The sequence below is a fragment of the Xanthomonas cassavae CFBP 4642 genome, assembly GCF_000454545.1.
In the GTDB taxonomy this organism is placed as follows: Bacteria; Pseudomonadota; Gammaproteobacteria; order Xanthomonadales; family Xanthomonadaceae; genus Xanthomonas; species Xanthomonas cassavae.
This window is the reverse complement of record NZ_CM002139.1, coordinates 1851888-1908724: the sequence shown is the minus strand read 5'-3', so window position 1 is coordinate 1908724 and position 56837 is coordinate 1851888. Positions and strand designations below refer to the sequence as shown.

The window sequence follows — 56837 nt, the reverse complement described above, 5'->3', positions numbered from 1 at the left end:
ATCTTCACGCCCAGGTACTTCGGGTTGGAATCGCGACCGTTGCGCGAGGAACCTACGCCCTTTTTATGTGCCATGACTGGTTCTCCTTACTTCTTGTCGCCACCGGCAATGCCGGTGATCTCGATTTCGGTGTAGTGCTGACGGTGTCCCTGACGCTTCATGTGGTGCTTGCGGCGACGGAACTTGATGATGCGCACCTTGTCGGCGCGGCCATGGGCCACAACCTTGGCGGTGACCGAGGCGCCCTTCAGCACATCGCCCAGCTTGATGCCATCGCTATCGCCCAGCATCAGGATGGTGTCGAACTTGATCTCGTTGCCTGCTTCGACTTCGAGCTTTTCCACGCGGAGCGTTTCGCCCTGCGCGACGCGGTATTGCTTACCGCCGGTTACCAGAACTGCGTACATGACCAGGTGTTCCTCTGTAGTTATTATGGTCGCCTGACTTGCCCATGGGGCAGACAGGAGCGGGATTTTACTGGCTCGGCGGGATTCGGGTCAACCCGCACGTCACCGGGTCTGGGCATGCCCGAATCGGGCCGTGGAACGCATCATCCGGCCGCCACAACAGCCGCTGCAGACTGGCATTTGGGGCAATTGCCCTCACCTAGGTCGGCGGGTAGGCTGATCGACTGCCACTCATTCCTGCTGAGCACGCTCGCACCACCGCCGGTTCGCCGGCCCGACATCGGATCCCCCATGGCGATGGATTTCATCCGCATCCGCGGCGCGCGGACGCACAACCTCAAGAACATCGACCTCGACCTGCCTCGCGACAAACTGATCGTGATCACCGGCCTGTCCGGCTCGGGCAAGTCGTCGCTGGCGTTCGACACCATTTATGCGGAAGGCCAGCGCCGCTACGTCGAGTCGCTGTCGGCGTATGCGCGCCAGTTCCTCAGCGTGATGGAAAAGCCGGACCTGGACCATATCGAAGGCCTGTCCCCGGCCATCTCGATCGAACAGAAATCCACCTCGCACAACCCGCGCTCCACCGTGGGCACGATCACCGAGATCTACGACTACCTGCGCCTGCTCTATGCACGCGTGGGCCAGCCGCGTTGCCCGGACCATGGCTTCCCGCTGGAGGCGCAGACCGTCAGCCAGATGGTCGACCACATGCTCACCCAGGACCAGGAGCAGCGCTACATGCTGCTGGCCCCGGTGATCCGCGACCGCAAGGGCGAGCATGCGCAGGTGTTCGAACAACTGCGTGCGCAGGGCTTCGTGCGCGTGCGCGTGGACGGCGAGCTGTATGAAATCGATGCGGTGCCGCCGCTGGCACTGCGCCAGAAGCACACCATCGAAGCGGTGATCGACCGCTTCCGTCCGCGCGAAGACATCAAGCAGCGGCTGGCGGAAAGTTTCGAAACCGCGCTCAAGCTGGGCGAAGGCATGGTGGCGGTGCAGTCGCTGGACGACCCGGCCGCAGCCCCACATCTGTTCTCGTCCAAGTACAGCTGCCCGGTGTGCGATTACTCGCTGCCGGAGCTGGAACCGCGGCTGTTTTCGTTCAACGCACCGGTGGGCGCCTGCCCGAGTTGCGATGGCCTGGGCGTTGCCGAATTCTTCGACCCGGACCGGGTGGTGGTGCATCCGGAGCTGTCGTTGTCGGCCGGCGCAGTGCGCGGCTGGGACCGGCGCAATGCCTACTACTTCCAGCTGATCGCCTCGTTGGCCAAGCACTACAAGTTCGATGTGGATGCGGTATGGAACAGCTTGCCGGCCAAGGTGCGCCAGGCAGTGCTGTTCGGCAGCGGCGATGAAGTCATCAGCTTCACCTACTTCACCGATGCGGGCGGGCGCACCACGCGCAAGCACCGCTTCGAAGGCATCCTGCCGAACCTGGAACGCCGCTACCGCGAAACCGAATCGCCGGCCGTGCGCGAGGAGCTGACCAAGTACGTCAGCCAGCAACCCTGCCCGGCCTGCAACGGCACGCGCCTGAATCGTGCCGCACGCAATGTGTTCGTGGCCGATCGCCCACTGCCGGAACTGGTGGTACTGCCGGTCAATGAAGCGCTGCGCTTTTTCCGCGGCTTGTCGCTGCCGGGCTGGCGCGGCGAGATTGCGGCCAAGATCGTCAAGGAGATCGGCGAGCGGCTGGGCTTCCTGGTCGACGTGGGTCTGGATTATCTCACCCTGGAACGCAAGGCCGACACCTTGTCCGGCGGTGAGGCGCAGCGCATTCGCCTGGCCAGCCAGATCGGCGCCGGCCTGGTCGGGGTGATGTACGTGCTGGACGAGCCGTCGATCGGCCTGCACCAGCGCGACAACGAGCGCCTGCTCGGCACGCTGACGCGGCTGCGCGACCTGGGTAACACCGTGATCGTGGTCGAGCACGACGAAGATGCGATCCGGCTGGCCGACCACGTGCTGGACATCGGCCCCGGTGCCGGCGTGCATGGCGGCGAAATCTGCGCGCAAGGCGCACTGGACGACATCCTGAAATCGCCACGCTCGTTGACCGGCCAATACCTGTCGGGCAAGCGCCGTATCGAGATTCCCAAGCAGCGCCACAAGCCCAACCCGAAGATGATGCTGCATCTGCGCGGGGCGACCGGCAACAACCTCAAGAACGTCGACCTGGATATTCCGGCCGGGCTGCTGACCTGCATCACCGGCGTGTCTGGTTCGGGCAAGTCGACATTGATCAACGATACCTTGTTCACGCTGGCGGCCAACGAGATCAACGGCGCCTCGCACACGGTGGCAGCGCATCGCGACGTCGAAAATCTGGATCTGTTCGACAAGGTGGTGGATATCGATCAGTCGCCGATCGGCCGCACGCCTCGCTCCAACCCGGCCACCTACACCGGCATGTTCACGCCGCTACGCGAGCTGTTCGCACAGGTGCCCGAAGCGCGCGCGCGCGGGTACTCGCCCGGGCGTTTCAGCTTCAACGTGCGTGGCGGCCGCTGCGAGGCCTGCCAGGGCGACGGCATGATCAAGGTGGAGATGCATTTCCTGCCCGACGTCTACGTGCCTTGCGATGTCTGCCATGGCAAGCGCTATAACCGCGAAACGCTGGAGATCCGCTACAAGGGGTTCAACATCAGCGACGTGCTGCAGATGACTGTGGAAGATGCGCTGCGCCTGTTCGAGCCGGTGCCGTCGATCGCGCGCAAGCTGGAAACGCTGGTCGATGTGGGCCTGAGCTACATCAAGCTGGGCCAGAGCGCGACCACGCTCTCCGGCGGTGAAGCGCAGCGCGTCAAGCTGTCCAAGGAACTGTCGCGTCGCGATACCGGGCGCACCCTGTACATCCTGGACGAGCCGACCACCGGCCTGCATTTCCACGATATCGAAGCCTTGCTCGGCGTGCTGCACAAGCTGCGCGACGAGGGCAACACGGTGGTGGTGATCGAACACAATCTGGATGTGATCAAGACCGCCGACTGGATCGTGGACCTGGGCCCGGAAGGTGGTCACCGTGGCGGCACCATCCTGGTGTGCGGCACCCCGGAAGAGGTGGCCGCCGAACCGACGTCCTACACCGGGCAGTTCCTGGCCAAGATGCTGCCGTCGGTGAAGGCGCGCGAGACGCGCCCTGCCGCGACGGCCAACAAGCCCGACGCGCGCCCGCCGCGCAAGGTCAAACCGGAGAAGGTGGCCAAGGCCGCCAAATCCGCCACCAAGAAGACTGCGAAGAAGAAGGCAAGCTGATGAGCGAACACAAGGTTCTGGCACGCATCCCGATCAGTGTGCGCTGGCGCGACATGGACAGCATGGGCCACGTCAACAACGCCAAGTACATTTCCTACCTGGAAGAGGCGCGCGTGCGCTGGATGCTGGGCGTGCAAGGCGTGGCGATGACCGACCGCATCGCCCCGGTGGTGGCCGCCACCAACGTCAACTACAAGCAACCGCTGATCTGGCCAAACGACATCACCGTGGAGCTGTTCGTCGAACGCCTGGGCACCAGCAGCGTGACCATCGGCCACCGCATCTTCGACCAGAAGGACCACAGCAAGCTGTATTCGGACGGCAACGTGGTGGTGGTGTGGATCGATACGCAGACCGGCAAGAGCGCTGCGCTCCCGGACGCGGTACGGATTGCCAGCAGCTGAGCGAACGCGGCGCGGCCAACCTGCTGGATCGTGACAACGACGGCGGCTCTCCCGGGAGCCGCCGTTTTTTATGCCTTCAGTGGCGTTGCCATCGGCAATGCACGTCGCGCCATGCCCAGCCGCATCGTCTTGGGTCGCCCGTCCATTGCAGTGCTGGCCAAGCGCGCAGACACCGCGATCACCCACTGCACGCGGACGGCACGCAGCGCCGACGCTGCGACCTTACGATCCCGGTACGCGCGTGCGGGCCTGAAGCGTAGCCTTGATCTGGCGACCATCCTGCAAGGTGAACGTCACCGGCACCTGTGCGCCTTCCTGCAATGGCGCGCGGGCCTCCATCAGCATCAGGTGCAGGCCACCCGGCGCCAATGGCACCGCCCCACCGGCCGGCAACGCCAGCTCGGGCACCGCGCGCATGCGGCTGACGCCATTGCTTTGCGTGGTTTCGTGCAGGGACACATCGGCAAACGCACTGCTGCTGACCGCGGCGACCTTCAGCGGCTGCGCGCAGCCGTTGTGGAACTGCCCGAAGCCGGCCGCCATCCCCATGCCACCGGGCGGCGGAATGCGGATCCAGCCCCGGTTGAACTCCGGCAGACACTGCGCGGCGACGCCTGCACTGCCCACCATTACCACCGCACCGAGCAGCACGCGCGCACGCAGCTGCCACCTGCTTCGACTGCCGTCTATCATGACCCGACCTCCAGGAGCCCCGAATGAGCATCCAGATCTTAGACCATGGCCGAGTTCGCGAAATCCGTCTGGCGCGCCCGCCGGTCAACGCGCTGGACAGTGCCCTGTGCCAGGCCCTGAGCGCAGCGGTGCAACAGGCCGGCGACGCCGCCGACGGCATTGTGCTGTCGGGCAGCGAGCGGATCTTCTCCGGTGGCATGGATGTGCCGCAGCTGCTGACGCACGGTACCGACCGCGCTGCGTTGCTGGCCAGCTGGACCGCATTCTTCGAGGCTGCGCAGGCGCTTGCCAACAGCCGGATTCCGGTGGTCGCGGCGATCGGCGGGCATGCGCCGGCCGGCGGCTGCGTGCTGGCGCTTTGCTGCGATTACCGCGTGATGGCACGCAGCGCCGATACCGCCAAGCCGTACACGATCGGCTTGAACGAAGTGCAGGTCGGCCTGGCCGCACCGGAAGGCATCCAGCGGCTGTTGCGCCGCGTGGTCGGCGCGCACCGCGCCGAGCGCCTGCTGATCGCCGGGCAGCTATTGCCAGCCGAACAGGCGGTGCAGATCAGCCTGGTGGATGAGTTGGTCGATGGCGAGCTGGTCACCGCGCGCGCAGTGGCCTGGCTGCACGAACTGCAGCAGCTGCCGCGTCAACCGATGCTGGCCACGCGTGCGGTGGCACGCGCAGACCTGCGCGCGGCCCTGGCCCCGGAACTGATCCAGCTGGAGCGCTTTGTCGATGGCTGGTACGCGCCCGACGCCCAGGCTGCACTGCAGGGCCTGGTGGCACGCCTGCAGAAGGCCTGAGCCGGCCGCGGCACGGTGCCCCTCGGGCGGCCCGGTATAATCGCCATCCTCCGCACGCCCAGGCCAGCCTCTTGTCCGCCAATGCCGAACCCGTGGTCTCCGAACTGATCAGCCTGCTGTCGCTGGAGCGCCTGGAAGACAACCTGTTCCGCGGCCAGAGCCGCGATATCGGCACCAAGTACGTGTTCGGCGGCCAGGTATTGGGTCAGGCGCTGTCGGCGGCGCAGGCCACGGTCGAAAACGGCCGCCAGGCGCATTCGCTGCATGCCTATTTCCTGCGTGCCGGCAATATCGATCACCCCATCGTCTACGACGTCGATCGCACCCGTGATGGCGGCAGTTTCTCGGTACGGCGCGTCACTGCGATCCAGCACGGCAAGGTGATCTTCTTCTGCGCGGCCTCGTTCCAGGAGCGCGAAGACGGCGCCGAACATCAATCGGCAATGCCGGTGGTGCCGCCGCCGGAAGACATCGAACCGGCCGCCCCACTGGCACCGGAGGTGTTGGCGAGCCTGCCGGCCAAGGTGCAACGCTGGCTCTCGCGCGGCGGGCCGTTCGAGTTCCGTCATGTGTTTCCGCGCGACGAACTCAAGCCGCCCAAGCGGCCACCATTCCAGCAGATGTGGCTGCGCCTGACCGACCCCATCGGCCATGACGTCGGCCTGCACCAGGCACTGCTGGCCTATGCCTCGGACTTCCAGTTACTGGGCACCTCGACGTTTCCGCACGGCATCAGTTATTACACGCCGAACGTGCAGATGGCCTCGCTGGATCACGCGCTGTGGTTCCATCGCCCGTTCCGCACCGACGACTGGCTGCTGTACTCGCTGGACAGCCCCACCGCGCAAGGCTCACGCGGACTGGCGCGCGGGCAGTTCTTCACCCGCGACGGCGTATTGGTCGCCAGCACCACCCAGGAAGGCTTGATCCGTGTGGTACCCGACGGCAGCGCGAGCGCGGTGCCGGCCAAGGAATAGAGCGCAACGGCGTGGCCATGGTGCGCCGGTCGATCGCCCCAGTGCACTGCGGCCCCTGGTTGAACGCGCCGCAGCACATTCCCTCGCACGCTGCAGAGGCCGCAAACTGGCATGCTCCCGTGCCGTGCGATGTGGCCACCGGACTGCAGCAACCGCATCCCGATATTTCATCTTGAACCGGCGCCTCAACGGCGCCATCTGTTCCGGACCTAACGGCGTTTTCCACCATGCGCAAGATCTTCAGCAGTCAACGTATCGAAACCGCCGAGGGCGTGGCCAATCTGCTGCGCGATGCAGGGATCGAGATCCGCATCAGCAATGGCCGCTCCTATCAGAGCAAGCGCGGCGGCCAGTTCAGCTATCTGGAGCAAAGCAGCGCGCAGGCACAGCCCACCGTGTGGATCGTGCATGCCAACGACCAGCCGCGTGCGCGCGATCTGCTGCGCGACGCGCGCCTGCTCGACACCACCCGCCGCGACCTGCCGAACGTGGAGTACACCTTCCGCGACGGCGAGAACGGCTCCAGTGCCAGCGCGCGCAGCTGGGCCTGGCGGATCCGCCTGGTCCTGTTGCTGGTAATCGGCGCGGTGGCCATGGTGGTGGTGATGCGTCATCGCAGTGCGCCCATGCCAGCGGCACCCGCTGCATCGCAGCCCTCGCCGGATGCAACGCCGCCGGCAGAAGACGACGCGGTGCGCGTGCGGATCCAGCCGGCGCGCTGAGCCAGGCCAGGGAGGCTATCCACAGCCGTTGTACCGAAACGGCTCGCCTGGAACGCGGTTGCACGGCAAAGGCGCCAGGCCTCGAACCGTCGCCTCGCCATGGCTGTCGAGGCGCAGAGCCTGCTCCGGGTTATCGCATCGACCTGTCACGCCGCATCCGGCTGTCAGCAGGCATACGGACGGATCGTGATGGCCTGCCAGAACACGGTCGCCGCCAGCGCACTGGCCATCACGCGCGATATCGCCGCCAGCGAAGACATCGCGCAGGAAGCCTTCCTGCGCGCCTGGCAGCGTCTGGCGCAGCTGCATCAGCCCGCCAGCTTCCTGCCGTGGCTACGCCAGATCACCCGCAATCTGGCGCGAAACTGGTTGCGCGCCAACCGCCACCGCGCGCTCAGCGGCGAAGCCGCCGAGCTGGCGATCGCCATGGCCGCCGATCCGGCACCCTCGCCCACCGACCATCTGTTGCAGGCCGGGGAAGAGATCGCCGCATTCGACATCACTCCGCGCTACCGGAAGAAAGTCGCGAGACGCTGCTGTTGTATTACCGCGAAGGCCAGAGCTCGCAACAGATTGCGTCGCTGCTGGGCCTGAGCGACGCGGCGGTGCGCAAGCAACTCGCTGCGCAGATTCGGCGACTTCGTGCGCAGCAGTGCGCCCAGCGTTGCGTCTGCCACGGCGGTGACCTCGGTGACGATGCTTGCGGCTCCGGGCACCGCAAGCGCGGCGATCGTGCTCGGCGGCCTCGCTGGCGCAGGCAGGTTGGGTGCCGGTGGATTGACCGGCTCGGCGCTCGGCGGAGGTGGGGCCGCTGGCGCGCTCAGCCTCTGGCTCGACATGCCGGCGCTGTTCGCCGCCGGTGCCGTGCTGGTTGCCGGATTCGGCACGTACTGGTCCTGCTGGTATCTGTTGCGCTTTACGCAGAACGCCGCTGAGGCAGCCTCGGTTCGTCGCGTCATGCACATCACCACACTGACCTCGGTGCTGGTGGTCGGCAGCACGCTCCTGCTGAAACAGCTGGATGCCGGCGCGTGGGCATCGCTGCTGATGCTCTGCGCCGGTATGGCGGTGCTCGGCCACCAGTCCATCCGGGTGCTACCGCGCGTCATGCGCCCTATGCTGGAACGCGATGCGCGCAGACGCGGCGCCACGCAGGCACCGCTGTTGTACCGCTGCATGTCCAGTCCGGGCGCAGTGCTGGCAAGCGTGGCAGCGGTCATGTTGCCCATCGTGCGTCACTCCATGCACCTGGGAATGCTTCAAGGCCGGCGTGACGTCACTGCTGCACCATCAATGACAGCCCCTTGCGAGCAACAAAAACGGCCCCCTGCTTGCGCAGGAGGCCGTGGGTCGATCGGCGCCTTGTTACGTGTTGCTGACTACCACTAGCATTGCATTGAACGTAGTACACGGCGAGTGCATGCCCTCGCCGTGTCCCTGGGACGGGGCATGCGCGCCCCTCGATCAGTTGCCGGCAGCCGGCCTGGGCGGCATCGGATGCTTGCCATGGTCGCCGGGCTCGCCCGGACCACGCGGGCCGTGCTCGCCGCGCATCTTTGACGCCGCATCGAACTCGGCCTTGCTCAGCTTGCCGTCCTTGTCGGTATCGGCCTTGGCAAACCACGCATCGCGATGCTGCTGCATGCGCAGCTCACGGTCGGCACGATCAATAAAGCCATCCTTGTTGACGTCCATCTGGTCGAAGCGTGCAGCGAATTTCGGGTCGGCCTTGGCCTCCTCGCGGCTGATGCGCCCATCCTTGTTGGTGTCGAACTTGGCCAGCCACTGCCCGCGACCATCGTGCCCCGGGCCACGATGGCGCGGACGCTCATCGCGCGAGAGCTTGCCGTCCTTGTTGGTGTCCAGCGTATCGAACTGCGCGGCCAGCTCCGGGTTGGCGGCCGCTTCGCTGCGGTCGATCACGCCATCGCCGTTGGTGTCGAGCTTGGCAGGACGCGGCGCATCGCCGGATGCCGGCGGGGTGGCGGCGGCGACTGCGCCGACGGACAGCGCGGCCAGCATGGCCAGGGCAAGAAAGGGTTTGCGGGACGTCATGAGAAACTCCTGATCTGTGGGAACCACACGCGGCACCTGCATGGGCCGCATCGCGTGGGTGGCGCATCCGGATCCACCGTGCGCTGCCACCAACATCCACATCAACGAACCGCCGGCGCATGCGTTGACGCGCGCACGGGCCGTATTCATCCGGCGGACAGTCGCCGCTGTTGCGACGCGCAGGCGCTATCCTGAGCGCATGGCCATCCACGCCGACACCCACGACGACCTGCGCCTGTTCCAGACCGGCGAGCATCCCTGTGGCTACTGGTCGGACCGCCAGGCGCGCGACCTTGTGCTGGACCCACACGATCCGCGCCTGGGAACGATCTACCCGCAGGCCCTGGCATGGGGATTCCGCCGCTCCGGCGATCTGGTCTACCGCCCGCATTGCGAACGCTGCCGCGCCTGCGTGCCGGTGCGCATCGCGGTGGACGCGTTCCATCCCGATCGCAGCCAACGCCGTTGCCTGGCGCGCAACCAGGACCTGGTGGTGCGTGTGGTCGCCGCCGAACGTACCGACGAGCAACTTGCGCTGTACCGTCGCTATCTCAAGCACCGGCATTCCGGCGGCGGCATGGACGAGCATGGCGCTACCGAGTTCGACCAGTTCCTGATCGGCGGCTGGTCGCACGGGCGCTTTCTGGAAATCCGCCAGGCGCCCGTCGCGCACGGCCCGGGGGACTTGCTCGCCGTGGCGGTCACCGATGTCACCGAGCATGCATTGTCGGCGGTGTACACGTTCTACGCGCCCGAGGCGGCTGCACGCAGCCTGGGGACGTTCGCGATCCTGCAGCAGATCCAGTGGGCACAGCGCGAGCGACGCGCGCATGTCTATCTGGGCTACTGGATCGATGGCCACGCCAAGATGAACTACAAGCGCCGCTTCAATGCGCTGGAGGCCTACGATGGCCGCCACTGGCGTGGACTGCCCGCCGGCGCGCCAGCCCCGTGAGCTGCCAAACGGCGACATCGGCCTGTCGCATCGGCCATGCGAGAATTCCGCGATGATCAAATCTCTCCTGCTGCTCGCGCTCACCGCGCTGTGCGCCGCCTGCACCCATCGCATGCCATCCACCACCACCGCATCCGACCCCTCGCCTGCCAAGCCGGTTGCGGCGCCACTGCGCATCGCCACCTACAACACCTCGCTGTATTCCGACGAAGCGGGCGGCTTGATTGCCGACCTGCAGGGCGACAGCGCACATGCGCGCAAGATCGCCGCAGTGCTGCAGCGCGTGCGCCCGGATCTGGTGCTGCTCAACGAATTCGATTTCGATCCGGACCACCGCGCCGCCGATCTGTTCCAGCAGCGCTACCTGCAGGTGGCACAGCCGGGCGGCGGCGAGCCGCTGCGTTATCCGTATCGGTATCTGGCGCCGGTCAACACTGGCGTTCCGAGCGGTCTGGATCTGGACAACAGCGGCAGTGTCGGCGGCAATGGCCGCAACCGCGGCAACGATGCCTGGGGCTTCGGCCTGCATCCAGGCCAGTACGGCATGCTGGTCCTGTCGCGGTATCCGATCGATGCACAGGCCGTGCGCAGTTTCCAGCTGCTGAAGTGGAGCACGCTGCCGGGCGCACTGCGGCCGATCGATCCGACCACGCGGGCCTCGTTTTATCGCGACGCGGTCTGGGCGCAGCTGCGGCTGTCGTCCAAATCGCACTGGGACGTGCCGGTGCGCACGCCGCTGGGCGTGGTGCACGCACTGGTATCGCACCCCACCCCACCGGTGTTCGATGGCGCGGAAAAACGCAACGCCGCACGTAACCACGATGAGCTCGCGCTGTGGCGTGCGTACCTGGACAACGCAGCCGACAGCCGGCGCTGGCTATGCGACGACAAAGGCGCCTGTGGCGGCCTGCCCGCCGATGCGCGCTTCGTCATTCTGGGCGATCTGAACAACGACCCGATCGATGGCGCCGGCCGCCATGAAGCGATCCGTGCGCTGATCGATCACCCGCGCGTTCTCCAGTACCCCACACCACGCAGCGCCGGCGGCCCGGAAAAGACCGCCGAATATGCCGCGCAAGGCATCGCGCATGTCGGCGACCCGCACCAGGTCACCGGCGACTTCGGCCCGCAGGCCGGCACCATGCGTCTGGATTACGTGCTGCCGTCGCGCCAGTTCACCCTGGCTGGAAGCGGCATTTTCTGGCCAGCCAGCAGCGCCCCGGAGGCGGCGATTGCCGATGGCAGCGACCATCATGCGGTGTGGGTGGATGTTGTTTGGTAGCCGGGAGTGGGGAGTGGGGATTTGGGATTCGGAAGGGCGAGTTCCTGGTCCATCTGCGGCGCGCTTGCCTGGTAGGCCGACGCAGGCACGTGCGGTGAGTCGCGCTTGGAGGCGCAGCGTTGCGGGCAGTGAACAGATCATGTCGCTTCACTACCAGTGATCTGAGTCGAGCGGCACTCGCGTGTTTGCTTCCCCCGCCGGGACATTGTCCTCCTTTATGGGGGAGAAGGTGCCCCGAAGGGGCGGATGAGGGTGCAGACGAAGCTCATGCGGTGTGCATGGGCCAACGATGCCGGTCATGGTGACGAATCAAAGCCTGCGGCATTTGGCGGCTTGCAGAAGTGCAGCGGTGCGCTGCACTTCTCGGAACGTGCGGCGATCAGCCCTGCAGCTGGATCGTCAGCGCCGCAGCCGCAACACGCGCTTTCTCGCGTGCAGCATCGATGCTCTCCGCGCGTGCAAGAGTGACGCCGACACGGCGGTGGCCATTCACGCGTGGTTTGCCGAACAGGCGCAGCGCGGTATCCGGGTCGCGCAGCGCGTCGGCCACGGCGTCGAACACCGGCACGCCATTGCCGTGCGCCAGTAACGCGCACGATGCGGAGGGGCCACTCTGACCGATCACACCGCCGTCTTCTGCGCCCACCGGCAAGCCGAGAATGGCGCGGGCATGCAACGCGAATTCGCTCAGGTCCTGCGAAACCAGCGTGACCAGACCGGTGTCGTGCGGGCGCGGCGACACTTCGCTGAACCATACCTCGTCGCCCTTGACGAACAGCTCCACGCCAAACAGGCCCCAGCCGCCGAGGTCGTCGGTGATGGCTTTTGCGATCTGCTGCGAGCGACGCAATGCGGCTTCCGACATCGGCTGCGGCTGCCAGCTTTCGCGGTAATCGCCGTCCTGCTGCCAGTGGCCGATGGGGTCGCAGTACGAGGTGCCGCCGGCATGCCGCACGGTAAGCAAGGTGATTTCGTAATCGAAATCGATGAAGCCTTCGACGATGCAGCGGCCGGCACCGGCACGCCCACCGGTCTGCGCGTACTCCCACGCGGCATCGATATCGGCCTCGCTGCGCAGCGTGCTCTGACCCTTGCCGGAGGAGGACATCACCGGCTTGACCACGCAGGGCAGGCCAACGGCGGCGATCGCCTCGCGGTATTGCGCGGCGGTGTCGACGAAGCGGTATGGCGAAGTCGGCAGGCCCAGCGTTTCGGCAGCCAGCCGGCGGATGCCTTCGCGGTCCATGGTCAGGCGTGCGGCGCGCGCGGTGGGGATCACCTTCTGGCCCTGCTCGCGTTCCAGCGCCACCAGGGTTTCGGTGTGGATGGCCTCGATCTCCGGCACGATCAGGTGCGGCCGCTCGCTGGCGATCAGCGCGCGCAGCGCGGCGGGGTCGAGCATGTCCAGCACGTGCGAGCGATGCGCCACCTGCATCGCCGGCGCATTCGCGTAGCGGTCCGCCGCGATCACCTCCACGCCGAAGCGCTGCAGCTCGATTGCCACTTCCTTGCCCAGTTCGCCCGAGCCCAGCAGCAAAACGCGGGTGGCGGAAGGCGACAGCGGAGTGCCGAGGGTGGTCATGAGGCGTCATCCAGATCGAAGGGGGCAGCCATTTTAGCGGGCCGATGCCACGACCGCCGGTCGGAAATCCGCCCATACTTGATATCAATTTGATATCTTTTTTCCAAATCACAAGGACGCCCCAGCCATGAAAGAAAAGTCGCTCGGTTCTTTGCCCGGCATTCCAGTGATCGCTGCGAGTGTCGTCGTCCTGCTGTTGGCTGCCACCGTGCTGATCGCTGCAGGCATGGGCTACCTGCCGGTCCTGTCCATGCTGCCGGCCATCCTGGTGGCTGCCGGTAATGTGTTCGTCCTGGTCGGCCTGTACACGCTGGAGCCGAACCAGGCAGCTGTCCTGAGCCTGTTCGGCAAATACGTCGGCACGGTCAAGGACCAGGGGATGCGCTGGAACAGCCCCTTCTACTCCAAGCGCCGGGTTAGCCAGCGCGTGCGCAATTTCGAAAGCGGGCGGCTCAAGGTCAATGAACTGGACGGCAGCCCGATCGAGATCGCCGCGGTGATCGTGTGGCAGGTACTGGATGCCTCCGAGGCCGTGTACAACGTGGACGATTACGAAAGCTTCGTGCATATCCAATCGGAAGCGGCATTACGCGCAATGGCCACCAGCTACCCTTACGACCAGCACGAAGAAGGCCAGATTTCGCTGCGCAGCCACCCGGCTGAAATCAGCGAACAGCTCAAGCGGCACCTGGACGAACGGCTCACCCAGGCCGGGGTGGACGTGATCGAAGCACGCATCAGCCATCTGGCCTATGCGCCGGAAATCGCCCAGGCCATGCTGCAGCGCCAGCAGGCCAACGCGGTGATTGCCGCGCGCACACGCATCGTGGCGGGCGCGGTGGGCATGGTCGAAATGGCGCTGGCCGAGCTGCAGAAGAACGGCGTGGTGCAGCTGGACGAAGAGCGCAAGGCGCATATGGTCAGCAACCTGCTCACCGTGTTGTGTGCTGATCGCGGGACCCAACCGGTGGTCAACGCCGGCTCGCTGTACTGAGGTGATGCAATGAATGTGATGGTGCCGCTGGTGGTCGCGCTTTCGGGGCTGCCCGCGTTGGCGATCGCCGCCTCGATCGGGGCGGACGACGATGACCGCGCGCGCGGTCTGGGCCTGCGCTGGGCGTTGATCAGCCTGGTGATCCTGGTCGGCGCTGCGTGCCTGTATTGGGTGGGCGACAACCGCGCCGGCATCTATGCGGTGGTGATCGGCATGATCATCGGCGTCAATACGCTGATCGTGTCGATGGTCATGCACCTGCGCCGCCACGGCAGTCGCAGGAACGGCGAATGAGCGAAAAGAAGGCCTATCCGCTGCGCATCAACGCCGATGTCCTGGCGGCCGCGCAACGCTGGGCCGACGACGAACTGCGCAGTCTCAACGCGCAGATCGAATACGTGCTGCGCGACGCGCTGCGCAAGGCCGGGCGGCTACCGAAGCCGCGCGACGAGCCGGAACGGGATGCGTGAGCGCTTGCCACTCCATCGGCGTGCGGGAGCGGTAACCCTGCCCATGGCCCTGGCTACCGGCTCGCCGGCCGCCGTNCCCCCCCCCCCCCCCCGCGTGATGCGCCCCCCCCGCCCACGACCGGGCGAGCCCGCCGGATCTGCGACGTCTGGCCGCGCAGGACCGTTCGCCCTACTCTGTCGCGATGCGCCCTGCCCTGACCCTGCTACTCAACACCACCGCCATCGAACTGCTGCCTGCCGCGTTGCTGCACGCGCGTAGCAACGCCGACGCCCGCGTGCTGGCGCAGGCCGACTGGCTGCTGCGGCGCAAGCGCGACGGGCGTTATCTGGCCGCGCAGCTGGCGCAGGGCCTCATGCCACTGATGCCGCGGCTGGCACGCGAGCCCGGGCTGGACGAGGCGCTGGACCGGCTACAGGTCGCCGCTGCCCGCACGCAACAGCCGCACGGCATGACGCTCATGGTCGACGACCTGCAGCGCCGCCTGAGCCAACTCGGGCTGGATGCAGACGGCTATGTGCAACGGACCGGCCTGCAGCTGATTGCCGAGCCGGCGACCTTGCACTTTTCAGGGCGCGATCGCTTCGGCCGGCCACTATGGCTCAGCGCCGGCGCAGCGCGTGCATGGCGCCTGATGCGTGCGGCAGCGCTGCGCGCGGACATCGTGCTGGATGCCATCTCCGGCTATCGCAGCCACGATTACCAGTTGGGCATTTTCGAACGCAAGTTCGGGCGCGGGCTCACCCTGGAACAGATCCTGGCAGTCAACGCCGCCCCCGGTTTCAGTGAGCACCACAGCGGAAACGCGCTGGATCTCGGCACCCCGGGCGAACCGCCGGCCGGAGAATCGTTCGAGTCCACCGCTGCGTTTGCCTGGCTAAGCCACCATGCGCCGCATTTCGGCTATCGCCTGAGCTACCCCCGCGACAACCCGCACGGTATCGTCTACGAGCCGTGGCATTGGCGCTGGCATGCGGCTTGACGCGCGCTGTGGTCGCGTCGCGCTCCGCGTTTGATCATTCCTGCGAACGCGGTGTCGGCACCTTGGCGCCCACGCTGAAGTCGGCGATCTTCCACAGGTAGAACGCGGCGTAGGTGCGGTACGGGCCCCAGCGTTCGCCGCGTTCGGCCAATGCCTTGGGGGCGAGCATCTGTTCGTGCTTGTCCACGCGCTGGGCACCCTTGCGCACGCCCAGGTCGTCGATGGGCAGCAGGTCCGGGCGGCCCAGGCGGAACATCAGCATCATCTCCACCGTCCAGCGACCGATGCCGCGGACCGGTACCAGCGCTTCGACAATGGCTTGGTCAGGCATGAAGGCCAATCTGCGCAGCGAAGGAATCTCACCGGCCAGTTCGCGCTGCGCCAGATCGCGTAGCGCCAATGCCTTATTGCCGGACACACCGCAGGCGCGCAGCGCGGCATCGTTCACGCGCGCAAGCGTGTCGGCATGCAACCGGCTCGCGCCGATTGCCATCTCCACCCGTGCCACGATGGTGGACGCGGCCTTGCCACTGAGCTGCTGGAACAGGATCGCGCGCGCCAACGCATCCACCGGGTCGAACGGTTTGTGCCAGCCCGGCTGCGGCGCGATGGGGCCGATACGCTTCATCCACGCACCCAGCGCGCGATCGCGTCGGGCCAGATGCGCAAAGGCGGCCTCTACATCGAACCCGCGAGCATGGCGCGGCATCTCAGCGCCTCAACGCGCCGACGGCCAGCACCACCCAGCCCAGCATCAGGCTGACGCCGCCCACCGGTGCCAGGCTGGTCGGCCAGTGCAGCAACGCGCCGCCGACCAGGCTGCCGGCAAACAGCAGCGTGCCGAGCAGCAACAGGTACAAGCCAACCCGACCGAGGGCGCGCGTTTCAGTAGCGCCCAGCACGGTCAGTACCGCACCATGGCCGAACGCATACAGCGACGCCAACTGCAGCCGCGACTGCACCAGCGCATCGGCCACGCCGTGCGAGGCGTAAGCAGACAACCCGACGGCCATGGCGGCCAGCAGGCCGCCGCAGAGCGCCAGCAACGAGGGGTGTTTCTTACGACGGTCGAGCAAGGACATGCAGGCAACTTCCCTGGCAGCGCCGTGGCGCAAAAAAAGCGCGCCGCAGGACTGCGGCGCGCTTTGGTCTGGATCAGGTCATCGCGGTGAGACGATTACTTGATGGCCCAGTAGACATCGTAGGTACCGTCCTGGGTGAACGACTTGTCCACGCCACCCTTCCAGGCTTCGTAAGGACGCTCGCTCACATCCATGCCGCTGGTGGCAGCCCAGGCGCGCAGCGAGTTACGCACGGCATCCAGGCCGGCCATGTGACCTGCATAGGTCGCAAACGCCGAACGGTGCGCCGGAGTGCGCTGGTACTTCACCGGTGCCTCGGACGGGATGTTGAGCTTCAGCTCTTCGCCGGCGGCGGCGACCGGAGTCGCATCCACTGGTGCGCCAGCCGAAGCGTCATCCTTCTTCGCATCGGCCTTGGCGGCGTCGGTCTTGGCATCGGCCTTCGGCGCGCCACCGGCACGCTTGCGAATCGGCTGCACGACGTCGAACGCGTACTTGTCGCTGGCGAAGTCGGTGGTGACGATACGGACCGGACCAGCAGGTTCCAGACCATTGGCGTCCATCACGCGCTTGATCCACTCCTGGTTGTCCTTGATCGACTTCTTGATCGTCTCGTTGTCGCGGTCGATGTTGCCTGCGGTGACGACCAGCAGGTCTTCGGCCGGCACATCGACGATCTTGAGATCGCTCAACACCGGCTTGCCATCCAGCTGCGCGCGGTAGTCGAAGTTCGGCACGGTGGCCAGTGCGGTGGCAAGACGCGACAGACCCAGCTTTAGGTCGTCGCCCACGTGGCGGCTGACATACAGGCCGGCATAGCGACCGAACAGGTTCCAGCCGTACTTGACGCTGTAGTCCTGCGTGATCTTGACGTTCTTGTTGTTCTTGCCGGTCGGAGCCAGAGTGAAATTGGTGACCTTGTCGTAGCCCTTGGTGGGATCTTCGACCGCGATCTCAACACGCTCGTTCTTGACGGTGTTTTTGATTTCCCAGCTGCCGTTGCCGATGTAGCCCTCGGTGGAGCTGTATTCGACGCGTGCACCCTTGCCCTCTTCCGGGCCGGCCAGCTTCAGCTGGATCTTCGGGTCACGCAGCACAAGCGGGTTCCAATCCTTGAAACGACGGAAGCTGTTCACGGTGTCGTAAACAATCGTCATTCTGCGGTTGGTCTCAACACTCTCGGACATCTGCCGCTCCGAGGGCAACACCAAGCCCACCACGACAAACAGGCCAGCCACGATCCCCAAGGCGATCAGGAACTCGATAATACGGGTCATTCAGGAGGTCTCCGGGGCCGATCCCACGGCCGGGTTGAGTGAAGCGAAGCCACCATCCTAGCAGGCTTCGGGAAAGATGTTCAGTTGTGCGACGGGTAGCGCGGTCTTGCGGTGTCATTCAGCGCGTGCAACGTCGCGGTGGAGCTGCGCAATCCCAGCCGTTGCAAGGGTTTGCGCCGGCTGCGCGCAGCCATCATGCACATCCCACGCTGCCTGCATGTGATGCCGCCAGGACGCGACGCCTGATCGGACCGATGCGGGCTGTCGCGAGGCCGCAGACGCTGCAAGCTGCAGGCAAGCCGGCGCCACCGCACTCGTTGAACGGCCCTTGCGTGCGATCGCCAACGGATGCGTCGGCCGATCGCCCACCCAAGCGGGGGCTCAGACGCCTTAAAACACTGCGCGGATGCGGTCGCGCACGCCCAGCTTGGACAGGGTGAGCGGGCGCCGCCTGCAAGCCGCAGGCTTGCGCGCCCGCGAACGCGCGGCGCCGGGCGGGACATCCTGCGGTCAGACCAATTGCAGCTCGAACGCCTTCAGTACCGCGCGGGTACGGTCGCGCACGCCCAGCTTGGACAGGATGTTGGACACATGATTCTTGATGGTGCCCTCGGCCACGCCCAGCGAATTGGCGATCTCCTTGTTGGAAAAGCCGCTGGCCATCAATCGCAGGATTTCGGTCTCGCGGTCGGTGAGCGGATCGGGCCGGTCCAGGCTGACGAACTCGTTGCGCATGTGTTCCAGGCCCGAGAGCAGGCGCTGGGTCACTGCCGGCTGCACCAGCGACCCGCCATCGGCCACGGTGCGGATGGCCCCGACCAGTTGTTCCAGCGAGACATCCTTGAGCAGGTAGCCCTTGGCGCCGGCCTTGAGCCCGGCCAGTACCAACTGGTCGTCGTCGAAGGTGGTCAGGATGATGGTCGGCGGCAGCGTGCCGTTGCGCGAAAGCATCTGCAGCGCTTCCAGGCCGGACATCACCGGCATGCGCATGTCCATCAGCACCACGTCGGGCTGGATCTGCGGAATCTGCTCCACCGCCTGCTTGCCGTCCGAGGCCTCGGCCACCACCTCGATGCCGTTATCCAGCGCCAACAGCGAGCGGATCCCCTGGCGCACCAGGGTTTGGTCGTCGACCAGGCACACACGGATCATCAGAACACTCCTTGAGTCACGGCCGCAGGCATCAGTGCCGGCGCGCCTGGAACGGAGATGCGCAGGCCGAAGCCGTCACCCCGCCGGGTTTGGATTTCCAGCTGCCCACCATACTGGCTGAGCCGCTCACGCATGCCGCGCAGGCCGTTGCCGGGCGCCACCGCATCGGCGCCATGGCCATCGTCGCGGGCATCGATCAACACCGTCTCGGCGTCGCGCCGCACCTGGATCCACAGGTTACGCGCGCCGGCGTGGCGCACCGCGTTGGTGATGATCTCCTGGGTGCAACGCAGCAGCACATGGGCGCGCTCGGGGTCGTCCAGGGTCAGCGGCTGGGCGATGTCCAGGTGGATATCCAGCGACGGCACCTGGGTGACCAGCGGCCGCAGCGCCGCTTCCAGGTCGATCGCGCCGCTGTCGCGCAACTGGCTGACCGCCTCGCGCACGTCGGTGAGCAGCAGCTTGGCCAGGGTATGCGCCTGGCGCACATGCTCCTGGGCCTGGCCTTCGGTGATGTGGCCGGCCACTTCCAGGTTGAGGCTGAGCGCGGTCAGGTGATGCCCCAGCAGGTCGTGCAGCTCGCGCGAGATGCGGGTGCGTTCGTTGATGCGCGCGCTTTCGGCCAGCAGCGCACGGGTGGCGCGCAGTTCGGCGTTGAGCCGGCGCTGTTCCTCGCGGGCCTCGGCCTGCTGGCGGGCCACCAGGCTGGTGACGAAGATGAACATCGAAAAGCCGCCGTAGAGCAGCGACTGCATCAGCGCGCCGGAGACCGGAAACCCCAGCAACAGGTGGTAGACCGGAAGCACGGCCAACTGGCTCAGCACCAGCCAGACCACGCCAACGCGCAGCGGCAACAACCAGGGGATCACACCGGCCGCCACCATCATGAGGATGCTGCCGAGCCCGGTCCGGGTGAGGTAGCTCACCGCAAGCGCGCAGACTGTGAGCAGCAGCAGGATCAGCCGGTCGTACCAGTGGGCATGGCCGCCGCTGCTCAGGCCGCGGGTCAACCAGAAATAGCTGGCCCCGAAGCCGACGAAGAACGCCGACATCATCGCCGCCTCCATCACACTGCGGTGGTCGCCGTCCTCGGCGGGCGCCCAGTAGATGAACACCAACGGCATGGCGATCATCGCCCAGGTGAACAGGCCGGCGAAGCGCAGGACGCGCGTATGACTGAGGTATCCCAACATGTCCGCATCTTAGGCCCAAGCGCGGCCGCTGCCCTCTTGCCGGAAGTCATGCATGCGCCTGCCGGCACCTTCGGGCCAGCGATCGACCCGGCGGCGCAGCCGGTGGCGGCAGCATGCGTCGGCCGCGCGTGCCGACCCATCGCCGGGACGCGCGGCCGGCCGCCGCGCACGCGCCGGGTCGCCGCTTCAGGCCACGCATGTAATAATCCGACGCAGATCCGATTTCGGGTCGAGAGCGTTACCCCACGGAGTCCCAATGTCGATCGTCATCCGCGACGTGCGCGAGCACGAGCTCGATTCCGTCCTGGCCCTGAACAACAATGCCGGACTGGCGATCCTGCCGCTGGATTCAACCAGGCTGCAACGGTTCTACGCCCAGGCCGAATATTTCCGCGTCGCCGAGCGCGACGGCAACCTGGCCGGCTTCCTGGTCGGGTTCGGCAGCGGCAGTGCCCATGACAGCAGCAATTTCGCCTGGTTCCGGGACCGTCATCCGGAATTCTTCTATATCGACCGCATCGTGGTTGCCAGCCGCCGTCGCGGCGGCGGCGTCGGGCGGGCGTTCTATGCCGACGTGCAGAGCTACACCGAGCTGCGTTACCCGCAGCTGGCCTGCGAAGTGTTCCTGGACCATGGCGCCGATGCGGCGCTGCTCTTCCATGGCAGCTTCGGCTTCCGCGAAGTAGGCCAGAACACGATGCCGGACGTGGACGTGCGCGCCAGCATGCTGATGAAGGACATGTGCAGCTATTCCTGGGTCAAGGAGACCTATGGCGGCACGTTGCCCGAAGAATTGCCGTGGGTGGGCCGACCGCGTCATGCCGCCGCCACCGCCACTCCATCGACGGGGACCTGAAGCGTGTCGAGTGTGAATGTGGATTTTGAACAGGCCGGCGAGCTGAAGATCGGCCAGGTGGGCATTGCCAACTTGCGGGTGCGCACCCTGGACGTGCCGCGGCTGGTGCAGGAAATGCGTGAGCGCGTGACCCGCGCGCCCAAGCTGTTCGGGCGTGCGGCGGTGATCCTGGATTTCGGTGGGCTGTCGCAGGTGCCGGACATGGCCACCGCCAAGGCGCTGCTGGATGGCCTGCGCGATGCCGGCGTGCTGCCGGTGGCACTGGCCTACGGCACCAGCGAGATCGACCTGCTGTCGCAGCAGCTCGGCGTGCCGTTGCTCGCCAAGTTCCGTGCCCAGTACGAGCCGACCGCGGTCAGCCCGCCACCGCCGCCACCGCCCCCTGTGCGCGCCGAACCGGCCCCGCCGGCCGCACGCCCGGCACCTGGCCGCATGCAACGCACCGCGGTGCGCTCGGGCCAGCAGCTGTATGCGGAGAACTGCGACCTGACCGTACTCAATACGGTGGGCGCCGGGGCGGAGGTCATCGCCGACGGCAGCATCCATATCTACGGTACCCTGCGTGGCCGCGCTCTGGCCGGCGCGCAGGGCAACCCGGACGCGCGCATCTTCTGCCGCGACTTCCACGCCGAACTGGTCGCCATCGCTGGCCACTACAAGGTGCTGGACGATGTTCCCATGGACCTGCGTGGCAAGGCCGTCCAGGTCTGGCTGGAGCAGGATCAGATCAAGATCGCTGCGCTTGACTGACGCGGCCCAACCACAGAAATATTCGGAGAAATCCTTTGGCTGAAATCATCGTAGTCACCTCCGGCAAGGGCGGCGTCGGCAAGACCACCACCAGCGCGAGCCTGGCCTGCGGGCTGGCGCGGCGCGGCAAGAAGGTCGCCGTCATCGACTTCGACGTCGGCCTGCGCAACCTGGACCTGATCATGGGCTGCGAGCGGCGCGTGGTGTACGACTTCGTCAACGTCGTGCACGGCGAAGCCACGCTCAAGCAGTCGCTGATCAAGGACAAGCGCTTCGACAACCTGTACGTGCTGGCGGCCTCGCAGACCCGCGACAAGGACGCATTGACCCAGGAAGGCGTGGAGAAGGTGCTCAAGGACCTGGCCGCCGACGGCTTCGACTACATCGTCTGCGATTCGCCGGCCGGTATCGAAAAAGGCGCGTTCCTGGCGATGTACTTCGCCGACCGCGCGGTGGTGGTGGTGAACCCGGAAGTGTCCTCGGTGCGCGACTCCGACCGCATCATCGGCCTGCTCGATTCCAAGACCCGCAAGGCCGAGGAAGGCAAGACGGTGCCGGCGTTCCTGCTGCTGACCCGCTACAGCCCGGGCCGCGTGGAAGGCGGCGAGATGCTCAGCATCGCCGACGTGGAAGAAGTGCTGGGCCTGAAGGCGATCGGCGTGATTCCCGAATCCGGCGATGTGCTCAACGCCTCCAACAAGGGCGAGCCGGTGATCCTGGATGCCGAGTCCCCGGCCGGCCAGGCGTATGACGACGCAGTCGCCCGCATCATGGGCGAGGAGCGCCCGATGCGATTCACATCCGTGGAGAAGAAAGGCTTCTTCAGCAAGCTGTTCGGAGGGTAAGCATGGGCCTGCTCGATTTTCTCAAGAGCAAGAAGAACACCGCCGAGACGGCCAAGAACCGCCTGCAGATCATCATTGCGCAGGAGCGCAACCACCGCGGCGGGCCGGATTACCTGCCGCTGCTGCAGCGCGAATTGCTGGAAGTGATCAAGAAGTACGTCAACATCGACGCCGATGCGGTGCGGGTTGATCTGGTCAAGGACGGCGAGCACGACGTGCTGGATATCTCTGTCGCGCTGCCGGAAGACGGCGACAAGTAAGCGCGGCCATGGATGCCGCTACGCCCTGTGTACACGCAGGCGCGCTACGTGGCAACGGCCACGCCATCCTCCCGACGGTACCGTGGCAGCACGGTGCCGTTTTGGTTTCTGCCCACTACGCGCTTGCCGCGCGCCTGACCATGAGCCACAGCGTGTGACCCCTCATCCTGATTCCGCATCCGACATGTCCGGCGTGCTGCGCGTGGCCGATATCGGCCTGGATGCACCAGCCGCCCTGCTTGCCCGCTACGGGCTACGCCTGCATCGGGTGGCCGCCGGCGCGGCGATACCGGGCAGTTTCTGGGGCGAACCGGAAGCCGGCATCATCGGTTGCGATGTGTATGTGCGCGACGACACGCCGGTGCATTCGATGCTGCACGAGGCCGGACATCTGATCGTACTGCCGGCCGACCGGCGCGCCGCCGTGCATACCGACGCCACCGATTCGGTAGATGAAGAAGACGCCACCTGTTATCTGCAGATTCTGCTGGCCGCGCAATTGCCCGGCGTGGGCAGCGCACGGCTGATGGCCGATATGGATGCCTGGGGCTACACCTATCGCCTGGGCTCTACTCGCGCCTGGTTCGAGCAGGATGCGGAAAACGCGCGCAGCTGGCTGGATGCGCGTGGTTTGCTGCCAGCCTAGGAGCGGCGACCGGCACAGCGTCGTTAGCGGCTATCGGAGCGACGTGGACGGCGAACAGGACCCGCATGGCCCTGCCGATACCGATTGGTCGCCGCGCCAAGTCATCCTCGATTCGCTCGTGGCTGTCGCACCGGACAGGTCCAGCGTTGCCACGGTGCCCTGCCCGGCATCGGATTCGAGTTGCAGGTGCCAGCCCAGATGCTCGCAGAGCCGGCCGATCAGTTCCAGGCCGATGCCGTTGCCCTGCCGTGCATTGCCGCGCGCCAGACGCGCGTAGATGGCGCTGATTTCCTCCGGCGTCATTCCATGCCCCGGGTCGGCGATGCGCACCACGCCCGGCGCGGACAGACCGACGCGGATGACGCCGCGGTCGCTGTTCTCGATTGCGTTACGCAGCAGGTTGCCGATGGCGGTCTGCACGATGGTCACCGGCGCGGTCAGGCTGCACGACGGGAGCGGGTCGATGACCACCTGCAGATCCTTGTCGGCACATAGATGCGCATGGTCTGCAACGATCTCCGGCAGCAGTTGATCCAGCCACACGGCATCGCTGCTGCGCACCAGCCGCCCCGGATCCTTTGCAAGCACCAGCAGCAAGGTGATCAGCTGCTCCACCGAAGCGCTGGTCTGCGCGATGCGCCTGAGCTGGTGGCGTACCGCCGGCGGGGTGCCCGGCTGTTCCAGCGCCAGCTCCACCGCATTGCCGATCACCGCAATCGGCGTACGCAGCTCGTGGCTGGTGCTATCGATGAAGGCGCGTTCGCGCTCGACGAACTGGCTGTTGCGTTCCAGGTAGTCGTTGAGCGCATCGGCGATGACGTAGAGCTCGGCACTGCCCTGCGCGCCCACGGTGATCTGCTGCGCGCCCGGCCCGGGACGCAATGCGCCGATGTCGCGGGCCAGCTCTGCCAGCGGATGCACCAGCCGCGCCATCGCGTAGGCACCCATCAGCAAGGTGATGCCGATCGACGCGATGCCGGCCGCCAGCATCCAGCGGGTGAGAAATTTTTCCAGCGCCTCAAAGTCGGTGATGTCCAGCACCAGCGCCAGGCGGCCTGCCTGCGGCGTGTCGCGCACCATCACCACGCTCTGGCGGCCGGCGATATCCAGCTCGTCGTGCAGGCCCGGGTGCAGCGTGCGCAGCACCGGCGGCACGCCGGCCGAGCCGTCGATGCGGTACAGCCGCAAGGTGTCCGAGTCCTGCCAGTGGTAGTCCGGATTGCGCGCACTGCGCTCCAGGATGCTGTCCAGTTCGGAATTCAGCAGCGAGCGCCACACGCCGTGTTCGGCGCGCTCATGCAGATACTGCGCAGTGCCGAACACCGCCAGCGTCATCAGCAAGGTATAGCCGAACAGCCACAGCATGGCCCGGCGGCCCAGCGGGCGCTGCTTAGCCATCGACGCACTCGTTGCCTGCCGCTTCGCCAGCGGCATCCAGCTCCGCCAGGCGATAGCCGAGCCGCGGCAGGGTGTGGATCAGCTTCTGCGCGAACGGACCATCCACGCTGCGGCGCAGCTCGTAGATATGCGAACGCAGCATGTCGCCATCGGGCGGGTCGTCGCCCCACAGCGCCTGTTCCAGGCGTTGCCGGGTGACCGCGGCCGGGCTGGCCTGCATCAGCACTTCCAGCAACTTGCGGCAGGCCGGATACAGATGCAGCACCCGGCCGGACCGGGAGGCTTCCAGGGTGGCCAGGTCCAGCCGCAGGTCGGCCACCTGCAGTAATTTGCCGCGGCGCCGACCATGCGCACGCGCGAGCAAGGCGTCGATGCGCACTTCCAGCTCGGGCAGCGCGAACGGCTTGGTCAGGTAATCGTCGGCCCCGGCGCGAAAGCCAGCGATCTTGTCGGGCAATTCGTCGCGCGCGGTGAGCATGATCACCGGCAGTTCGGAATGATGCTGCTCGCGCAGGCGGCGCAACACCTCCGGGCCGTCCATGCGCGGCATCATCCAGTCCAGCACCAGCACGTCGTACTGCTGGGTGGTGGCCAGGTGCAGGCCGGTGATGCCATCCGGCGCGGCGTCCAGGGTGTGCCCGCGGGCTTCGAAATAATCGAACAGATTGGCAACCATGTTACGGTTATCTTCGATGACCAGCAGCCGCATGCGCGCGATTCCAGAACGGTCCGACAGGGACGCTGTGCGCATCCTACCCGAGGCCAGCCGGACCCGACCGCCCCGGGGCCCTGCGCGCACCGGCAAGGTGTCCGACAAAATTTCCGACAAGGTTGCCAGCTATCGTTTCGCCCCTTTTCATCGGGCGCGCGCGTGTCGCCTGCCACCTCTGACGTCCTGCCCCGCCGCCCCGCGCTGCTGGTCGCATTACTGCCGATCCTTGTCAGCCTGCTGGCGGGCCTGGGGCTGCGCCAGCCCAATCCGCCGGACGAGCCGCGCTTCGTGCTGGCTGCGCGCACCATGGTCGAAAGCGGCCAGTGGTTGCTGCCGCACCGTGGCAGCGAGCTGTACGCGGAAAAGCCGCCGGTGTTCATGTGGCTGCAAGCGGCAACCTATGAGCTGGTGCCGCACTGGCCGGTGGCGTTCCTGCTGCCCTCGCTGCTGGCCGCTGTTGCACAGCCAGGACCCGCAACTGCACGCCTACGCGCCCGAGTTGCTCTTCAAGCAGACCGGCACCCGCTACGCGCACGCCTGGCATCACGTCAAACCGGCCTGGTACTACCTGCAGGTGATTGCCACCTTGCGGCTGCCGGACCGGCCGGCGACCGACTTCGGCTTCAAGGCGAGTTGGCAGGCGCAGTGGGCCAAGGCCGGCCCGCGGCTGGCGCAAGCATCGGAAAAGCGCTGGCTGTTCGTGCTCAAGCAGGCGGTGCCGGCCTGCATCGATCCGGCGCAGCGCATCGACATCGGCGAATCCAACCGCAATCAATGGCAGCTGATTCCGGGCACGGCGTGGCATGCCCGTTGCAGAGGCAATGCGTCCGACACCGAACAAACCGGCGGCCACAGCGACGCAGACTGAACGCCAAGTGTTGGGTTAACGCCTGAACGACTCCGGTCCGACCGCTCTCCGACATCCGGGTTTCGAAGATGCCGGGCATTGACACAGGCCTACGCTTCGATGATCACGCTTCCGGCTTTTTCGCCTGCCCTGGCACGCACCGCCACGGTTGCGCACACGCGCTTTCTTGCCCGCCATCTATGGATGCCGCTGGCAGGCGTGCTGGTGGCCAGTGCCTTGCTGATGGGCGCCGGTGGCGACCAGTGGGCCGCCGATGCGTTGTATCGGCTGGAAGGCGGGCATTGGCTGCTCAAGGACCATTGGGTCACCAGCGGCGTAGTGCATCGCGCCGGTAAATGGTTGAGTACCGCAGCCGGCGTCAGCGTGGTGATCCTGGCCGTGGCCGCGTGGTGCAAGCGGCGCCTGCGCGTGCTGCGCTGGCCACTCACGTATCTGGGCGCCTCGGTTGCACTGTCGACCTCGCTGGTCTCGCAGCTCAAGTCGTGGACCGCAATGGATTGCCCATGGGACCTGAGCCGCTATGGCGGTACGCGAGCGATGATTGGGCTGTTCCAATCACGCCACGGCCTGGCTGCCTCCGGTTGTTTTCCTGCAGGTCACGCGAGTGCCGGTTACGCGTGGGTGGCGCTGTATTTTTGTGCGCTGGCACTGCGTCCTGCATGGCGCTTGCCAGGCTTGTTCATCGGTCTGGCAGCAGGTCTCACCTTCGGTGTTGCACAACAGCTGCGCGGCGCGCATTTTCTGTCGCACGACCTGTGGTCGCTGGCGGTGTGCTGGTTCACCGCACTCACCTTGTACGGCGTGATGCTGGCTCGGCCACGCGGCGTGCTGGATTCGATGTTGCCATCGGGGGATGCAGCATGAGTACCTGGCTACCGGAACCGCGCGGGCGGATCAGCTCGCGTGCGCTGACGTGGAGCATTCGCCCCACGGTGCGAACCGAGATGCTGATCCTGCTGTCGAGCCTGTTCTTTGCGCTGGTGTGCAACCAGTTGTTCTGGCGCACGGCGATGGCCACGCATCCGGGCAGCATTGGTTTTGCGCTTTCGTTGATGGCGTTGCTGATCGCCGTGCATGCGTTGCTGCTGGGGGTGCTGGTCTGGCGCTGGAACGCCAAACCACTGCTGACAGTGTTGTTGTTCACCACCGCATTGGCCGCGCACTACATGGACAGCTACAACGTCTATCTGGATGCGGACATGCTGCGCAACGTGCTGCACACCGATCACAAGGAATCGCGCGAGCTGCTCACACCCGGCCTGATTTTTTCGCTGCTGTGCTATTTCCTGATTCCGACCGTGCTGCTGTGGCGCACCCGCCTGCGCGTGCGTGTGCACAGCATTGGCAAGTCGCTGCTGTGGCGGGGCGGCTTCCTGCTGGCGGTGGCCGTGGTGGGTGCAGGCGGTGCCATGCTGTCGTTCCAGGATATCTCCGCCCTGATGCGCAATCACCGCGAGGTGCGTTACCTGGCCACGCCGATCAATTACATCGTCGCGCTGCGCCAGAACCTGAAGTCCGACTCGCCGATCAAGCACGCACCCAAGCAGCCGGTCGAACACGATGCCATGGCCACCCCGCGCGCGGCAGGCAGCCGCCCGCGCCTGTTGCTGGTGGTGCTGGGCGAAACCGCGCGTGCGCAGAACTGGGGCATCAATGGCTATGCGCGGCAGACCACGCCGGAGTTGGCGCAGGCAGGCGTGATCAATTTCCCGGACATGCATTCCTGCGGCACCAGCACCGAGGTCTCGGTGCCCTGCATGTTCTCGCCGTTCGGTCGCCGCGACTACAACGAGGACAGGATCCGTGGTCACCAGTCGCTGCTGCATGTGCTCGAGCACGCCGGCATTTCGACCCTGTGGCGCGACAACCAGTCCGGGTGCAAGGGCGTCTGCGATGGCCTGCAATTGCAGAAACTCGATGACGCCACCACGCCGGGCCTGTGCGCCGATGGCCGCTGCATGGACGACATCCTGCTGAGCGACCTGGCAGCGCAAGTGCGCGCCAAGCCGGGCGATCGCGTGGTGGTGCTGCATCAACTCGGTAGCCACGGCCCCAGTTATTTCGAACGCTACCCGGCACAGTTCGAACGTTACAAGCCGGTCTGCAAGACCGCAGACCTGGGCAGCTGCAGCCGCCAGGACATCGTCAACGGCTACGACAATTCCATCAGCTATACCGATCATTTCCTCAACCAGGCCATCCACGCCCTGCGTGGCCTGTCAGACTACGACACCGCCATGATCTATCTCTCCGACCACGGTGAATCGCTGGGCGAAAAGGGGCTTTACCTGCACGGCGTGCCGTACGCCATCGCGCCCGAAGAGCAGACCCACGTGCCGATGGTGATGTGGTTCTCGCCGGAATTCGCGCGCGACCGCGGCCTGGACGAGACCTGCCTGCGCCACCGCGCCGGCCAGTACACCGACCAGGACGCGCTGTTCCCCTCGGTGCTGGGCCTGATGCAGGTCAGGACCAGCATCTACGCACGCGAGCGCGATGTGTTCGCGCAATGCACGACGAAGGCCGGCTGAAAGCGACGCCAGAATGCGGGAACGCGGCAAGCGCGTAGACAGTTACTTCCGTCTACCGGTCGCGTGAGCCCGTTGCCCTGCGTTGCGGAGTTCCCGCCCCGGAGCCGGGCGTCGCGCTGACGGTGCCCGGACCGGTCGCCGCTGTGCCGAGTGAAGCGCCCCCGCTTGCCCTGACGCCTGGCGCGCTCTAGCCTTTGCCCGGACTTCACCGCAAGGACCACCCGTGAATCCTCGTCTCCTGTTGCTGGCACTGGCTGTGGCCGCCGGCACCGTATCGCTGTCGGCCTGCCGCCGGGACGCCGCACCGCCAGGCACACCTGCTGCAACCAAACCCGTGCCTGCCGAAAGCGCCGATGCCTTCGTTGCGCGCATCAATGCCGAATACAAGGCTGCCTATCCAGAGGTCACCGCCGCGCAATGGCTGTCCTCGACCTACATCAATGGCGATTCGCAGCTGCTGGCGGCCAAGGCCAACGAGCGCTCGCTGGCGCAACTGGATCGCTGGATCGAACAATCCAAGCAGTATGCCGGCACGCCGATGTCCGCCGACAGTGCGCGCGCCCTGCAACTGCTCAAGCTGATGAGCGCCCTGCCCGCGCCGCGCGACGCGGCCAAGCTGGCCGAACTCACCCGCATCGCCGCCAAGATGGAAGGCGACTACGGCGCCGGCAGCTATTGCGTGGGCGATGGCGAGCAGCGCCGCTGCCGCCAACTCGGCGAGTTGGAACAGGTATTGGCCAGCAGCCGCGACTACAACGAGCAACTCGATGCCTGGCAGGGCTGGCATGGCACCGCGCAGCCGATGCGCAAGGACTACCAGCGCTTTGTCGAGCTGGCCAACGAAGGCGCGCGCGGCCTGGGCTTTGCCGATGTCGGGGTGATGTGGCGCAGTGGCTACGACATGCCGCCGGGGCAACTGGCGAGCGAAACGGATCGGCTGTGGGAGCAGGTCAAACCGCTGTACGCGCAGCTGCAGTGCTACGCGCGCGGCAAGCTGGACGCCCAATACGGCAAGGACAAGGGCGAGCTGCCCGGCGGGCTGTTGCCCGCGCACCTGATGGGCAATATGTGGCAGCAGGACTGGAGCAACCTGTGGGATCTGCTGCAGCCCTATCCCGGCGCCGGCGATCTGGACATCACCTCCGCCCTGGAAAGACAGTACCAGGGCAATCTGAGCGCAGTGCTGGCACGCAACACCGGTGGCGATGGCGGTACCGCCGCACGCTTCAACGCCGAGCGCGAGGCACAGCTGCGCACCGCGAGACAGATGACCGAGCGCGCGCAGGAGTTCTACACCTCGCTGGGCATGCCCAAGCTGCCGGATACCTATTGGCAACGCTCGCAGTTCATCAAGCCGCTGGACCGCGACGTGGTCTGTCACGCCAGCGCCTGGGACATGACCATGGGCGGCGAACCTGGACAGAACACCGGCGCGGACGTACGCACCAAGATGTGCATCAAGCCCACCGAAGAAGACTTCACCACCATCTATCACGAGCTCGGCCACCTCTATTACGACCTGGCCTACAACCCGTTGCCGCCGCTGTTCCAGAACGGCGCCAACGACGGCTTCCACGAAGCGATCGGCGACACCATCGTGCTGGCGATGACGCCGAAGTACCTGCAGTCGATCGGCATGGTGGGCGAGCAGCAAGCCGGCCGCGAAGCGCTGATCAACTCGCAGATGCGCATGGCCTTGAGCAAGGTGGCGTTCCTGCCATTCGGCCTGATGATCGACCGCTGGCGCTGGGGCGTGTTCGATGGCTCGATCACGTCGGAGCACTACAACCAGGCCTGGTGGGACCTGAAGGCCAAGTACCAGGGCGTGGCGCCGGTCAGCGCGCGCGGCGAGGAGTTCTTCGATCCCGGTGCCAAATACCATGTGCCGGGCAATACGCCCTATACGCGGTACTTCCTTGCGCACATTCTGCAGTTCCAGTTCTACAAGGGCCTGTGCCAGGCGGCCGGCCACCAGGGCCCGCTGTACGAGTGCAGCTTCTACGGCAACAAAGATGCCGGGCAGAAATTCTGGTCGATGTTGCAACGCGGCTCCAGCCAACCATGGCAGACCACGCTGAAGGAACTCACCGGCAGCGAGAAGCTCGACGCCGGCCCGATGCTGGAGTACTTCGCGCCGATGAGCGAATGGCTCAAGCAGCAGAACCAGGGGCAGATGTGCGGGTGGCAGTCGGCGTCCGCGCCTGCTTCCGCGAGCGAGGCGTCTGCGCCTGCAGCGCCGCACTGACGCGCCGCTCTCGCTGTGGCATACGGCAGCATCCCCCAGGCTGCCGCATAATATTCCGTTGATAATTGCCTAAAACGCCGGCGATACACTGCGCGCCCGCTGCACAGCCGCAGCATGCAGGAAGCATCTTGATGAGCAACGCCTCCACCGGCACGGACGCGCCCGATGCAGACCGCAACACGCAGTCCATCGATGATGCGAACGATCGTGCGTTCGACCCGACCTACAGCAGCTCCAACAGCGGATACGCCGCAACGGTGGGAAGCGGCACGGTCTCGGTCACCCCGGCAGAGCAGTCGGCCAGGTCTTCGCAGAGCAGCGAGCAGAGCAGCGGCAGCCCGACGCAGCCATTGGGCGAAACCAGCCTGCGTCGCGGCGGCGCGCGCGCGCAGGCATTGTCAGCGATACCGACGCAAAAACCACCACCTTCAGCCTCGAGGCCGACGCGCAGACCGGACAGCAACAAAGCCTGCAGTCCAAGCTCGGCGACAGCAAGCTGAGCATCGAGACCGGTGCCAGTGCCGGGCAGCGCATGCGCTACGTCCTGACGCTGCCCGGTGCCGATCAACCGTTGGAGGCCGCCAGACAGGTCAATCCACTGCAGCCTGAGAGTCTGCCGATCGGTGCACGCGCGGTAATGGACACTCAGACGTTCGTGCAGCGCGAATCCTCGGCGAGCCTGCGCTCGCTGACCGCGCAAAGTCAGACCTGATTAGCCCTGACCATCAGCCGCCTGTCGCAGGATCTGCGCCGCGCTGGGTGGATGCTGCTGTCACCTGAAGCCAACGAGGTGGCGTGATGAGTATCAATGCCGTGCAGTTCCAAGCGGGATTGTCGATGCCTGAGTTCTTCGCGTCCTACGGCACCGAAGCCAAGTGCTATCGCGCGCTTTACAAGTGGCGCTGGCCGCAAGGCTTTCGTTGCCCTGTTTGTGCCGGACGCGTGCGCTCGCGTTTCAAGCGGGGTGCTGCGATCTACTACCAATGCAGCGCGTGCCGGCATCAGACCAGCCTGATTGCAGGCACGATGTTCGAAGGCACCAAGCTGCCGCTGCGCACCTGGATGCTGGCGTTGCACCTGCTGACCTCGACCAAAACCAACATGGCCGCGCTGGAGTTGATGCGGCATCTGGGCGTCAACTACAAGACGGCCTGGCGGATGAAACACAAGATCATGCAGGTTATGGCCGAGCGCGAATCCATGCGGAAACTGGCGGGTTTCGTGCAGATCGACGATGCCTATCTCGGCGGCGAGCGTAACGGTGGCAAGGCCGGACGCGGATCGGAGAACAAACAAGCGTTCCTGATTGCGGTGCAGACCGATGCCACCTTCACCGCGCCGCGCTTTGTGGTGATCGAGCCGGTGCGCAGCTTCGACAACACCTCGCTGCAGGACTGGATTGCCCGTCGCTTGGCGCCCGAATGCGAGGTCTACACCGATGGGCTGGCCTGCTTCCGCCGGCTAGAAGACGCCGGCCACGCGCACACCACGCTGGACACTGGCGGTGGTCGTGCCGCGACCGAAACGGCCGGTGCACGTTGGCTCAACGTGGTGCTGGGCAATCTCAAACGCGCCATCAGTGGCGTGTATCACGCCATCGCGCAAGGCAAATACGCAAGGCGTTACCTGGGAGAAGCGGCCTATCGTTTTAATCGTCGATTCCGCTTGCGCGAGATGCTGCCACGACTTGCCACGGCCATGATGCAATCCACACCATGCCCAGAGCCGGTTTTACGTGCAGCGAGCAATTTTCATGGCTGAGAGTCGGGGCTAATCAGGAAGTCAGATCACCCAAGCCAGCGGCCGCAGCTACACGATTGAACGCGTCGACGAGCGCCACGTGCGCGTGGTGACCGGGCCAAACACGGCCATCGAGACGGTGAATGCACTTGGCGTCGAGGCGGGACCGGCGCAGGCCCTGCTCGGGCGCGCCGACTCCCTGGGCCAGTCGCAGGTCAACAGCGCGCAGTTCGATCTGGCCGATCCGCGTGCACGCGCAGCCATGGACGCGTTCGTCCGCGCCGGCACGATTGCCCCGGGCGTGCCCGGCGTCGACGAAATGCAGACGCTGGAGCGGATCAATTTCAGCTCGCAGCAGCGTCTGCAGCTGGAACTGGGCCCACTCAGCGCCAATGTGGCCGGCGACCGCAACCAGGGCAGCCAGGTGCGCATCAGCACGCCGCGCGAGGACGGCCGCAGCGTGGTGCAACAACTGCACTATGGCGACAACGTGCCGCTGACGATCGTGCGCCAGTACGATGGCAACGATGCCGAACGCACCGAGCAGCGCAGCTACCGGTTCGAGATCGAGCGCGATGTGGCCGCGCCGGGCTTGTTGCAGCGCCTGGGCGGGCGCAACGAGGCCAGCGAGGAAAAGGCGATCGCGCAGACGCTCAACAGCGCGTTGAGCGGCGAGATGACGGGCACCGGCGCGATCGCGCCAGGGCAGAAGACCACGCTGGAATTCAGCGAGGTGCAGATGCAGGCGTTGCTGGAGCAGACCCGCGCCAGCGCCGACGCCAGCAAGATCGGCGGCAGCGCGCTGACCTCGCTGGTCGGTGACCGCAATGCCCCGGCGCAGTCGCCCGAGCAGTTTGCGATCGCGATAGCCCGCAACGTAGGTGGATCGCCTTATGCGTTTGCCGAACGGCTGCAGCACATCGCCGACGGTGCGGACGGGAACTACGACGGCCAGCTGCAGCGTATCGATGCCACCGTACTGCCGCGACCGACAGATGCCCCCCGGCGCTCCCGGACCGGCGCGATGCAGCGCACCGGGATCATGCCCTGCTGCAGCAATGCACGGCGGCAGTGGAGCGCCTGCACGCGGCACCCGGCCCCGCGGCCGGGATGGATGGCGAACGCCTGGCCTTGGGCTCGGTGGTGGCCGCACGCGAACATGGCTTGCAGCGGGTCGATCACGTGCTGCTCGGCAACGATTCTGCGCGTGGTTTCGTGGTGCAGGGAGCGCTCGACTCGCCAGCGCATCTGCGGGCCAGCTTCGATGCCAAGGCTGTGCGGGAGGCGCCCGTGGCGGCCAGCCTGCAGCGCCTGCAGGCGCTGGATCCCGGCACGCAGCGATGCCATTGCGCGGGCGCGGGCGCAGGAGACACAGCAGGAAACGCAGCGACAGGGACAGGCGCGCTGAGAACGCGCGCCACGTGGTCGCAGCTGAATTTCCAGATGGGAGGAGTTCGACCGCAGGTGGGGCCAACCGCGGTGTTGGCCGCGTGCGCGGGATCGGGAACGATGGTCGGCGGGCTAGCCGGTGACGCTGCGCGGCACACCTAAAAGCAGCCCCTGTGCAGCGCATCTGAGGACCGCCGGCTGCACACCCTGGCAGCAGGCGCAGCAAGCCTGTGATCGGCCCTGACCGCCGCGCACCTCAATACGCCCGTGACGGCACGCAGAAGAGTGACTCAATTGAGCTTGGCGCCGCCCTGCAAGCGCTCACTCAATTTGGTCTTGAACTGCTCGAACTCCATGCCGTCGGCCTGGGCTTCGGCATGCGCGGCATCCTTCAACGCATCCGAATAGGTCAGCCGCACCGGGGTGCCCTGGCGCTCGTGCAGCTCGGCGGCGCGCATGATCAGCGCCAGCACCTGCGCGGCGCTGGTGCTCTCGCCGGCGATGCGGCCGTCCATGCCCAATACCCATTCGCCGTCGCGGCGGACGATGCCGGCCAGTAGCGTGCGTTGCTGGTCGCGGAGTTCGGCATGCGGTTCGATCGGGGAGACCGGCGCGAGATTGGCGGCGGCCTGGTTGCGCTGGCGCTCGGCGGCGCGTTTGCGGGCATCGCGGCGCAACTTGGAATCGGTGGACATGCAGGCTCCTGTCAGGTCAAAGGTGGTCGGCCGGTTCCAGCGGGACCGCCTCGGTCGCCTGGCGGTGACGCAGGCGGCGGCCGCTGCGGCGCTCCCAGCGCCAGAATAGCCAGCCCAGCAAAAAAAAACCGGTCATGCCGACCGCCAGATGCCGCGGGTGTTCACTCAGCAGCGGCGACAGCACCCCGGCCACCAGCGTGTTGGTCATCAGTTGGGTGAAGGCCTGCAGCGAGGAGGCCAGGCCGCGCTGGTGCGGGTACATGTCCAGCACCGCCAGCGCCAGGATCGGGAAAATCAACGCCATGCCCACGCCGGCCAGGAAGATCGGCAGCACCGCCCAGGGCAGGGCGATCTGCGCCACCTTGATGGTGTAGCCCAGGTTGGCCAGCGCGGCCACGCCGCAGCAGATGAACCCGATACGGATCTGCCGCACCGGTTCCATGCGTCCAGCCATGCGCCCGGACAGAAACGAGCCAAGTGTCATGCCGCCGATGGTGGGGATGAACAGCCAGGCAAAGTCGCCCTCGCCTAACCGCAGGTGCTGCATGATCAACACCGGCGCCGAGGCGATGTACAGGAAGATGCCGGCGAAATTGAATGCCCCGGCCGCCGCCAGCCGCTGGAACCGCGGATTGAAGCCGATCCGCACGTAGTCCTGCAGCAGGCGCCTGAACTGCAGCGGAGTACGCGCCTGGACCGGGTGGGTTTCCGGCAGCCAGACCAGGGTGGCCACCAACAGCACCAGCCCGAACGCCACCAGGAACCAGAAGATCAGCGGCCAGCCGGCGCCGCTGAGCAGGATCCAGCCGCCGATGATGGGCGCGATGGCCGGCGCAATGCCGAAGATCATCGACACCTGGCTCATCAGTCGCTGCGCATCCGGGCCATGGAACAAGTCGCGGATCACTGCGCGGCCGACGATCATGCCCACGCCCGCCGACAGACCCTGCAACGCGCGGAACGCCAGCAGCGTGGGCAGGTCCTGCGACAGCGCGCAGCCGATCGAGCCGGCGATGAACAGCACCAGCCCGCCCAGGATCACCCGCTTGCGGCCCCAGGCGTCGGACAGCGGGCCGTGCGCGATGCTCATCGCTCCGTAGGCCAGCAGATAGACGCTGATCGTTTGCTGGATCGCCACCTGGTCCACCGCCAGGCTGCGGCTGAGCCGCGAGAACGCCGGGAAGATGGTGTCGATGGAAAACGGGCCGAACATCGCCAGCCCGGCCAGCAGCAGCGCCATGCGTCGGGTGGAAGGCGTGGTGGGGGTCATGCAGGGATCCGAAACGTGGTGCATCGGGGGACGCACGCCGGCACCTGCCTGTCGCAATGCCGGGATGCGCACAAGGACGCCGATGATAGGCGCTTGCGTTGCCAAGGTTAAGCAAACGCGAGTGCGCCCGCCGCCAGCTCGCCCTGGCCCGCCACCCTGTCGCGCGCAGCCACGCTATAATCGGCCGGCAACACGGTGGGAGAAGCGGCACTGCCGCTGCCGAAGGCGCAACAGCCCGTAATCGCTCAGGCCCGATACCATCTTCAACACAACTCTGGAGAGACCGGCCGATGCCGGCGCCGAAGGGGCACGGAACGCAGGCAGGCCCAGCGCCAGGCCGCGTTCTTAAACTCTCAGGCAAAAGGACAGAGGGGCGCGAGGAAGACCGCCACTGCGGCAGGTGATGGTGCGCCCATGCGCGTCATGCCGGTTGCGGTGCTTCCGACCTTTCGCATGCCCTCTGCCCCGGATGCCCGCCATGTCCCACACTCCGTCTTCCCTGCGCGACCTCGAACACCACAGCGCGTTCGTCGAACGCCATATCGGCCCCAACGACGCAGAAATCGCGCAGATGCTGGAGGTGGTCGGCCACGCCTCGCTGGATGCGATGACCGACGCCATCGTGCCGGGCAACATCAAGTCGCCGGCCGCGCTCGCGCTACCCGAGGCGATCACCGAAGAAGAGGCGCTGGCCAAGATCCGCGCCATCGCCAGCAAGAACCAGGTGCAGCGCAGCTTCATCGGCCAGGGCTATTACGGCACGCATACGCCGAAGGTGATCCTGCGCAACATCCTGGAAAACCCGGCCTGGTACACCGCCTATACGCCGTACCAGGCAGAGATTTCGCAGGGCCGCATGGAGGCGTTGATCAACTTCCAGACCCTGTGCGCGGACCTGACCGGCATGCAGATCGCCAACGCCTCGCTGCTGGACGAAGCCACTGCTGCGGCCGAAGCCATGACACTGGCCAAGCGTTCGGCCAAGTCCAAATCCGATACGTTCTTCGTGCACGACGCGGTGCATCCGCAGACGCTGGAACTGCTGCGCACCCGCGCCGAGCCGTTGGGCATCGTGCTGCGCGTCGGCATGCCGGAAGAAGCCTTGCAGGCCGAGTGCTTCGGCGTACTGCTGCAGTATCCGGACAGCTTCGGGCATATCGGCGATCACGCCGCACTGGCCGATGCGGTGCACGCACAAGGCGGCCTGGTCGCGGTGGCCACCGATCTGCTGGCGCTGACCCTGATCGCCGCGCCCGGCGAATGGGGCGCCGATATCGTGGTCGGCAATTCGCAGCGCTTCGGCGTGCCGTTCGGCTTCGGCGGCCCGCATGCGGCGTTCATGGCCTGCCGCGATGCCTACAAGCGCTCGATGCCGGGCCGGTTGATCGGTGTGTCGATCGATGCCGCCGGCAATCCTGCCTACCGTTTGACGCTGCAGACGCGCGAGCAACATATCCGCCGCGAGAAAGCCACCTCCAACATCTGCACCGCGCAGGTGCTGCTGGCAGTGATGGCCTCGATGTACGCGGTCTACCACGGCCCCGAGGGCCTGACCCGCATCGCGCGTCGTACCCATCGCCTGACGGCGATCCTGGCTGCCGCACTGCGCAGCGCCGGCGTCAACGTGGGTGAGCAGTTCTTCGACACCCTGCACGTCAAGGCGATCGATGCCGATGCCATCCACGCCCGCGCGCGTGCAGCAGGCATCAATCTGCGTGCCATCGACAGCGAAGCAGTGGGCATCAGCCTGGACGAAACCAGCACGCGTGCCGATGTGGTTGCGCTGGCGCAGTTGTTCGGCGCACAGGTCGACGATGCACAAGGATGTGCGAGTGTCGCGGAAGGTAGGATGCCGAGAGCGACGGTGGATGCACTCGATGCCGCCACCGCCGATGCGTTGCCGCAGAGCCTGCTGCGCAGCAGCGCGTTCCTGACGCACCCGGTGTTCAACACCCACCACAGCGAGCACGAACTGCTGCGCTACATGCGCTCGCTGGCCGACAAGGACCTGGCGATGGATCGCACCATGATCCCGCTGGGCAGCTGCACGATGAAGCTCAACGCCACCGCCGAGATGATCCCGGTGACCTGGCCCGAGTTCGGCGCGATCCATCCGCTGGCACCGGCCGAGCAGTCGACCGGCTACGCGCAGCTGATCGAGGAGCTGGAAGCGATGCTGGTCGAGTGCACCGGCTACGACGCGGTCAGCCTGCAGCCGAACTCCGGCGCGCAGGGCGAGTACGCTGGCCTGCTGGCGATCCGCGCCTATCACCGCGCGCGCGGTGAAGCGCATCGCGACATCTGCCTGATTCCCGAATCCGCCCACGGCACCAACCCGGCGTCGGCGCAGATGTGCGGCATGACCGTGGTCGTGACCAAGTGCGATGCCAACGGCAATGTCGATGTCGACGACATCCGTGCCAAGGCGGAAAAGTACTCCGACCGTCTGGCCGCGTTGATGATTACCTACCCGTCCACCCACGGCGTGTTCGAAGAGGACGTGGTGGCGATCTGCGAGGCGGTGCACGCGCATGGCGGCCAGGTCTATACCGACGGCGCCAACATGAATGCCCTGGTCGGCGTGGCCAAACCCGGCAAGTGGGGCTCGGACGTGTCGCACCTCAACCTGCATAAAACCTTCTGCATTCCGCATGGCGGCGGCGGCCCGGGTGTGGGCCCGTGTGCGGTGAAGTCGCACCTCGCACCGTACCTGCCTCGTGCCGGCATCCATGCCGGCGAAGGTCAAACTGCCGCCATCCATGGCGGCGGATTCAACTCCGAAAGCGGGAGTGGAGACTCCTCGCGGATCGGCGGCATGGTCAGCGCGGCAGCCTACGGCTCTGCCTCGATCCTGCCGATCAGCTGGATGTACGTGACCATGATGGGCAGTGGCGGGTTGCGCAAGGCCACGCAAGTGGCACTGCTCAATGCCAACTACATCGCCAAGCGCCTGGCACCGCATTACAAGACGCTGTACACCGGCCGCAACGGCCTAGTGGCGCACGAGTGCATCCTGGACATCCGTCCGCTCGAGAAGACCAGCGGCATCGGTGCCGAGGATATCGCCAAGCGGCTGATCGACTTTGGCTTCCACGCGCCGACGCTGAGCTTCCCGGTGGCCGGCACCTTGATGGTGGAGCCGACCGAAAGCGAATCGCAGCATGAACTGGACCGCTTCATCGACGCGATGATCCAGATCCGCGAAGAGATCCGCGCCATCGAAGACGGCCGCCTGGACCGCGAGGACAACCCGCTCAAGCACGCCCCGCACACTGCAACCCAGGTGTCGGCCAGCGAGTGGACCCACGCCTACCCGCGCGAACTGGCCGCCTTCCCGCTGCCCAGCCTCAAGCAGCAGAAATACTGGCCGCCGGTGGCGCGCGTGGACAACGTCTACGGCGACAAGAACGTGATGTGTGCCTGCATCCCGGTGGATGCGTACAAGGACGACGTGGAGGCGTAAGCGCCACCACCAGGTAAAAAACGCGAAACCCAGCCGGTCACACGGCTGGGTTTTTTTGTTGCCGTGCAGGGACGGGCTGGCGCTGCAGCCGCCAGCACAGGTTTTGCATTCGCCACAGCGGGAGCGATGGGCGGCTTCATGGGCGGCGGTGAAAGATTGCCCTCCCGCGCATGCTGCGCTCATCGCACCGCACTCGACCAGGTGACAGCGATGCCGTCTGCCCCTCGCCAGCGGATGCATCAACACTTCGCGAAGGACGACTGCGCCAGTCGGTACGCATACGTCGTAGGCAGCGATACCCGCTCACGCCCCAGCACCGCGTGTACCCGGCCATCTCATGCCGGAGCCCTACCAGTCACACGTTTGCCTGCCCTACACGTGCAGTGGAGATGATGGCGGACGTCCTCACGCACACGGCAGCCCTGCGCATGCTTCAGCTGAAACACTTCGGCATCCTCCTGCTGGCGGCCTGCACGCTGACCGCGTGCGCGCCACGCCGCCCTGGCGAGGTGCCGGCGTTGGTGCACGCGGCCGATGCGCAGGCCGAGGTGGTGCAGACCGATGCCGGCGCAGTCCGCGGTGTTGCCGGCGCGCAGGGGCGGGTGTTTTTGGGCGTGCCGTTCGCCGCGCCGCCGGTGGGCGCATTGCGCTTTCGCGCGCCGCAGGCGGCACCAGCCTGGAAGGGAGTCCGCGATGCCACCCGGGCCGGGCCGGCGTGCCTGCCGCGTTATCGCTTCGGGCAGAAGCAGGTGTCCGAGGATTGCCTCACCCTCAACGTCTATGCGCCACCCGGCCCTGCGCCGGCGCATCCGCGCGCAGTGATGGTGTGGATCTACGGTGGCGCGCTGGAGCTGGGCAGCAATGTCGACTACGACCTGAGTGCATTGGCGGCGCGGCAGAACGTCATCGTGGTGGCGCCCAATTACCGGCTGGGGGTGTTCGGTTTCTTCGCGCATCCGACGCTGCGTGGCGAAGGCGAAGGCGCATACGGATTGCTCGATCAACAGGCTGCGTTGCGCTGGGTCGGGCGCAATATCGCCGCCTTCGGAGGCGATGCGCACAACGTCACCGTGTTCGGCGAATCGGCCGGTGCCTGGAGCATCTGCTATCAACTGTCCGCACCGGGCGCGGCCGGTCTGTTCCAACGCGCAATCCTGCAGAGCGGCAGTTGCCTGGCCAGCGATTCCAGCCTGCCGCGTGCCGAGGCCGAGCACGGCGGTGTGCGCATGGCGCAGACGCTTGGCTGCGAGCGCACAGGCGATGTTGCCGCGTGCCTGCGCGCGCTGCCCGCCGACAGCGTGGCCGACGCAAAACCGCAGCGCCGTGGCCTGACCGGCAGCGATGCGTGGGCGCCGATGTCCGGCGGCGAGGTGTTGCCGTTGCCGCCCGCCAAGGCAATCGCCAACCTGCAACATGCGCAGGTGCCGGTGCTGATCGGCACCAACCGCAACGAGGGGCGGCTGTTTGCGCAGTTGCTGTCCTACATCGGCAAGCTCAACCTGCGCAGCGGTTACGAGGCCCGGCTCAAGCGCATGCATGCCGACCCTAGCGCGATCATGGCGCGCTACGCGGACGTTGCCGCGCAGTCGCGCTGGGATGCGTTTGCCGACATCGTCACCGATGGCGGATTCGCCTGCCCGACACGCCGGCTGGGCCAGGCCTTGCGCAGCCGCGCGCCGGTGTATGCGTACGAATTCGACGATCCGCAGGCGCCGTACGGCCTGTTGCGCCTGCCTTTCTCGCATCCGCTGGGCGCGTATCACGCGTCCGAGCTGGTGTACCTGTTCCAGCGCCCCTGGGTGCTAAGCGGCACCCCGCGGTTCACTGCCGCGCAGCTGGCGTTCTCCACGACCCTGCAGGACTATTGGGGTGCGTTTGCGCGTACCGGCGACCCGAATGGCGATGGTCGTCCGCCGTGGCCGCGCTTCGATGGCGATGCTCCGTTGATGTTGTCGCCGCAAGGAATCGGGCCAGCCACGGATTTCGTGCAGCGTCACCGCTGTGCGTTCTGGGATGCGCACACGGACGCGCCCTCACCGGCACTGCCGTGACCTTCGCACCGGGATCAGCCGCACGTAACAGGCGATGGGCAACGCTGTCCGTGCCGCCAGGGAAGTCGCACAGTTTGGTCTGTGTCTCATCCGGGCTGTCATTTCGTGCATCGTATCCACCGTTACAGGAGCATTCCATGACCACCGCCACGTCATCCCCCTGCCCCACCGTGCAACTCCGCAACGGGCGGCAGGCGCCGGCACTCGGCCTGGGTTCCTGGAATCTGGGCCAGGGCCGGCATCCACAGCAGCAGGAGATCGACGCCTTGCAGGCCGGCCAGCAGCTGGGCATGCGCCTGATCGATACCGCCGAGATGTATGGCAATGGCCGTTCCGAGCAATTGATCAGCCAGGCCATTGATACCGCGCAGCCGCCGTACCTGGTGTCCAAGGTACTGCCGAGCAACGCCAGCGCACGCGGTATCGCGCGCGCCTGCGAGGCCAGCCTGCAACGCTTGGGCGTGCGCAGCCTGGATCTTTACCTGTTGCACTGGCGGGGTGGCAGCGATTTGACTGAGGTGGTGCATGCCTTCGAAGCACTGCGCGACGCTGGCAAGATCCGTGACTGGGGCGTATCGAATTTCGACGTCGACGACATGGAAGACCTCTGGGCCGTCCATGGTGGGCAGCGTTGCCTGGTCAACCAGGTGCTGTATCACGCCGGCAGCCGCGGGATCGAATTCGACCTGTTGCCATGGTGCGCGGAGCAGGCGGTGACCGTGATGGCGTATTCGCCATTGGGGAGCCGTACCTTGCTGGATCATGCGGTGCTGCACGCCATCGGCAAGCGGCGCGGTGTCGCCGCGACCGCCGTCGCGCTGGCCTGGGCAATCCGCAGTGGCAAGGTGATCGCCATCCCGGAATCCGGAACGCCCGAGCATGTGCGTGCGAATGCAGCGGCCTGCAGCCTGCATCTGGAGGCGCAGGATCTTGAAGAACTGGATCGCACATTTGCTCCTCCTACGCGCAAGCAGGCGCTGGATTTGCTGTAAGCCTGTTGCCCCGCCGCATCGCGGAGGTGCCATCACGTTGGCAGCAGTGCGGTGCACCGCAGAGCACCGACGTGCGGTAGCGCACGCTTTGCGCCGTTGCAATACTCGCGTGTGAGTATTCGTTCGCATGCAGACACGCGCAATTAACGGCGGCACTCGCAGGCTCGATGGGATAGCTCGCCTCTTAAGCCCGCCAACGTGGAGTTCCCATGGCCAAGTCCCCCAAATCCGTACAGCCGCCTGCTGTCGGCAATTCCGCAACTACGCATGACGTGCGTGGCACCGGCGACGAATTGCACCAGAAAGCCGGCGGTACCCATCCGCAGCTGACCACCAACCAGGGCATTCCGGTTGGCGACAACCAGAACTCGCTGCGCGCAACGCCGCGCGGGCCGACGTTGCTGGAAGACTTCATCCTGCGCGAAAAGATCACGCATTTCGATCACGAACGTATCCCCGAGCGCATCGTGCATGCGCGCGGCAGTGCGGCGCACGGCTATTTCGAGCTGACCAAATCGTTGAGCCAGTACACCACTGCCAAGATCTTCACCGAAGTGGGCGAGAAGACGCCGTTGTTCACGCGTTTTTCCACCGTCGCCGGGGGTGCCGGCTCGGTGGATACGCCGCGCGATGTCCGCGGCTTTGCAGTGAAGTTCTACACCAAGGAAGGCAATTGGGATCTGGTGGGCAACAACATCCCGGTGTTCTTCATTCAGGACGCGATGAAGTTTCCGGATCTGATCCATGCGGTGAAGATGGAGCCGGATCGCGGTTTCCCGCAGGCGGCCAGCGCGCACGACACGTTCTGGGATTTCATTTCGCTGTCGCCCGAATCCATGCACATGATCATGTGGGCGATGAGCGACCGCACCATTCCGCGCTCGCTGCGCATGATCGAAGGCTTCGGCATCCACAGCTTCCGCTTCCTCAATGAGAAGGGCGACAGCACGTTCGTCAAATTCCATTGGCGCCCCAAGCTTGGTCTGCAATCCACCATCTGGGACGAGGCGGTGAAGATCGCCGGCGCCGACCCGGACTTCCAGCGCCGCGACCTGTTCGAAGCCATCCAGAACGGCGACTTCCCGGAATGGGAATTGGGCGTGCAGCTCTTCACCGAAGCGGAGGCCGACGCCTTCCCGTTCGATCATCTGGATTCCACCAAGGTCATCCCGGAAGAACTGGTGCCGCTGCAGATCGTCGGCCGCATGGTGCTGGACCGCTGGCCGGACAACTTCTTCGCAGAGACCGAGCAGGTGGCGTACTGCCCGGCCAACATCGTGCCCGGCATCGACTTCAGCAACGATCCGCTGCTGCAGGGCCGCCTGTTCTCGTATCTGGATACGCAGCTGAGCCGCCTGGGTGGGCCGAACTTCCACCAGATCCCGATCAACGCGCCCAAGTGCCCATTCGCCAACAACCAACGCGATGGACATATGCAGATGGGCGTGCCGAAGGGCCGCGTGGCCTACGAACCGAGCTCGTTGCAGGCAGATGCGCCGCGTGAGGCGCTGCGTGGCTTCCCCAGCCACGCCACACCGGCCGAGGATGGCGCAAAGGGCCGCGTGCGTGCGGAAAGCTTTGGCGACCATTACAGCCAGGCGCGGCTGTTCTTCCGCAGCCAGACTGCACCGGAGCAGGCACATATTGCCTCGGCATTGGTGTTCGAACTGTCCAAGGTGGAAACCGCGCATGTGCGTGAGGCCATCGTGGGTCACCTGCGACACATCGACGAAAGCCTGGCCAAACGTGTGGCCGACGGGATGGGCATGACCCGCCTGCCGCCTGCCCCGCCCGCCGCCGTTGCGCCCACCGACATGCCGTTGTCGCCCGCCCTGCAGCTGATCGGCAAGATGAGGGACACCTTGCAGGGTCGCACGGTAGGCATCCTGATCCACGACGGTTCCGATGCCGCCGCCATCAAGGCCGTGCGCAAGGCGGCCGAGGCCGCAGGTGCCACAGTCAAGATCGTGGCGCCCAAACTCGGCGGTGCCAAGCTCAGCGATGGCAAGCAGCTGGCCGCCGACGGACAGCTGGCCGGTACGCCGTCGATCATGTTCGATGCAGTGGCGGTACTGTTGTCCTCGGAAGCAGCGAAGCTGTTGACCAACGAATCGGCCGCACTGGATTTCGTCAGCAACGCCTGGGCACATCTGAAAGCCATTGCCTTCGACGACGGTGCGCAGCTGCTGCTCAAGGCAGGCAATGTCGGCAAGGACGCAGGCATCGTTCCGGCCGCCGACACCAAGGCCTTCATCGCTGCGGCCAAGACCCGCCAGTGGGCACGCGAACCGAAGGTGCGCATGCTGGCGTAACCGCATCCGCATGGGCTGCACAGGCTCGGGCGCGAACGACTTTCGCGTCGTTCGCGCCCAAGTCGTTTATGCGGGCAGCGATTCATCCTCAACGGAAGAACGGAAGATCAGCGCATCCTCTGCGACGGCCGCCCTTCAACCAGGCTTCTGGCGGCCGCTCATAAACGACGCTGCGATTTGTAACCCCGGCTGTCTTTACGTTGTTGTACGATCGTGTCTTTGGGGTGTCGGCGCGCGCGGCCAGGTCGGCAGTAGAGCGGCGGGCTGCGGTTAGGCTGCAAGGTCCTTGCCCGCCTACCATCGCAGGACACGCCGCAAATACGTCCTTGTAGGCTATTACGCGACGATGGGCGGGCAAGGACCCGTCGAGATGGTCGGTGCGCAAAGTTAAGAGCAGTGCACGATGCGCATTGTTCGCTACTGATGTGCCGACGCAATGTCAGACGCACGTCGAGCGATAGGCAGCTTTTCACCCGGCCACCGACCAACTTTTTGGTGCGGTGCCCTCGCCGATTGCGGGACCGTGTGGCGGCATGGATGCCGCCACCGAGCCTCCATGGACGGATTCACGGCGTGTCCCGCAAGCGGCGAGGGCACCGCACACTCAACGAACCAGACTTTTGACTGCATCTACCAAACGAGACCGCAACCCGGAATCCCGCTGGATTCACGCAGTGCTCGGCACGCGGTAAGGGAGCCACGTGCTCGGCTGACTCAGCAACTGAGCCGTCGTCTTGCTCAGGCGCGCTAAGCCGGTTCGGCAGGAAACTGCGCCGCGTTCGCCAGCGCGCGGTACTCGCGTGGCGTCATGCCGACCGCCAGCTTGAACTGCCGTGCGAAGGCGCTCTGATCGCTGAAACCGCAGGCATGCCCGATTTCGGTGAGGCTCTTGTTTCCGTGCAGCAGATGCATCGCCATCTGCAGGCGTAGCTTGGCCAGCACCTGCTGCGGGGTGAGCTGGAACACCTTGCGGAACAAACGCTGCAGCTTGGACATCGAAAACCCGGTGATCTCCACCAGCGCCTGCATGCGCACGTTCTGCGCGTAGTTGGCATTGAGGTAGGCCAGCGCCAGGCGCAGCTTTTCGTACTGCGATTCGTGCCCGTCCTGCGGGCCCAGGTCGCGCGAGATGCCGATGATGCCCTGCACCTTGCCCTCCACCAGCAAGGGACGCTTGCAGGTAAGGCACCATCCCGGCTCGCGATTGGCGAACAGGTGCAGTTCCAGCAGGTTGTCGATCACTGCGCCGGCCAGTACCTGTTCGTCCTGATTGGCATAGTTGGCGCCAAGCCCGCTCGGGTAGACCTCGGCAACGCGCTTGCCGATCAGGTCCTTGCGCGATTTCAGCCCCAGCCGCCGCAGCATGGTCTGGTTGACGTGGGTGTAGCGGCCCTCGCGATCCTTGACGAAGAACAGCACGTCCGGCACGGCATCGAACAACGCTTCCAGATCGGCAGGATCGATGCTCTTCATGCAGGACGGTAGGCTCATGACCAGAAAAGGCGCGGCGATCGGACGGCGAGGCCGCAATCCCGGCGAACACCATCAGCGCGCGGCCTCATGATACGCCGCACAGACCGCGCGGCTTGCAGGCGCCTAGCGCGGATCTTCGGCCACGGTGGGCGTGGCTGCCGAGGAGCCGGCCTTGGCGCTGTCCAGCGAGGCACTGGTGGCGCCCATGTGATCGGCCGGGGTGCGGCGCGCCGTCCAGGCCTGCACGACCGCCGCGCCGGACTGCGACCCCACCTGCACACGCAGACGCGCGCCGGCGGTGGGTGCGACGAATTCGATTTCGCAATCGCCTGCCGCCATGCAGCTGTCGGCAGCCAGCGGATCGACCGGCTGCCAGCCCTGCTCGGCGAGCGCCTGCGAGAACGCGCGGTAGTTCATGCCCGACTTCAGCGTTGCCGGCAATGGCACCAGCAGCTCGCTGTTGGCCACATCGTTCGTCGTGCCGGCCACAGGCGTCGCGCTGACCTGCCTATGTGCAGCGGCCCCCGCCGCAGGCCGCGGTACGACGCTCCAGGCAGGGCTGAACGTCAGGGCGAGCGCCAACATGGCGGGGCGGGCAAACGTGCGCATACGCAACATCCTTGCGATCCTGGCAGGGCTTGGGAAAGTTAAGGAAGCGCTATTCTGACACGTCCACCTAACGTGCGGGAGAGGACACGGCTGGCCGATCAGCTGCCATTGCGCCGCCGGTATGCGGCAAGCGAGCTCATCGTTGAGTGCTTTGTCTACGGCATGCGGGGGAAGCAGGCGCTGCGCCTGCACGCCACACAGAGAAGCGCAGCGCTGCGTTGATTGCATGTGGCGCAGTCGCCTGCGGTGCGGCCCGGAAGATAACGCTTTGTTGCAAGCCCATTGAAACGTCGCCGCAGATCGATCCACATTGCCCGCAACGGTTGACCATCATCCCGGCACGCCGCGCTGCGCGACATGCCGGGATGGCTCAGCTTACTGGCCGATATGCTGCTTCAACCAGCCGTTGACGGTGTCGTGCCACAGGATGCTGTTGTCCGGCTTGAGCACCCAGTGATTCTCGTCCGGGAAATACAGGAACTTGGAGTCGATGCCCTTGCGCTGCAGCGCGGTGAACGCGGCCAGGCCCTGTTCGACGGGAATACGGAAATCCTGCTGGCCGTGGATGACCAGCATCGGCACCTTCCACTTGTCCACGTGCAGCACCGGGTTGAACTTCTCGTAGCCGGCCGGGTTCTGCCAGGGCGTACCGCCGTTTTCCCATTCGCTGAACCACAGTTCCTCGGTGGCGTAGCCCATGGTGCGGTTGTCGAACACGCCGTCATGGTCGACCAGGCACTTCCAGGGGTGGTTTCCGTCTTTGTCAAGCCACGTCCCGGCCATCCAATAGACCATGTAGCCGCCATAGCTGGCACCCAGCGCGCAGGCCTTGTCGCCGTTGAGGAAGCCGTACTGCTTCTGCGCGGCGGCCCAGCCCTTCTGCAGGTCTTCCAGCGGGCGGTCGCCCCAATGCTGGCTGATCGCATCGGTGAATTCCTGGCCGTAGCCGGTGGAGCCGTGGAAGTCGATCATCACCACCGCATAGCCCTGACCGGCGTAGGTCTGCGGATTCCAGCGGTTGCTCCAGCCGTTGCCGAAGCTGCCCTGCGGGCCGCCATGGATCAGGAACGCCACCGGGTAGGTCTTGCCTTCCTGGTAGTTGTACGGCTTGACCACGTAGCCGTGCACGGTGTCGTTGTTCCAGCCCTTGAACTGGAACTGCTCGTAGTCGCCGAACTGCACGTCCGGCAGCAGCTCGCCGGCGCTCTGGGTGATCGCACGCAGACCCTGGCCCTGCACATCGCTGACAAAGACCTGGTCGCCGCTCTTGAGCGAGTTGCGGGTGAACGCCAGCGTGTTGCCGGCCAGGGTCGGCGCATGCACGCTGCCCTCGCCCACCAGCTTGGTCGCCTGGCCGCTGGCGATGTCGATCTTGAACAACGGATGCTCGCCGAGGTCGTCGGCGCTGGTGTAGAGGCTGGCGCCATCGGCGCTCAAGACGATCTCGCCGGCCGAGCGGTCCCACTTGGGAGCGATCTCGCGGCTCTTGCCGCTGACCACGTCCATCGCCATCAGGCCGAAGCGGTCGGCTTCGAAACCGGGGCGCTTCATCGCGCGGTAGTACAGCGTCTTGCCGTCGCTGCTGAATACCGGGCCGGCATCCCAGGCCGGGTTGGACGCGGTCAGATTGACCGGCGCGGCCTTGCCGGCCGCATCCAGGCGGTACAGGTCGAAGTTGGTCTGCCACGGCTCGTCGTTGCCGGTGGGCTTGGCGCCGGCGGTTGCCTTCTTGCCGGTCTCCGGCCCATGCGGCTGCGGCACGCGCACGCTGGCGACCACACTGCCGCCGTCGGGCGACCAGGCGTAATCGTCTTTGCTGCCGAACGGCTTGGAGGGCGCATCGCCGGCCAGCGTGGCGCTGATCGCCGAGGCGCCGGCCACGGCCTTGCCGCCGGCAGACGGCAGGTCGGCGACGAACAAGGTGTTGCGGCGCCCATCGTTCCAGGTATCCCAATGCCGCACGAACAACTGGTCGTAGACCACGCCGCTGGCCTTGCTGTTCTTGCGCTCGCCCAACTTCTTCTTGGTACAGCCCAGGTCCGAACCGCAGTCCTGGAACACGCCCGCACTGAAGGCGATGCGCTTGCCGTCAGGGGAGAGCCTGTAGCTGTCCACATCCACCGCAAAGGCGGTCAATTGCTGCGGCGCGCCGCCGGCCAGCGGCTGCGCGTACAGCTGCTGCGTACCGGATTTACTGCTGAGGAAGTACACCGTCTTGCCGTCCGGCGACAGCGCCGGGCTGTTGACGTTCCAGCCGTCGGGAGTGAGCCGCCTGGGCGGCGCGGCATCGCGGGTACGCAGATTGCGCGTCCACAGGCCGGTGGCCGGCTTGCCGTTGCTGCTCTTGGCCTGCCGCTTGGCGAACACCAGCACGCTGCCGTCGGGACTGAGCGTGGGCGAAGACACCCGGTCCAGCGCGACCATGTCGCGCACATCGAATCCGCGCGCAGCGGCAAGACTTGGCAAGGCGGTCAACAGACACAGGGGCAGCACGGCGTAACGAAGCTTCATCGAGAGTTCCTGCAACGGCAAAATGTCGATGGTAGGCGTTGCTGCGGCGCACGCGCAAAGGCACAAGGTCATGCACCCGCAGGCGCCGCACGTGGCCGCCCTGCACGGCGCCGAATGCGCACAGCGCGCAGTGCGCCGTGCGGCAACGGCGCGCCACGCTGTGGGCACGCACTCAGAACGTGAGTTTGGCCTGCAGCCCGACCACCACCGCGTTACGCGTGTGGGTATAGGCGTAGGTCCCGGAGTTGACGATGTATTGCAGGTCCGGGCGCACCATCAGCCACGGCGTGATCTGCGCGCTGTAGGCGAGCTCGTAGAGCTCTTCGGCGGCGCTCAGCCCGGCCAGTGGCGAATCGGCTGCCACGCCGGCCTCCAACAACCCGGCGCGGCGTGCATCGAGCAACCGATGATTGATCCTGCCGGCCACATAGCCGAGTGCGATGCGGTCCTGCGTGCGTGTGCCGATACCCTGGTACACCCCGCCGGCCGGATACCACCGTGTCATCAGCGCACTGTCGTGGTCGCTGGCCATGGACTGGGCGAATCCGGTCAGGCAGATGCTGGGGTCCGCTCCCGGGGTGAACAGTTTCTGTTCGACCAGCAGATAGGCGCCGTCGCGGCCGGTGCTGCGGCTGGTGTCCAGCCCACGCCTGGGTACCGACGAGGAGTCGTAGTAGCCGCCGACCTTGTACACGCCCGGGTAGCGTGCGGTGGCCGGCTTCCAGGTAAATTCGAGCGGAAAGATCGCGCCGGTGGTGCCGCTGGCGAACGGCTCGAACGCGTAGGTGTCGCGGGCACCGAAGCCCAGATTCGGGTTGACCTGAAACCAGCCGGCATGCAGGTTGAGCTGCGGGGTCAGCTGCTGCGCGCCTTCGATGCCCCAGCGCGCGGCCGGATAGTTGTACCAGCCGCTATTGGCCGAGAACGCCAGCGGATGCGCGCAGAACGCGGCATTGACGAAGTTCACCAGCAACGTGTGCGAGGCGAACTGGTTGCCCATCGCATAGAAGCCCAGTTTCAGGTACGTCCTGCCCTGGTTGACGCTGCGGTTGTAGCTGAACTCGCTCAGGCGGGTGTACTGGCCTCCGTACACTTCCTGGATGGGGAAGCGATTGCCGACCAGGTCGGCGGAGGTGCTGCGGCCGCGGCGGTCGTTGATGGTGAGATGCAGGCTGCCACCGCCCCCGCCGGCGAGTTTGGCCATGTCCAGATCCACGCCCACCCGCAGTTGCTGCGCGTAGCGCGCGCTGGTGTTTTCGTAGCCGCCGTCCACCACGCCAAACGTCTCGGACACGTAGTCGCCGCGGACGCTCACGCCTTGCTCGGCCCAGGCGGACCGGTGCCCACCCCAGTCGCCGGTCAGCGTGGTATCGCCCGCGGCGACTGCGGTGGCCGGCAATGCCAGCAACAAGGCGTAGCCCAGCGCACTGCGGCACGGGAGGAAAGACAGACGATGCATCGTCACGGGCAGGCGGTGTCAGCGCGCGTCAGGCAAGCTGTAGGCGATCACGTTATCGCCACGATCGGGCGACTGCCGCGCACCGCCGGCACTGATCACCACGTACTGCTTGCCGGTCTTGTGCGAAACGTAGGTCATCGGCCCGCCCTGACTGCCGACCGGCAGGCGGCCCTTCCAGAGTTCCTTGCCGGTGGCACTGTCGAACGCACGCAGGTAGTAGTCCTGGGTGCCGGCGATGAACACGAGCCCGCCCTGGGTGGACAGCGTGCCGCCCAGCGTGGGCATGCCGATCGGGATCGGCAGATGCATCTTGATGCCGAACGGGCCGGTGTCCTGCACCGTCCCCACCGGCACCTGCCAGGCGATGCTGCGCGTCTTGAGGTCGATCGCGCTGAGCGTGCCGTACGGCGGCGCCTGGCACCGGATACCCAGCGCCGACAGGAAGCGGTTCTTGTTGACCGCATACGGCGTGCCCTTCAGCGGCACCGCGCCCATGCCGGTATTGACTGCCTCGCCACCACCGGCCGCCTCGGCCTTGCGGGTGTCGGCAGGAATCATCTGCACCCACAAGCCCAGGCGCATGTCGTTGGCGAAGATGACGTCATGCACCGGGTCGGTCGACAGGCCTCCCCAGTTCATGCCGCCCAGCGAGCCAGGGAAACTCAGCGAGACATCGGTGCCCGGCGCGGTGTACAGGCCCTCATAACGCATCTGCTTGAACGCGATGCGGCACAGCATCTGGTCGATCGCAGTGGCGCCCCACATGTCCGATTCGGTCAGGTGCTTGGTGCCGATCTGCGGCATGCCGACCGACAGCGGCTGGGTCGGTGCGTACTGCTCGTGTGCAATATCCGAGCCCTTCACCGGTACTTCCCTGACCTCGGTCAGCGGTTTGCCGGTGGCGCGGTCGAGCACGTAGATCTGCCCGGCCTTGGTGCCGATGACCACCGCCGGGGTGTGTCTGCCGTCCTGGTTGGGGAAGTCGATCAGGCTGGGCTGCATCGGCAGGTCGAAGTCCCACAGATCGTTGTGCACGGTCTGGTAGACCACTTTTCCGCACCGGTGGTGGCATCCAGCGCCAGCACCGAGGCGCCGTAACGATGATCGAGCGCGGTGCGCTCGGCGCCGTACAGATCGGTCGACGGCCCGCCCAGTGGCAGGAACACGGTGTTCATCGCCGCGTCGTAGGACATCGGTGCCCATACGTTCGGCGTGCTGCGCACATAGCTGCTGCCGGCGGCCGGCGCCTGGTGATCGTGCGGATTGCCCGGATCGAAGGCCCAGCGCTGCGCGCCGGTGACCACATCGAAGCCGCGCACCACGCCACCCGGCATGTCGGTCTGCACGTTGTCGGCCACGCGTCCGCCCACCACCACGGTGGTGCCGGCCACCAGTGGCGGCGAGGTCAGCTGGTAGAACGGATCCGGCGCAGCGCCCAGGCCGGCCTTGAGATCGACCTGACCGTCGCTGCCGAAGCCCTGGCAGAACGCACCGGTGTCCGCATCCACCGCGATCAGGCGACCATCGATGGTGTTGGTGAACAGGCGGCGCCGGCAGTTGGCGTCCTGCGCCACCGTCACTGCGGCGATCGGCGAGGGATTGGCCACGCTCGGCGTCGGCAACGCCGCGTCGGCGTCGAAGTAGCCCAGGCCACGGCAGCGCCGCCAGACCGACGAGGTCGCATTGATCTCGCGCCGCCACAGCTGCTTGCCGGTACTGGCGTCGAGCGCGATCAGATTATTGTGCGGTGTGCACAGGAACACCTTCTCGCCCACCTGCAGTGGGGTCAGCTGGTCTTCGGCACCGTTGCCGTCGCTGTTGGCGATCTCGCCGGTGTGGTAGGTCCAGGCGACCTGCAGCCGGTCGACGTTGCTGCGGTTGATCTGGTCCAGCGCAGCGAAGCGGCTGCCGCCATCGGTATTGCCGTAGGCGGACCAGTTCTGTGGCACGCTTCCAGGCGGCACCGCCGTCATGCCCGGCCCCGCGTTGCCTGCGACCGGCGGATGCGGCACGAACATGCCGCCGATCCCGGCCACCACCGCCAGCGCCAGCACCGTTGCAACGCCATAGGCCGTGCGCCCGGTCGGCAACGCCCGGCTGCGCCGCAGCGCTGGCCAGGCCAGTGCCACCAGCACGGCGAACGCCGCAGGCAGCATCAGCCGCGAGACCAGCGGCCAGAACTCCAGCCCTGCATCCCACAGCGCCCACACCAGCGTCAGCGCGAAGGCGACGCCGTACACCAGCGCACCGGCCGGCCGCCGCAGCACGATCAGCACCCCGGCCACCGCGGTCGCCAGGCCCATCAAAAGGAAGTACCAGCTGCCGCCCAGGCTGGCCAATCTCGCGCCACCCAGCAGAAAGATCAGCCCCACCAGCGCAATCGGCATGCCCAGCACCAGCAGCAATGCCCGGCCGGGACCGGCACCTTCGATTTCGTTTCCACGTTGCAACACCTCGGTCAGGAGATTCCGCCCCGCACTGCGCCCGGCATTCCGATCTGGATGCTGCAAGGTGCCCGCACGACGGCCAGTAGAGGCAGCATCGCTGCCCACTTTCTGTCACTCCTCTCCCCGGGCCCGCGTATCGCTGGCGAGACCGACACCGGCATGCCCGGCAGACTGACGATAGAGTGTCGCACCGCACCGGGTATTTGCTGCATATCTGAAGTGTTTACCTGCGGAACACTGCAGTCCGCACAGGCACGGACCGCAGCGGCGTTTTGTGTGCGCAGCGCGCGCTGCGCGCGTCAGAAGCGGTGCGATATGCCCACATACACCTGCGCGTCCGGGGTGCGGTCGTTGAGGCCGAAGTTGGCGCCCACATCCAGCTGCAGCAGCGGATTGAGCAGATACGCAGCGGCGATGTCGGCCGAATACTGCTCGATGGTCTGCGCCGGGTCGCGGTTGATCGAGGACCACAGCTCCACCGCCATCGACAACTTCGGTGTCAGCGGGCGCGCCAGATTGATCACATTAACGATGGCAACATGCTTGCCACTGCCATCGCTGTCGGCCAACCAATCCACCTCGGGCCCGAAGGTCAGCGAGAAGCTGTTGGGCAGCGCGAAATTGATCGGCAATGCGATGCCGCCTTCCCATTCGTCGTTGCCCAGGCCGGTCCGCGCGGTCGGTGCCTTGACGAACGGCAGCAACGCCACGCTGGCGGTATCGCTTTCGTAGAAACGCGCCTTCATGCGCAGAAAGAGATCGCCGCCGCCGCTCAGGCTGCTGCGCACACCGGTGGCACGGTCGGTGGTCCTGACCTGCAACTGCGGTGCCCAGTTGAGCTGCAGATCGATACGGTCGCTGACGCCGTATTTGAGCGTGGGGTTGGTGAAGTACGACGTTTCCGTGCGCGTGCCGGGTTGGCTGTCGCGGGTATAGCTGCCGATATCGGTTTCCAGCTGCCAGGCGCCGGCAGGCACGGTGCAGGTGGCATTGGCCTTGGTCGGCCGATCTGTGCAAAGCGCCGTTTCGGTGGCGTCTTGCGCTTGCGCCTGAACTGCGAGGCTGCTCAGCGCTGCAGTAACGATGACGGCGAGCAGTGTCTTGCGGGAAGACGAGCGCGAGGTGATGGTGGGCATTGCGATGATTCCAGGGCAAAGCGCCGCACGGATCGCATGAGCGTGCAGCGTTGAAGAGTGGGATGTGTAAGGTGGTACGACGCGCGGTATGGCGGCGCTGCGCTTGATCGGCGGTGCCGCAACTGCGGTTTTTTCAGGGCGGCGTCAGTGCGGTCGCTGTGCGATGCATACGCCTACTGCATACAAGTGCGCAGGCTTGCACTGCCAGACATTTGCCTAGCCTTGCCGCGTCATGCACAGCGCATAAGCGCACCACGGTCTATAGCGTTGGGCGGGATCAGAATCAGTCCAGGCATGCGGCACTCATGGCGCACCGTTCGTGCGGGAGACGGCACGATAAAGAGCAACGGCATAAAGTCGCTATGCACGGCAGCTGCGCGGGGTGTAAAGCCGGCGCAAAGTGTTGGATGTCGATGATTGGCGGCCGAGCAGGCACCCATGCCTTGCATGCGGCGATGCTGCACAAGTGCGCATGCGGCGTGCCGGCAACACTTGGGGGGGGATTCGCCGATCAGTGCAGCGCCTTGCAATCAGACGCGGTCAAACGTTGGGGATACGCGTTGGTCGGTTCTTGGCGCCCGACGCGATCTGATCCTGACGAATAGTATTTAGCGCGCTACCCGGCGTCGCGATCGACGCAGGAACGACTTTCGCACCGGAAAATCAACCGAGATACCGCAGCCCGCGGCCGGTCGGCAATGAGTCATTCGCTCTCGACATGGATACGCACGCAATGCGCTGCAGTCTGATGTTTGGTGGCGCATGCAGACCGCATGTGCCATCCAACATCACACTCAGGCGGCCTGTTCGCCACGCTTGCCGACGCGATACAGCAGCCAGCCGACCAGGGCCAGAATCGCCAGACCGAACCATTGATTGAGCTGATAACCTCCAGGCAACGCCAACACATCCTTGTTATTGGTAATCACGATTGGCAGTGCAATGCCGATACCCATCAAGGCCTCACCCGTGATCAGGCCTGCCGCAAACAACACGCCCGGACGGTGAACGCGATCACGGCCTTCGTCGTCGTCAGCACGAATCTTGTGATAGCGCTCCACCAGATGAGCGATCAGACCGCCCAAGAAGATCGGAACCATCAATTCTAGTGGCAGGTAGATACCGATCGCAGCAGCAAGCACTGGTACGCGAAAGCGCTTCCCCGTCTTTTTCAGGTACTCGTCTACTGCGATGATGACTGCACCAACGCCAGCGCCGATGGCGATGACAGCCCATGGCAGCTGCCCCCCAAAGAGTCCCTTCGCCACCGATGCCATCAGCATCGCCTGCGGCGCGGGAAGCGTCTTGGATCCAATTCCATAGGCTTGGGCGAGCAAATTCAGCACAGGCGCCATGATCAGCGCGCAGGAAAATGCACCGATTGCCAGCATCAACTGCTGCTTCCAAGGCGTGGCACCAACCAAATAACCGGTTTTGAGATCCTGCAGGTTGTCGCCGCCCACCGCTGCCGCGCAGCACACCACCGCGCCGATCATGATTGCCGCCACCGCACCCAACGGCGCCGCGCCGATGCCGACCGGCACCAGACCATCCTTGCCGAGCAACAGCACCAGCACCGCCGAGGCGAACAGGATGGTGGAAATGGTGATCCCCGAGACCGGGTTGTTGGACGAGCCGATCAAGCCGGCCAGATAGCCGGACACCGATACGAACAGGAAACCGGCCACGATCATGATGACGGTCATCGGGATCGAGACCTGCCACTGCTGCACGATGGCCTGGTACAGGCCCAGCAGCGGCAGCGTGCACAACACCAGCGCCACCAGCATCCATTTCATCGGCAGGTCGCGCTCGGTCTCGGCCACCATGCCGCCGCCACTTTTGCGCGCGGCGGCAAAGCCGCTCTTGATGCCGGACAGCAGCGATTTACGCAGCGAGAAC

The 56837-nt window shown here is 65.8% G+C and carries 47 protein-coding genes, 4 pseudogenes and 1 riboswitch (2 of these 52 cut by a window edge); of the genes and pseudogenes, 28 read left to right on the top strand and 23 right to left on the bottom strand.

The annotated features are described in order from the left end of the window. Together rpmA and rplU are read right to left on the bottom strand one after the other, a co-directional pair. Positions 1 to 74 carry the beginning of a 50S ribosomal protein L27 gene (gene rpmA / locus XCSCFBP4642_RS0108575; protein WP_003484326.1) on the bottom strand. Its footprint begins 187 nt before the window's first position, so the window shows 74 of its 261 coding nt (coding positions 1-74); its start codon is at positions 72 to 74; its stop codon lies beyond the left edge, outside the window. A gap of 12 nt (positions 75 to 86) precedes the next feature. After that, positions 87 to 407: a 50S ribosomal protein L21 gene (gene rplU, locus XCSCFBP4642_RS0108570; protein ID WP_029219421.1), complete on the bottom strand. Its 321-nt coding sequence runs from the start codon at positions 405 to 407 to the stop codon at positions 87 to 89. Positions 408 to 698: 291 nt separating this feature from the next. Between rplU and uvrA the strand changes: the two genes are divergently transcribed. Then, positions 699 to 3665 (top strand): excinuclease ABC subunit UvrA, encoded by a 2967-nt coding sequence (gene uvrA / locus XCSCFBP4642_RS0108565; protein WP_029219420.1) that lies wholly within the window; start codon positions 699 to 701, stop codon positions 3663 to 3665. Continuing rightward, positions 3665 to 4069, top strand: coding sequence for an acyl-CoA thioesterase (locus XCSCFBP4642_RS0108560; protein ID WP_029219419.1), 405 nt, complete (start codon positions 3665 to 3667; stop codon positions 4067 to 4069). Before uvrA ends, XCSCFBP4642_RS0108560 begins: the two co-directional genes overlap by 1 nt. Positions 4070 to 4291: 222 nt before the next feature. Here the strand turns inward: XCSCFBP4642_RS0108560 and XCSCFBP4642_RS0108555 are convergent, their stop codons facing one another. After that, the gene (locus XCSCFBP4642_RS0108555; protein WP_425480185.1) at positions 4292 to 4699 is read right to left on the bottom strand and encodes a copper chaperone PCu(A)C; all 408 of its coding nucleotides are present in this window, start codon (positions 4697 to 4699) and stop codon (positions 4292 to 4294) included. An 86-nt stretch (positions 4700 to 4785) separates the two neighbouring features. On the opposite strand from XCSCFBP4642_RS0108555, the gene XCSCFBP4642_RS0108550 reads away from it, so the two are divergent. The 4 genes and pseudogenes from XCSCFBP4642_RS0108550 to XCSCFBP4642_RS24380 form a co-directional block, all read left to right on the top strand. Beyond that, positions 4786 to 5556: an enoyl-CoA hydratase/isomerase family protein gene (locus XCSCFBP4642_RS0108550; RefSeq protein WP_029219417.1), complete on the top strand. Its 771-nt coding sequence runs from the start codon at positions 4786 to 4788 to the stop codon at positions 5554 to 5556. Positions 5557 to 5627: 71 nt separating this feature from the next. Then, the gene (gene tesB, locus XCSCFBP4642_RS0108545) at positions 5628 to 6533 is read left to right on the top strand and encodes an acyl-CoA thioesterase II (protein WP_029219416.1); all 906 of its coding nucleotides are present in this window, start codon (positions 5628 to 5630) and stop codon (positions 6531 to 6533) included. 227 nt (positions 6534 to 6760) lie between these two features. Continuing rightward, the gene (locus tag XCSCFBP4642_RS0108540; RefSeq protein ID WP_029219415.1) at positions 6761 to 7255 is read left to right on the top strand and encodes a putative signal transducing protein; all 495 of its coding nucleotides are present in this window, start codon (positions 6761 to 6763) and stop codon (positions 7253 to 7255) included. Positions 7256 to 7354: 99 nt separating this feature from the next. Next, positions 7355 to 8515 (top strand): annotated as a pseudogene (locus XCSCFBP4642_RS24380) (RNA polymerase sigma factor); the annotation flags it as partial. Positions 8516 to 8719: 204 nt separating this feature from the next. Here XCSCFBP4642_RS24380 and XCSCFBP4642_RS0108530 read toward each other — a convergent pair. Continuing rightward, a complete protein-coding gene (locus XCSCFBP4642_RS0108530; protein ID WP_029219414.1) occupies positions 8720 to 9310 on the bottom strand; it encodes an EF-hand domain-containing protein in 591 nt (196 codons plus the stop codon). A gap of 40 nt (positions 9311 to 9350) precedes the next feature. On the opposite strand from XCSCFBP4642_RS0108530, the gene XCSCFBP4642_RS0108525 reads away from it, so the two are divergent. Beyond that, positions 9351 to 10265: an arginyltransferase gene (locus XCSCFBP4642_RS0108525; RefSeq protein WP_029219413.1), complete on the top strand. Its 915-nt coding sequence runs from the start codon at positions 9351 to 9353 to the stop codon at positions 10263 to 10265. Then, on the top strand, positions 10219 to 11547 hold the full coding sequence (locus XCSCFBP4642_RS0108520; RefSeq protein WP_033898165.1) for an endonuclease/exonuclease/phosphatase family protein: 1329 nt from the start codon (positions 10219 to 10221) through the stop codon (positions 11545 to 11547). The genes XCSCFBP4642_RS0108525 and XCSCFBP4642_RS0108520 overlap by 47 nt, the downstream gene beginning before the upstream one ends. Before the next feature lie 379 nt (positions 11548 to 11926). Here the strand turns inward: XCSCFBP4642_RS0108520 and purT are convergent, their stop codons facing one another. Next, positions 11927 to 13129, bottom strand: coding sequence for a formate-dependent phosphoribosylglycinamide formyltransferase (gene purT, locus XCSCFBP4642_RS0108515; protein WP_029219411.1), 1203 nt, complete (start codon positions 13127 to 13129; stop codon positions 11927 to 11929). 127 nt (positions 13130 to 13256) lie between these two features. Between purT and XCSCFBP4642_RS0108510 the strand changes: the two genes are divergently transcribed. The 4 genes from XCSCFBP4642_RS0108510 (at position 13257) to XCSCFBP4642_RS0108495 (ending at position 15573) form a co-directional block, all read left to right on the top strand. Further along, a complete protein-coding gene (locus tag XCSCFBP4642_RS0108510; RefSeq protein ID WP_029219410.1) occupies positions 13257 to 14123 on the top strand; it encodes an SPFH domain-containing protein in 867 nt (288 codons plus the stop codon). Positions 14124 to 14132: 9 nt separating this feature from the next. Next, complete coding sequence (locus XCSCFBP4642_RS0108505) at positions 14133 to 14417, top strand: hypothetical protein (RefSeq protein WP_029219409.1); 285 nt, start codon at positions 14133 to 14135, stop codon at positions 14415 to 14417. Then, positions 14414 to 14593, top strand: coding sequence for a type II toxin-antitoxin system antitoxin (locus tag XCSCFBP4642_RS0108500; RefSeq protein WP_029219408.1), 180 nt, complete (start codon positions 14414 to 14416; stop codon positions 14591 to 14593). Before XCSCFBP4642_RS0108505 ends, XCSCFBP4642_RS0108500 begins: the two co-directional genes overlap by 4 nt. A gap of 182 nt (positions 14594 to 14775) precedes the next feature. Further along, on the top strand, positions 14776 to 15573 hold the full coding sequence (locus XCSCFBP4642_RS0108495) for a M15 family metallopeptidase (RefSeq protein WP_029219407.1): 798 nt from the start codon (positions 14776 to 14778) through the stop codon (positions 15571 to 15573). Positions 15574 to 15607: 34 nt separating this feature from the next. Here the strand turns inward: XCSCFBP4642_RS0108495 and XCSCFBP4642_RS0108490 are convergent, their stop codons facing one another. From XCSCFBP4642_RS0108490 to XCSCFBP4642_RS0108465, 5 genes are all read right to left on the bottom strand, one after another. Continuing rightward, entirely contained in the window at positions 15608 to 16282 is a 675-nt protein-coding gene (locus XCSCFBP4642_RS0108490) for a DNA-3-methyladenine glycosylase family protein (RefSeq protein ID WP_029219406.1), read from the bottom strand. A gap of 1 nt (position 16283) precedes the next feature. After that, the gene (locus tag XCSCFBP4642_RS0108485) at positions 16284 to 16655 is read right to left on the bottom strand and encodes a DUF423 domain-containing protein (protein ID WP_029219405.1); all 372 of its coding nucleotides are present in this window, start codon (positions 16653 to 16655) and stop codon (positions 16284 to 16286) included. A gap of 95 nt (positions 16656 to 16750) precedes the next feature. After that, positions 16751 to 17932: a polyketide cyclase gene (locus XCSCFBP4642_RS0108480; protein ID WP_029219404.1), complete on the bottom strand. Its 1182-nt coding sequence runs from the start codon at positions 17930 to 17932 to the stop codon at positions 16751 to 16753. A 510-nt stretch (positions 17933 to 18442) separates the two neighbouring features. Then, positions 18443 to 19084: a response regulator gene (locus XCSCFBP4642_RS0108470; protein WP_005990002.1), complete on the bottom strand. Its 642-nt coding sequence runs from the start codon at positions 19082 to 19084 to the stop codon at positions 18443 to 18445. After that, positions 19084 to 20277 (bottom strand): sensor histidine kinase, encoded by a 1194-nt coding sequence (locus XCSCFBP4642_RS0108465; RefSeq protein ID WP_029219403.1) that lies wholly within the window; start codon positions 20275 to 20277, stop codon positions 19084 to 19086. The genes XCSCFBP4642_RS0108470 and XCSCFBP4642_RS0108465 overlap by 1 nt, the downstream gene beginning before the upstream one ends. 256 nt (positions 20278 to 20533) lie before the next feature. On the opposite strand from XCSCFBP4642_RS0108465, the gene XCSCFBP4642_RS0108460 reads away from it, so the two are divergent. The 5 genes from XCSCFBP4642_RS0108460 to XCSCFBP4642_RS0108440 all read left to right on the top strand — a co-directional run bounded on the left by XCSCFBP4642_RS0108460 (position 20534) and on the right by XCSCFBP4642_RS0108440 (position 23634). After that, positions 20534 to 21133, top strand: coding sequence for a GNAT family N-acetyltransferase (locus XCSCFBP4642_RS0108460; protein ID WP_029219402.1), 600 nt, complete (start codon positions 20534 to 20536; stop codon positions 21131 to 21133). A 3-nt stretch (positions 21134 to 21136) separates the two neighbouring features. After that, positions 21137 to 21883 carry a septum site-determining protein MinC gene (gene minC, locus XCSCFBP4642_RS0108455; RefSeq protein WP_029219401.1) on the top strand — a complete coding sequence of 249 codons (747 nt, stop codon included), beginning with the start codon at positions 21137 to 21139 and terminating at the stop codon, positions 21881 to 21883. A 35-nt stretch (positions 21884 to 21918) separates the two neighbouring features. Then, positions 21919 to 22728, top strand: a complete 810-nt coding sequence (gene minD / locus XCSCFBP4642_RS0108450) for a septum site-determining protein MinD (RefSeq protein ID WP_029219400.1) — start codon at positions 21919 to 21921, stop codon at positions 22726 to 22728. A 2-nt stretch (positions 22729 to 22730) separates the two neighbouring features. After that, a complete protein-coding gene (gene minE, locus XCSCFBP4642_RS0108445; RefSeq protein WP_005994583.1) occupies positions 22731 to 22988 on the top strand; it encodes a cell division topological specificity factor MinE in 258 nt (85 codons plus the stop codon). Between the two features lie 184 nt (positions 22989 to 23172). After that, entirely contained in the window at positions 23173 to 23634 is a 462-nt protein-coding gene (locus XCSCFBP4642_RS0108440; protein ID WP_033898163.1) for a hypothetical protein, read from the top strand. Between the two features lie 117 nt (positions 23635 to 23751). On the opposite strand, the pseudogene XCSCFBP4642_RS0108435 reads toward XCSCFBP4642_RS0108440, so the two are convergent. Together XCSCFBP4642_RS0108435 and XCSCFBP4642_RS0108430 are read right to left on the bottom strand one after the other, a co-directional pair. Then, a pseudogene (locus tag XCSCFBP4642_RS0108435) lies at positions 23752 to 25032 on the bottom strand (sensor histidine kinase); the annotation flags it as partial. Then, positions 25025 to 25741, bottom strand: a complete 717-nt coding sequence (locus XCSCFBP4642_RS0108430) for a response regulator transcription factor (protein ID WP_029219397.1) — start codon at positions 25739 to 25741, stop codon at positions 25025 to 25027. The gene XCSCFBP4642_RS0108430 and the pseudogene XCSCFBP4642_RS0108435, both read right to left, overlap by 8 nt. A gap of 162 nt (positions 25742 to 25903) precedes the next feature. Here XCSCFBP4642_RS0108430 and XCSCFBP4642_RS26705 point away from each other — a divergent pair. From XCSCFBP4642_RS26705 to XCSCFBP4642_RS0108405, 4 genes and pseudogenes are all read left to right on the top strand, one after another. Then, positions 25904 to 26612, top strand: a pseudogene (locus XCSCFBP4642_RS26705) (ArnT family glycosyltransferase). 99 nt (positions 26613 to 26711) lie between these two features. Beyond that, positions 26712 to 27476 carry a phosphatase PAP2 family protein gene (locus tag XCSCFBP4642_RS0108415; protein WP_029219395.1) on the top strand — a complete coding sequence of 255 codons (765 nt, stop codon included), beginning with the start codon at positions 26712 to 26714 and terminating at the stop codon, positions 27474 to 27476. Then, a complete protein-coding gene (locus tag XCSCFBP4642_RS0108410) occupies positions 27473 to 29143 on the top strand; it encodes a phosphoethanolamine transferase (RefSeq protein WP_029219394.1) in 1671 nt (556 codons plus the stop codon). The genes XCSCFBP4642_RS0108415 and XCSCFBP4642_RS0108410 overlap by 4 nt, the downstream gene beginning before the upstream one ends. Before the next feature lie 223 nt (positions 29144 to 29366). Further along, positions 29367 to 31388 (top strand): M2 family metallopeptidase, encoded by a 2022-nt coding sequence (locus XCSCFBP4642_RS0108405; RefSeq protein ID WP_029219393.1) that lies wholly within the window; start codon positions 29367 to 29369, stop codon positions 31386 to 31388. A 223-nt stretch (positions 31389 to 31611) separates the two neighbouring features. Here the strand turns inward: XCSCFBP4642_RS0108405 and XCSCFBP4642_RS24375 are convergent, their stop codons facing one another. Then, positions 31612 to 31956: a hypothetical protein gene (locus XCSCFBP4642_RS24375; protein ID WP_029219392.1), complete on the bottom strand. Its 345-nt coding sequence runs from the start codon at positions 31954 to 31956 to the stop codon at positions 31612 to 31614. Between the two features lie 3 nt (positions 31957 to 31959). Between XCSCFBP4642_RS24375 and XCSCFBP4642_RS29635 the strand changes: the two genes are divergently transcribed. Continuing rightward, positions 31960 to 32100 (top strand): hypothetical protein, encoded by a 141-nt coding sequence (locus XCSCFBP4642_RS29635; RefSeq protein WP_235048281.1) that lies wholly within the window; start codon positions 31960 to 31962, stop codon positions 32098 to 32100. Positions 32101 to 32186: 86 nt separating this feature from the next. Then, positions 32187 to 33149 (top strand): IS1595 family transposase, encoded by a 963-nt coding sequence (locus XCSCFBP4642_RS0108390; RefSeq protein WP_006448937.1) that lies wholly within the window; start codon positions 32187 to 32189, stop codon positions 33147 to 33149. Positions 33150 to 33162: 13 nt separating this feature from the next. Here the strand turns inward: XCSCFBP4642_RS0108390 and XCSCFBP4642_RS30730 are convergent, their stop codons facing one another. Then, positions 33163 to 34047: a hypothetical protein gene (locus XCSCFBP4642_RS30730; RefSeq protein WP_425480174.1), complete on the bottom strand. Its 885-nt coding sequence runs from the start codon at positions 34045 to 34047 to the stop codon at positions 33163 to 33165. A gap of 152 nt (positions 34048 to 34199) precedes the next feature. Between XCSCFBP4642_RS30730 and XCSCFBP4642_RS30725 the strand changes: the two genes are divergently transcribed. Further along, on the top strand, positions 34200 to 34679 hold the full coding sequence (locus XCSCFBP4642_RS30725) for an XVIPCD domain-containing protein (RefSeq protein ID WP_425480173.1): 480 nt from the start codon (positions 34200 to 34202) through the stop codon (positions 34677 to 34679). Positions 34680 to 34807: 128 nt separating this feature from the next. Here the strand turns inward: XCSCFBP4642_RS30725 and XCSCFBP4642_RS0108380 are convergent, their stop codons facing one another. Both XCSCFBP4642_RS0108380 and XCSCFBP4642_RS0108375 read right to left on the bottom strand, forming a co-directional pair. After that, positions 34808 to 35212 carry a hypothetical protein gene (locus XCSCFBP4642_RS0108380; RefSeq protein ID WP_029219391.1) on the bottom strand — a complete coding sequence of 135 codons (405 nt, stop codon included), beginning with the start codon at positions 35210 to 35212 and terminating at the stop codon, positions 34808 to 34810. A gap of 16 nt (positions 35213 to 35228) precedes the next feature. Next, a complete protein-coding gene (locus XCSCFBP4642_RS0108375) occupies positions 35229 to 36482 on the bottom strand; it encodes a multidrug effflux MFS transporter (protein ID WP_029219390.1) in 1254 nt (417 codons plus the stop codon). Between the two features lie 264 nt (positions 36483 to 36746). Then, a riboswitch (glycine riboswitch) is annotated at positions 36747 to 36861 on the top strand. 99 nt (positions 36862 to 36960) lie between these two features. On the opposite strand from XCSCFBP4642_RS0108375, the gene gcvP reads away from it, so the two are divergent. The 4 genes from gcvP (at position 36961) to XCSCFBP4642_RS0108350 (ending at position 45300) form a co-directional block, all read left to right on the top strand. Next, complete coding sequence (gcvP, locus tag XCSCFBP4642_RS0108365; RefSeq protein ID WP_029219389.1) at positions 36961 to 39945, top strand: aminomethyl-transferring glycine dehydrogenase; 2985 nt, start codon at positions 36961 to 36963, stop codon at positions 39943 to 39945. Positions 39946 to 40373: 428 nt separating this feature from the next. After that, positions 40374 to 41996 carry a carboxylesterase/lipase family protein gene (locus tag XCSCFBP4642_RS0108360; protein ID WP_029219388.1) on the top strand — a complete coding sequence of 541 codons (1623 nt, stop codon included), beginning with the start codon at positions 40374 to 40376 and terminating at the stop codon, positions 41994 to 41996. 137 nt (positions 41997 to 42133) lie between these two features. Beyond that, positions 42134 to 42988: an aldo/keto reductase gene (locus XCSCFBP4642_RS0108355; protein ID WP_029219387.1), complete on the top strand. Its 855-nt coding sequence runs from the start codon at positions 42134 to 42136 to the stop codon at positions 42986 to 42988. Between the two features lie 209 nt (positions 42989 to 43197). Continuing rightward, positions 43198 to 45300 (top strand): catalase, encoded by a 2103-nt coding sequence (locus XCSCFBP4642_RS0108350; protein ID WP_029219386.1) that lies wholly within the window; start codon positions 43198 to 43200, stop codon positions 45298 to 45300. Positions 45301 to 46047: 747 nt separating this feature from the next. On the opposite strand, the gene XCSCFBP4642_RS0108345 is transcribed toward XCSCFBP4642_RS0108350, so the two are convergent. The 7 genes and pseudogenes from XCSCFBP4642_RS0108345 to XCSCFBP4642_RS0108315 all read right to left on the bottom strand — a co-directional run. Further along, positions 46048 to 46773 carry an AraC family transcriptional regulator gene (locus XCSCFBP4642_RS0108345; protein ID WP_029219385.1) on the bottom strand — a complete coding sequence of 242 codons (726 nt, stop codon included), beginning with the start codon at positions 46771 to 46773 and terminating at the stop codon, positions 46048 to 46050. 123 nt (positions 46774 to 46896) lie between these two features. Next, positions 46897 to 47382 (bottom strand): hypothetical protein, encoded by a 486-nt coding sequence (locus XCSCFBP4642_RS0108340; protein ID WP_029219384.1) that lies wholly within the window; start codon positions 47380 to 47382, stop codon positions 46897 to 46899. A 375-nt stretch (positions 47383 to 47757) separates the two neighbouring features. Beyond that, positions 47758 to 49893, bottom strand: a complete 2136-nt coding sequence (locus XCSCFBP4642_RS0108335) for an alpha/beta hydrolase family protein (RefSeq protein ID WP_029219383.1) — start codon at positions 49891 to 49893, stop codon at positions 47758 to 47760. Between the two features lie 172 nt (positions 49894 to 50065). Then, on the bottom strand, positions 50066 to 51352 hold the full coding sequence (locus tag XCSCFBP4642_RS0108330) for a carbohydrate porin (protein ID WP_029219382.1): 1287 nt from the start codon (positions 51350 to 51352) through the stop codon (positions 50066 to 50068). Between the two features lie 18 nt (positions 51353 to 51370). Beyond that, positions 51371 to 53325 (bottom strand): annotated as a pseudogene (locus tag XCSCFBP4642_RS30965) (membrane-bound PQQ-dependent dehydrogenase, glucose/quinate/shikimate family). A 773-nt stretch (positions 53326 to 54098) separates the two neighbouring features. Further along, positions 54099 to 54935: a transporter gene (locus XCSCFBP4642_RS0108320; protein ID WP_029219381.1), complete on the bottom strand. Its 837-nt coding sequence runs from the start codon at positions 54933 to 54935 to the stop codon at positions 54099 to 54101. Positions 54936 to 55729: 794 nt separating this feature from the next. Beyond that, positions 55730 to 56837, bottom strand: partial view of an OPT family oligopeptide transporter gene (locus XCSCFBP4642_RS0108315; RefSeq protein WP_029219380.1) — the 3' portion only. The gene runs 845 nt beyond the window's last position; the window shows 1108 of its 1953 coding nt (coding positions 846-1953); its start codon lies beyond the right edge, outside the window — the gene reads right to left on this strand; it ends in the stop codon at positions 55730 to 55732.

Excerpts from the sequence above, each read along its gene's own strand:
- XCSCFBP4642_RS0108495 (WP_029219407.1), top strand. The coding sequence starts at position 14,776 with ATGCGCCCTGCCCTGACCCTGCTACTCAACACCACCGCCATCGAACTG.
- XCSCFBP4642_RS0108440 (WP_033898163.1), top strand. The coding sequence starts at position 23,173 with ATGTCCGGCGTGCTGCGCGTGGCCGATATCGGCCTGGATGCACCAGCC.
- XCSCFBP4642_RS0108520 (WP_033898165.1), top strand. The coding sequence starts at position 10,219 with ATGGCCGCCACTGGCGTGGACTGCCCGCCGGCGCGCCAGCCCCGTGAG.
- XCSCFBP4642_RS0108410 (WP_029219394.1), top strand. The coding sequence starts at position 27,473 with ATGAGTACCTGGCTACCGGAACCGCGCGGGCGGATCAGCTCGCGTGCG.
- XCSCFBP4642_RS0108335 (WP_029219383.1), bottom strand. The coding sequence starts at position 49,893 with ATGAAGCTTCGTTACGCCGTGCTGCCCCTGTGTCTGTTGACCGCCTTG.
- XCSCFBP4642_RS0108320 (WP_029219381.1), bottom strand. The coding sequence starts at position 54,935 with ATGCCCACCATCACCTCGCGCTCGTCTTCCCGCAAGACACTGCTCGCC.
- XCSCFBP4642_RS0108345 (WP_029219385.1), bottom strand. The coding sequence starts at position 46,773 with ATGAAGAGCATCGATCCTGCCGATCTGGAAGCGTTGTTCGATGCCGTG.
- XCSCFBP4642_RS0108340 (WP_029219384.1), bottom strand. The coding sequence starts at position 47,382 with ATGCGCACGTTTGCCCGCCCCGCCATGTTGGCGCTCGCCCTGACGTTC.
- XCSCFBP4642_RS0108550 (WP_029219417.1), top strand. The coding sequence starts at position 4,786 with ATGAGCATCCAGATCTTAGACCATGGCCGAGTTCGCGAAATCCGTCTG.
- XCSCFBP4642_RS0108510 (WP_029219410.1), top strand. The coding sequence starts at position 13,257 with ATGAAAGAAAAGTCGCTCGGTTCTTTGCCCGGCATTCCAGTGATCGCT.
- XCSCFBP4642_RS0108480 (WP_029219404.1), bottom strand. The coding sequence starts at position 17,932 with ATGACCCGTATTATCGAGTTCCTGATCGCCTTGGGGATCGTGGCTGGC.
- XCSCFBP4642_RS0108460 (WP_029219402.1), top strand. The coding sequence starts at position 20,534 with ATGTCGATCGTCATCCGCGACGTGCGCGAGCACGAGCTCGATTCCGTC.
- XCSCFBP4642_RS0108560 (WP_029219419.1), top strand. The coding sequence starts at position 3,665 with ATGAGCGAACACAAGGTTCTGGCACGCATCCCGATCAGTGTGCGCTGG.
- XCSCFBP4642_RS0108330 (WP_029219382.1), bottom strand. The coding sequence starts at position 51,352 with ATGCATCGTCTGTCTTTCCTCCCGTGCCGCAGTGCGCTGGGCTACGCC.
- purT (WP_029219411.1), bottom strand. The coding sequence starts at position 13,129 with ATGACCACCCTCGGCACTCCGCTGTCGCCTTCCGCCACCCGCGTTTTG.
- XCSCFBP4642_RS0108540 (WP_029219415.1), top strand. The coding sequence starts at position 6,761 with ATGCGCAAGATCTTCAGCAGTCAACGTATCGAAACCGCCGAGGGCGTG.
- XCSCFBP4642_RS0108360 (WP_029219388.1), top strand. The coding sequence starts at position 40,374 with ATGCTTCAGCTGAAACACTTCGGCATCCTCCTGCTGGCGGCCTGCACG.
- XCSCFBP4642_RS0108375 (WP_029219390.1), bottom strand. The coding sequence starts at position 36,482 with ATGACCCCCACCACGCCTTCCACCCGACGCATGGCGCTGCTGCTGGCC.
- rplU (WP_029219421.1), bottom strand. The coding sequence starts at position 407 with ATGTACGCAGTTCTGGTAACCGGCGGTAAGCAATACCGCGTCGCGCAG.
- XCSCFBP4642_RS0108525 (WP_029219413.1), top strand. The coding sequence starts at position 9,351 with ATGGGCCGCATCGCGTGGGTGGCGCATCCGGATCCACCGTGCGCTGCC.
- XCSCFBP4642_RS0108470 (WP_005990002.1), bottom strand. The coding sequence starts at position 19,084 with ATGATCCGTGTGTGCCTGGTCGACGACCAAACCCTGGTGCGCCAGGGG.
- XCSCFBP4642_RS0108505 (WP_029219409.1), top strand. The coding sequence starts at position 14,133 with ATGAATGTGATGGTGCCGCTGGTGGTCGCGCTTTCGGGGCTGCCCGCG.
- XCSCFBP4642_RS0108500 (WP_029219408.1), top strand. The coding sequence starts at position 14,414 with ATGAGCGAAAAGAAGGCCTATCCGCTGCGCATCAACGCCGATGTCCTG.
- XCSCFBP4642_RS0108465 (WP_029219403.1), bottom strand. The coding sequence starts at position 20,277 with ATGTTGGGATACCTCAGTCATACGCGCGTCCTGCGCTTCGCCGGCCTG.
- XCSCFBP4642_RS0108380 (WP_029219391.1), bottom strand. The coding sequence starts at position 35,212 with ATGTCCACCGATTCCAAGTTGCGCCGCGATGCCCGCAAACGCGCCGCC.
- XCSCFBP4642_RS0108390 (WP_006448937.1), top strand. The coding sequence starts at position 32,187 with ATGAGTATCAATGCCGTGCAGTTCCAAGCGGGATTGTCGATGCCTGAG.
- XCSCFBP4642_RS0108350 (WP_029219386.1), top strand. The coding sequence starts at position 43,198 with ATGGCCAAGTCCCCCAAATCCGTACAGCCGCCTGCTGTCGGCAATTCC.
- minE (WP_005994583.1), top strand. The coding sequence starts at position 22,731 with ATGGGCCTGCTCGATTTTCTCAAGAGCAAGAAGAACACCGCCGAGACG.
- XCSCFBP4642_RS0108555 (WP_425480185.1), bottom strand. The coding sequence starts at position 4,699 with ATGGTGGGCAGTGCAGGCGTCGCCGCGCAGTGTCTGCCGGAGTTCAAC.
- uvrA (WP_029219420.1), top strand. The coding sequence starts at position 699 with ATGGCGATGGATTTCATCCGCATCCGCGGCGCGCGGACGCACAACCTC.
- gcvP (WP_029219389.1), top strand. The coding sequence starts at position 36,961 with ATGTCCCACACTCCGTCTTCCCTGCGCGACCTCGAACACCACAGCGCG.
- XCSCFBP4642_RS0108530 (WP_029219414.1), bottom strand. The coding sequence starts at position 9,310 with ATGACGTCCCGCAAACCCTTTCTTGCCCTGGCCATGCTGGCCGCGCTG.
- XCSCFBP4642_RS0108485 (WP_029219405.1), bottom strand. The coding sequence starts at position 16,655 with ATGTCCTTGCTCGACCGTCGTAAGAAACACCCCTCGTTGCTGGCGCTC.
- XCSCFBP4642_RS0108490 (WP_029219406.1), bottom strand. The coding sequence starts at position 16,282 with ATGCCGCGCCATGCTCGCGGGTTCGATGTAGAGGCCGCCTTTGCGCAT.
- XCSCFBP4642_RS0108415 (WP_029219395.1), top strand. The coding sequence starts at position 26,712 with ATGATCACGCTTCCGGCTTTTTCGCCTGCCCTGGCACGCACCGCCACG.
- XCSCFBP4642_RS0108430 (WP_029219397.1), bottom strand. The coding sequence starts at position 25,741 with ATGCGGCTGCTGGTCATCGAAGATAACCGTAACATGGTTGCCAATCTG.
- XCSCFBP4642_RS0108355 (WP_029219387.1), top strand. The coding sequence starts at position 42,134 with ATGACCACCGCCACGTCATCCCCCTGCCCCACCGTGCAACTCCGCAAC.